The 46,281-nt window shown below is 44.1% G+C and carries 44 protein-coding genes; 13 read left to right on the top strand and 31 right to left on the bottom strand.

Annotated elements, in window-relative coordinates; translation table 11 throughout:
• Positions 1–275: 275 nt before the first annotated feature.
• Positions 276–1,151 (bottom strand): nucleotidyltransferase-like protein, encoded by an 876-nt coding sequence (locus tag J7E32_RS20495; RefSeq protein ID WP_214911238.1) that lies wholly within the window; start codon positions 1,149–1,151, stop codon positions 276–278.
• A gap of 158 nt (positions 1,152–1,309) precedes the next feature.
• Between J7E32_RS20495 and J7E32_RS20490 the strand changes: the two genes are divergently transcribed.
• A complete protein-coding gene (locus J7E32_RS20490) occupies positions 1,310–1,660 on the top strand; it encodes a YgzB family protein (protein ID WP_102261628.1) in 351 nt (116 codons plus the stop codon).
• 72 nt (positions 1,661–1,732) lie between these two features.
• On the opposite strand, the gene perR is transcribed toward J7E32_RS20490, so the two are convergent.
• The 9 genes from perR to J7E32_RS20445 form a co-directional block, all read right to left on the bottom strand.
• Entirely contained in the window at positions 1,733–2,176 is a 444-nt protein-coding gene (perR, locus tag J7E32_RS20485; protein ID WP_041967611.1) for a peroxide-responsive transcriptional repressor PerR, read from the bottom strand.
• Between the two features lie 121 nt (positions 2,177–2,297).
• Positions 2,298–2,849 carry a cob(I)yrinic acid a,c-diamide adenosyltransferase gene (locus J7E32_RS20480; protein ID WP_214911236.1) on the bottom strand — a complete coding sequence of 184 codons (552 nt, stop codon included), beginning with the start codon at positions 2,847–2,849 and terminating at the stop codon, positions 2,298–2,300.
• Between the two features lie 3 nt (positions 2,850–2,852).
• Entirely contained in the window at positions 2,853–3,797 is a 945-nt protein-coding gene (locus J7E32_RS20475; protein ID WP_214911234.1) for a D-2-hydroxyacid dehydrogenase, read from the bottom strand.
• A 210-nt stretch (positions 3,798–4,007) separates the two neighbouring features.
• Positions 4,008–4,874 carry a TetR/AcrR family transcriptional regulator gene (locus J7E32_RS20470; RefSeq protein WP_214911232.1) on the bottom strand — a complete coding sequence of 289 codons (867 nt, stop codon included), beginning with the start codon at positions 4,872–4,874 and terminating at the stop codon, positions 4,008–4,010.
• Positions 4,875–5,001: 127 nt separating this feature from the next.
• Positions 5,002–5,469: a thioredoxin-dependent thiol peroxidase gene (gene bcp, locus J7E32_RS20465; protein ID WP_214911230.1), complete on the bottom strand. Its 468-nt coding sequence runs from the start codon at positions 5,467–5,469 to the stop codon at positions 5,002–5,004.
• A 78-nt stretch (positions 5,470–5,547) separates the two neighbouring features.
• Entirely contained in the window at positions 5,548–5,955 is a 408-nt protein-coding gene (locus J7E32_RS20460; RefSeq protein WP_214911244.1) for a potassium channel family protein, read from the bottom strand.
• A gap of 596 nt (positions 5,956–6,551) precedes the next feature.
• Entirely contained in the window at positions 6,552–7,337 is a 786-nt protein-coding gene (locus J7E32_RS20455) for an ABC transporter permease (protein WP_214911228.1), read from the bottom strand.
• Positions 7,338–7,340: 3 nt separating this feature from the next.
• On the bottom strand, positions 7,341–8,132 hold the full coding sequence (locus J7E32_RS20450; protein WP_214911226.1) for an ABC transporter permease: 792 nt from the start codon (positions 8,130–8,132) through the stop codon (positions 7,341–7,343).
• Positions 8,125–9,138 carry an ABC transporter ATP-binding protein gene (locus J7E32_RS20445; protein ID WP_214911224.1) on the bottom strand — a complete coding sequence of 338 codons (1,014 nt, stop codon included), beginning with the start codon at positions 9,136–9,138 and terminating at the stop codon, positions 8,125–8,127. Before J7E32_RS20445 ends, J7E32_RS20450 begins: the two co-directional genes overlap by 8 nt.
• 338 nt (positions 9,139–9,476) lie before the next feature.
• On the opposite strand from J7E32_RS20445, the gene J7E32_RS20440 reads away from it, so the two are divergent.
• The 3 genes from J7E32_RS20440 (at position 9,477) to J7E32_RS20430 (ending at position 17,450) form a co-directional block, all read left to right on the top strand.
• Positions 9,477–10,772 (top strand): glutamate-1-semialdehyde 2,1-aminomutase, encoded by a 1,296-nt coding sequence (locus tag J7E32_RS20440; RefSeq protein WP_214911222.1) that lies wholly within the window; start codon positions 9,477–9,479, stop codon positions 10,770–10,772.
• Between the two features lie 341 nt (positions 10,773–11,113).
• Positions 11,114–15,583, top strand: coding sequence for a glutamate synthase-related protein (locus J7E32_RS20435; RefSeq protein ID WP_214911220.1), 4,470 nt, complete (start codon positions 11,114–11,116; stop codon positions 15,581–15,583).
• Between the two features lie 784 nt (positions 15,584–16,367).
• On the top strand, positions 16,368–17,450 hold the full coding sequence (locus tag J7E32_RS20430) for an FUSC family protein (protein WP_214911218.1): 1,083 nt from the start codon (positions 16,368–16,370) through the stop codon (positions 17,448–17,450).
• Positions 17,451–17,494: 44 nt separating this feature from the next.
• Here J7E32_RS20430 and J7E32_RS20425 read toward each other — a convergent pair whose 3' ends face one another.
• The 6 genes from J7E32_RS20425 to J7E32_RS20400 form a co-directional block, all read right to left on the bottom strand.
• Positions 17,495–18,391, bottom strand: coding sequence for an ABC transporter permease (locus tag J7E32_RS20425; protein ID WP_214911216.1), 897 nt, complete (start codon positions 18,389–18,391; stop codon positions 17,495–17,497).
• 17 nt (positions 18,392–18,408) lie between these two features.
• Positions 18,409–19,413, bottom strand: coding sequence for an ABC transporter permease (locus J7E32_RS20420; protein ID WP_214911215.1), 1,005 nt, complete (start codon positions 19,411–19,413; stop codon positions 18,409–18,411).
• Between the two features lie 134 nt (positions 19,414–19,547).
• A complete protein-coding gene (locus J7E32_RS20415) occupies positions 19,548–21,149 on the bottom strand; it encodes an ABC transporter substrate-binding protein (protein WP_214911213.1) in 1,602 nt (533 codons plus the stop codon).
• Positions 21,150–21,261: 112 nt separating this feature from the next.
• Positions 21,262–22,227 carry an ABC transporter ATP-binding protein gene (locus J7E32_RS20410; RefSeq protein WP_214911211.1) on the bottom strand — a complete coding sequence of 322 codons (966 nt, stop codon included), beginning with the start codon at positions 22,225–22,227 and terminating at the stop codon, positions 21,262–21,264.
• Entirely contained in the window at positions 22,202–23,215 is a 1,014-nt protein-coding gene (locus J7E32_RS20405; RefSeq protein WP_214911209.1) for an ABC transporter ATP-binding protein, read from the bottom strand. Before J7E32_RS20405 ends, J7E32_RS20410 begins: the two co-directional genes overlap by 26 nt.
• Positions 23,216–23,538: 323 nt before the next feature.
• Entirely contained in the window at positions 23,539–25,287 is a 1,749-nt protein-coding gene (locus tag J7E32_RS20400; protein ID WP_214911206.1) for an ABC transporter ATP-binding protein, read from the bottom strand.
• A gap of 96 nt (positions 25,288–25,383) precedes the next feature.
• Between J7E32_RS20400 and J7E32_RS20395 the strand changes: the two genes are divergently transcribed.
• Complete coding sequence (locus J7E32_RS20395; RefSeq protein ID WP_214911205.1) at positions 25,384–25,599, top strand: hypothetical protein; 216 nt, start codon at positions 25,384–25,386, stop codon at positions 25,597–25,599.
• Between the two features lie 76 nt (positions 25,600–25,675).
• Here the strand turns inward: J7E32_RS20395 and ntdP are convergent, their stop codons facing one another.
• The 4 genes from ntdP to fabL all read right to left on the bottom strand — a co-directional run bounded on the left by ntdP (position 25,676) and on the right by fabL (position 27,936).
• Positions 25,676–26,206: a nucleoside tri-diphosphate phosphatase gene (gene ntdP / locus J7E32_RS20390; RefSeq protein ID WP_041967592.1), complete on the bottom strand. Its 531-nt coding sequence runs from the start codon at positions 26,204–26,206 to the stop codon at positions 25,676–25,678.
• Positions 26,207–26,443: 237 nt separating this feature from the next.
• Entirely contained in the window at positions 26,444–26,698 is a 255-nt protein-coding gene (locus J7E32_RS20385; RefSeq protein ID WP_041967591.1) for a YgaB family protein, read from the bottom strand.
• A gap of 205 nt (positions 26,699–26,903) precedes the next feature.
• Positions 26,904–27,098 carry a gamma-type small acid-soluble spore protein gene (locus J7E32_RS20380; protein WP_214911203.1) on the bottom strand — a complete coding sequence of 65 codons (195 nt, stop codon included), beginning with the start codon at positions 27,096–27,098 and terminating at the stop codon, positions 26,904–26,906.
• Positions 27,099–27,186: 88 nt separating this feature from the next.
• Positions 27,187–27,936, bottom strand: coding sequence for an enoyl-[acyl-carrier-protein] reductase FabL (gene fabL, locus J7E32_RS20375; RefSeq protein ID WP_214911201.1), 750 nt, complete (start codon positions 27,934–27,936; stop codon positions 27,187–27,189).
• Positions 27,937–28,258: 322 nt separating this feature from the next.
• Between fabL and J7E32_RS20370 the strand changes: the two genes are divergently transcribed.
• Positions 28,259–28,483 (top strand): hypothetical protein, encoded by a 225-nt coding sequence (locus J7E32_RS20370; RefSeq protein ID WP_214911199.1) that lies wholly within the window; start codon positions 28,259–28,261, stop codon positions 28,481–28,483.
• 24 nt (positions 28,484–28,507) lie between these two features.
• Here J7E32_RS20370 and mutY read toward each other — a convergent pair whose 3' ends face one another.
• Positions 28,508–29,581 (bottom strand): A/G-specific adenine glycosylase, encoded by a 1,074-nt coding sequence (mutY, locus tag J7E32_RS20365; protein WP_214911242.1) that lies wholly within the window; start codon positions 29,579–29,581, stop codon positions 28,508–28,510.
• An 81-nt stretch (positions 29,582–29,662) separates the two neighbouring features.
• Positions 29,663–29,959, bottom strand: coding sequence for a hypothetical protein (locus tag J7E32_RS20360; protein WP_214911197.1), 297 nt, complete (start codon positions 29,957–29,959; stop codon positions 29,663–29,665).
• A 147-nt stretch (positions 29,960–30,106) separates the two neighbouring features.
• Here J7E32_RS20360 and J7E32_RS20355 point away from each other — a divergent pair, with 147 nt between their 5' ends.
• Positions 30,107–31,093 (top strand): metal-dependent hydrolase, encoded by a 987-nt coding sequence (locus J7E32_RS20355; protein WP_214911195.1) that lies wholly within the window; start codon positions 30,107–30,109, stop codon positions 31,091–31,093.
• A 230-nt stretch (positions 31,094–31,323) separates the two neighbouring features.
• Here the strand turns inward: J7E32_RS20355 and J7E32_RS20350 are convergent, their stop codons facing one another.
• A complete protein-coding gene (locus tag J7E32_RS20350; protein ID WP_214911193.1) occupies positions 31,324–31,578 on the bottom strand; it encodes a YfhJ family protein in 255 nt (84 codons plus the stop codon).
• A 117-nt stretch (positions 31,579–31,695) separates the two neighbouring features.
• Between J7E32_RS20350 and J7E32_RS20345 the strand changes: the two genes are divergently transcribed.
• Complete coding sequence (locus tag J7E32_RS20345) at positions 31,696–31,878, top strand: small, acid-soluble spore protein K (protein WP_023625563.1); 183 nt, start codon at positions 31,696–31,698, stop codon at positions 31,876–31,878.
• Positions 31,879–31,920: 42 nt separating this feature from the next.
• On the opposite strand, the gene J7E32_RS20340 is transcribed toward J7E32_RS20345, so the two are convergent.
• Positions 31,921–32,256 (bottom strand): YfhH family protein, encoded by a 336-nt coding sequence (locus J7E32_RS20340; protein WP_214911191.1) that lies wholly within the window; start codon positions 32,254–32,256, stop codon positions 31,921–31,923.
• Positions 32,257–32,392: 136 nt separating this feature from the next.
• On the opposite strand from J7E32_RS20340, the gene J7E32_RS20335 reads away from it, so the two are divergent.
• A complete protein-coding gene (locus J7E32_RS20335) occupies positions 32,393–33,070 on the top strand; it encodes an SDR family NAD(P)-dependent oxidoreductase (protein WP_214911189.1) in 678 nt (225 codons plus the stop codon).
• A 17-nt stretch (positions 33,071–33,087) separates the two neighbouring features.
• Here J7E32_RS20335 and recX read toward each other — a convergent pair whose 3' ends face one another.
• A complete protein-coding gene (gene recX / locus J7E32_RS20330) occupies positions 33,088–33,900 on the bottom strand; it encodes a recombination regulator RecX (RefSeq protein ID WP_214911187.1) in 813 nt (270 codons plus the stop codon).
• A 101-nt stretch (positions 33,901–34,001) separates the two neighbouring features.
• On the opposite strand from recX, the gene J7E32_RS20325 reads away from it, so the two are divergent.
• From J7E32_RS20325 to J7E32_RS20310, 4 genes are all read left to right on the top strand, one after another.
• Positions 34,002–34,901 (top strand): TIGR01777 family oxidoreductase, encoded by a 900-nt coding sequence (locus tag J7E32_RS20325; protein ID WP_214911185.1) that lies wholly within the window; start codon positions 34,002–34,004, stop codon positions 34,899–34,901.
• A 67-nt stretch (positions 34,902–34,968) separates the two neighbouring features.
• Positions 34,969–35,088: a YfhE family protein gene (locus J7E32_RS20320; protein ID WP_214911183.1), complete on the top strand. Its 120-nt coding sequence runs from the start codon at positions 34,969–34,971 to the stop codon at positions 35,086–35,088.
• Positions 35,089–35,176: 88 nt separating this feature from the next.
• On the top strand, positions 35,177–35,362 hold the full coding sequence (locus tag J7E32_RS20315; protein ID WP_041967972.1) for a YfhD family protein: 186 nt from the start codon (positions 35,177–35,179) through the stop codon (positions 35,360–35,362).
• A 495-nt stretch (positions 35,363–35,857) separates the two neighbouring features.
• Positions 35,858–36,109 (top strand): alpha/beta-type small acid-soluble spore protein, encoded by a 252-nt coding sequence (locus J7E32_RS20310; protein ID WP_214911181.1) that lies wholly within the window; start codon positions 35,858–35,860, stop codon positions 36,107–36,109.
• A 344-nt stretch (positions 36,110–36,453) separates the two neighbouring features.
• Here J7E32_RS20310 and J7E32_RS20305 read toward each other — a convergent pair whose 3' ends face one another.
• The 6 genes from J7E32_RS20305 to J7E32_RS20280 all read right to left on the bottom strand — a co-directional run bounded on the left by J7E32_RS20305 (position 36,454) and on the right by J7E32_RS20280 (position 46,045).
• Entirely contained in the window at positions 36,454–37,749 is a 1,296-nt protein-coding gene (locus tag J7E32_RS20305; protein ID WP_214911179.1) for an ATP-binding protein, read from the bottom strand.
• A 243-nt stretch (positions 37,750–37,992) separates the two neighbouring features.
• Positions 37,993–39,786 (bottom strand): ABC transporter ATP-binding protein, encoded by a 1,794-nt coding sequence (locus J7E32_RS20300; RefSeq protein ID WP_353654083.1) that lies wholly within the window; start codon positions 39,784–39,786, stop codon positions 37,993–37,995.
• Complete coding sequence (locus J7E32_RS20295; protein ID WP_214911177.1) at positions 39,780–41,504, bottom strand: ABC transporter ATP-binding protein; 1,725 nt, start codon at positions 41,502–41,504, stop codon at positions 39,780–39,782. Before J7E32_RS20295 ends, J7E32_RS20300 begins: the two co-directional genes overlap by 7 nt.
• Positions 41,505–41,704: 200 nt before the next feature.
• Entirely contained in the window at positions 41,705–43,324 is a 1,620-nt protein-coding gene (locus tag J7E32_RS20290) for a long-chain fatty acid--CoA ligase (RefSeq protein WP_214911175.1), read from the bottom strand.
• A gap of 48 nt (positions 43,325–43,372) precedes the next feature.
• A complete protein-coding gene (locus J7E32_RS20285; RefSeq protein ID WP_214911173.1) occupies positions 43,373–44,455 on the bottom strand; it encodes a CaiB/BaiF CoA transferase family protein in 1,083 nt (360 codons plus the stop codon).
• Between the two features lie 18 nt (positions 44,456–44,473).
• Complete coding sequence (locus J7E32_RS20280; RefSeq protein WP_214911170.1) at positions 44,474–46,045, bottom strand: fatty acid--CoA ligase; 1,572 nt, start codon at positions 46,043–46,045, stop codon at positions 44,474–44,476.
• Positions 46,046–46,281: the final 236 nt, after the last annotated feature.

Genomic DNA, 46,281 nt, shown 5'->3' with positions numbered 1-46,281 from the left:
TTCTATAATAGAAGCCATGATAAATTTATTGCTTGTTGACGCTTGTTTGTTTAGTTTTCAAAGAGCAAGTTAGTTAGCGCGTCGCCCAGAAGCGACTTTACTAATATAACATCCCGTGTTTTTTCTGTCAACAACTTTTTTCAAAAAATGTTATCGACCGAAAAGCACTTTTAAGTTTTCAACCGTCTGCCGCGAAAATGTTTTTGCTGTGTTCCGCAGCGACGGTTATTAATATACCAAGTAAATTTTAAATGGTCAATAGCTTTTTTGTTTTTTTAGGATAATTTTTCAGCAGATTGATAATATCTGTGGAAAATACCCTGTCCTTTTGTTTCAACATTTACTACATCAAGGATTTTCTTTTCTATCAAATATTCCACAAGAATACCGAGATCTACTGAGTAAGGAGCCAATTCAGGATGTGTCATCAATTCATTGAATGACCAGAATTCTTTACTCTCCATCACCTCTAGCAAATGCTGGCTGCCAACCCTCGTCCTTTTATGGATCAAGAATTCACTGGCGAGGAATAATAACTCCAACCGCTTTTCAATCGACTCTTCACTGCAAATCAATTCTTCATATAACTTATATATTTCCGGTTCAATCTGTTTGACTTGATGCCACACTGTAACCTCTGGATGAAAACCATTTTCGATTACCGCTAACCTTGCCAGGTGATGAAGCGAATGTACAACGTGATTATAGGCATCCAAATAATTAAAGCTGTCAAAGAGAACTTTTCCATCAGAATACCTTCTGATCAATTTGGCAAACTCGATCCCCATTTTGATTTTCCGGCCAAAGAAAGGAAACTCCCTGAGTTCATGCTTCAGGTTGGCGATCCGTTCATTCCTGTCAAAAACAATCTTCCCATTGTACAGCCAATCAAATATTTTTTTGTTATTGCCTATTAACAGCCAATCATTGATTTGTTTTTCAGTCACGATATGCATCGCTGCTTTTTTATCTTCATAAGAATAATGTTTTACAAAGACTGGATCATTATTTTCTTTTACTATAATAAGCAGGATGACATCAAATGTATCAGTGGCAGCGATGGCTTTTTGCCTCTTCTCAACCACCACTACTCCTACTGTATTAGGATGGCTTGCGCGTTCTTGATAAATCGAACGAAGGATATCCTCCATAATAAACTCCTCCATTTGTTTGTTAGCATATATGTTCGACAATTATATAAAATCTCCTGCATTTCCTCTAGACATTTTTCGACATTAACTTAGACTTTTTTATGATTATCTTGCCGCAAATGGTATGATATAGTTAGATTTTAGGGAGGGAAATTCCAATGGCTAAGTATTCTAATAAAATTAATAAAATCCGCACCTTTGCGTTAAGCCTTATATTTATCGGCTTCATCGTAATGTACGCAGGTATTTTCTTTCGGAACTCCCCATTAGTCATGACAATTTTCATGATTTTGGGATTGCTTTTCATTATAGCAAGCACCGTTGTTTATTTTTGGATTGGAATGTTATCGACAAAAACAGTTCAGGTAGTCTGCCCTAATTGCGGCAAGCATACTAAAATGCTTGGCCGAGTGGATATTTGCATGTATTGCAATGAACCATTAACTCTTGACCCATCTCTTGAAGGCAAGGAGTTTGACGAACAATACAATCGTAAACAACAAAAATAGAACTCGGCTGCAGCCGAGTTCTATTTTAATTTCAAAAAAAGAAACTGATAGCTATTGCCATCAGCAGTTAGATTAATGAACTTCCTTCGCAGAGCAATCCGGACAGGTGCCGTAAATCTCCATCCTGTGGTTACCGACCTTAAAACCCGTTACATGGGAAGCCAAGTGTTCTACTTCGTCTAGGCCTGGGTAATGGAAATCAACGATCTTCCCGCATTTGTCACAAATAACGTGATAATGATGGGAAGTCACAAAGTCAAAACGGCTTGATGCATCTCCATATGTCAATTCCTTTACCAATCCAACTTCACGGAATACTCTCAAATTATTATAAACTGTCGCGACGCTCATATTAGGGAATTTCCCTTCAAGCGCTTTATATATTTCATCAGCTGTTGGGTGCGACATTGAGTTTATTAAAAATTCGAGTATCGCATGACGTTGCGGAGTAATACGGACTCCTGTATCCTTCAAGGTATCCAGGGCTTCTTTTAACTGACTCTGTACCACCGCCATGCACCTCACTTTACTTAAAATTATCATTCTTATTTTATAATATTTATAAATAGTGTACTAATTTCATTCCACTTTTGTCAATATTGCCACATCACAAACATTTACAATTACAGTATTCATATTAATTTTGATGCAAGGTCTGTTCCTTTGATCCCATATGCATGTTCACATATCTCGCTGCGACAAACAGGAAATCGGAGAGTCGATTCAAATAGGAAAGGACAAGCGGATTAACTTCTTCTCCCAGTTCAACAGCCAGACGTTCTGCACGTCTTGCAACAGTCCTTGCTACATGAAGCGCTGCGCCTGCCTGATGACCTCCAGGGAGAATAAAGTTGGTCAATTGCGGAAGTGCTGCATCCCAGGCATCAATCTTGTCCTCTAGTTCTTCGATGTCTTTTTCCTGGAGAGTCCACTTCACATTTTTCCCAGATGGTGTAGCAAGTTCTGCACCGACATGGAACAATGCCGTCTGGATTTTATGGAACATTCCCTGCATTTCTTCTTTGCCGCTGAAATACTCTCCGTTCAAATAGCTTAAAGCAAGCCCAATCATTGAATTCGTTTCATCACATGTACCGTAGGCTTCTACACGTATATCATTCTTGGCCACCCTTGTTCCATAAATAAGCGAAGTTGTTCCTTTATCACCTGTCTTTGTGTAAATCTTCATCTCCTAGTACCCCCTGTCCATGTCTATTACATTTAGATAATCCGAACCTTTTTTAATATATGTATGCAGATTATGTTTAAAAATTTCAAAAGATCTTGGCAGATAGTTCTTCGTAAGGCTTGAAATATGGGGCGTTACTGTTACATTCTCCATCATCCAGAATGGGTGGTTTTCTTTAAGTGGTTCCTCGTAAAATACATCCAAATAAGCATGTGCTATCTTTTTTTCCTGAAGTGCTGCTATTAAAACCTCATCCTTAACTAAATCCCCACGTCCAATGTTAATAAAAACCGCAGTATCCTTCATTATTTCAAAATCGCTGCCATCGAGAAAATGTTTTGTTTCGCTCGTGCTTGGCATTACGGAGACAATGAAATCCGCTTCCGGCATGGCCTCTCGATAGTTGTCCATCGTATATATTTCGTCAGCCCATTCTGCTTCACGGCCACTTCGGTTCACACCAATTGTCTTCATATTGAAGGCTTTTGCCAGCCGCGCCACTTCTCCGCCAATTGCCCCTATACCTAGAATGAGCAATGTCTTGCCGTATAATTCTCCCATCGGCAATTTACGCTCCCATGACTCGTCTTGTTCATTAGTCCACAGGGATCTCATTTGTTTAACATGCTGGAGCATCATGCCAATTGTAAATTCAGCCATCGGAATTTTATGTATACCCCTGACATTGGTTACAAGAATCCCCCGCTTCTTGCAGGCCTCGAAAGGCATTCTGTCCAGTCCGGCAGACATGACCATGATCCATCTTAATTTATCAGCCTTGTAAATCAGTTCTTCAGTTAAATCCTCACCGTATGTAAGGAAAATCTCTGCATCCAAAAATAATTCTTCATTGATTCCTTTATGGAATTCAAAGCTGACTTGGGGAAATTCTTTCTTCACATCTTCCTGCAAAGCCTCTGCAGGCAGAATGGAGGAGTATATTTTCATTCAGACCAAACCTTTCGTTCTATTGTCATATTAATAATTGTATTAATTTTCACTTTATTAAACAACTTACAAGACTATAAATACATAAAAAAAGGCGGGCTGTTGTAGCCCGCTAAATCGTTTGAGGAGGTATGCCCTAATACAATGATATTCAGTTAAAGCTAAAATGAATGGACAGAAGCCTGTATTGATAAAAATAGGCGGCTTATTTTATTGTTTCAATCCATAGAAATCTGAAATGGCCTCTCGGTAGGTGTCCAGCGATTGTTCAATCTTGAAGTTTGATAGCATCCCCTGGATCACCGGAATCCGCGGCGATTCTCTTTCTACCTCACTTTCAAGCACCTCAAGCGAAACATTCAAGTCTTCGTTATTTTCAAGAGTGGAAATCGCCCGTTTCATTTTTTTCAGGATCGTTTTAATATCCTGCCCATCCGCAAGGAAGTACGCTTTTGTTTTACTAATAAGTTCTTTGACTTTTTCTTCGGAGGCTACAGGATTCTCTCCCTCCAGCCCGACCACTATTGAGTCGACTCTTCTCAGAATATATTCCACTAATTGCTCAATCTTGAAGCCATCCGGACTGAATAACAGCAGTTTCATATATGAGTTGAAAAATCCTTCAAGCATGAGAGCTAAGTCCCAAAGATGCGGTTCAGCTTTTTCTCCGTAAATCGCACGCAGACTGTTTTGATAATAAACTTGCGCTTCATAATACTTGCGGAGCATCAAGTCTTTTACCTCTTCATTCAAGGGAATTGCCTGCTCCCTTGATTGCATGATGATGAATTCCTTATGTTCAATCATCGTATTGAATAACGCTGTAAGCTGCAATGAAAACTTTTCTCTAGGAGACAGTTGTTCCTGTTCATACACTTCGAGCTTCTTTTCAATATAATCAAAGTAATATTCAAGGATTGCGATCAACAAAGCATCCTTGGATTTAAAGTATAAATAGAATGCTCCTTTGGAGATTCCGCTTTCTGAAACAATTTCCTGGATTGAGGTTGAAGCAAATCCTTTTGTCGCATAGAGCTTAATCGCTGCTTCAATAATTGCTTTTTCCTTTTCCTTCACCGTTAAGCCTCCCCAACTTTTAAAAATACGAATGACTGACTGGTCATAGTTTTATTATCGTACCCTATTATATCTTAAAACTATCCCCAATTCAGCAAAAAGACAGCCTAACCCGGCTGTCCTCACATTATAGACTTTCTTTTATATATTCGAGGGCCTCTTCAACATGACCTTTCACTTTTACTTTTCTCCATTCCTTAACTAGATTGCCATCCTTGTCAATGATGAAGGTTGAACGTTCAATTCCCATGTATTCCTTGCCAAAGTTCTTTTTTAGCTTCCAAACTTCGTAATCCTCGGCTGTTTTATGATCTTCATCAGCCAAAAGCAGGAATGGCAATCCGTGCTTTTCGATGAATTTTTCATGGCGATTGATCGGGTCCGGACTGACGCCAAGAACGACCGCATTCACTCCTTCGAAACTCTCGTGATGATCCCTGAAATCACACGCTTCCGTTGTGCATCCAGGAGTCATATCCTTCGGGTAAAAATAAAGCACTACATTCTTCCCTGCAAAATCAGAAAGTTTGACTGTTTCACCATTGCTGGCCGGCAGTTCAAATTCCGGAGCTTTTTCTCCAATTACTAATGCCATTATGTATCCCTCCAAAATCAGATCTATTTAGCTTTAGCCTATCTAATTTTGAACCGGAATACAAATCAAAGGAATGCGTTATGATCGTTTTTGGTCAAACATCGCCCTCGTTACAAAGGCAGCTGGAATCGTGTAGCCAATGAGCGCTTCCAAAACAGCGATCGCCCTTCCTATCCCGACCGGCGCAATATCGCCATACCCTACAGAAAAAAGCGTAATGGCGCTGAAGTACATGCTGGTGGACATCCTTTCATATGAAGATGTACTCGGACGCATGCTGATATCAGAAAGTACCCATATCCCTTTTAGATCCAGCAAATAATACAATAGTCCAAATGCCGCCATAACCGTAGCGTAAATCAGCGCAAGTGTGACGAAATTCTCGAACGATACCTGTTTCCCTTTTATCTTGTGAGGAATAAATAGTGTTCTCAGACTCAAAAATATCGCTAAAATGATTAAAATAACCGAAAAGTAAAATTGCATGCTCATGCCTCATTTCCTGCTTCTCTCCCTTCAACTATACGCTGGTGAAATCAGGAGTATGCAAGCAAGTCCATGTAGCGGAATAGGAGCTTTAAAGTTAATACCCCGCCCGAAGTCAACCTTACTTGTGACAGCTTTTCCTCTTTTAAGCCCAAACCTGGCTGAAGTTGACCTCTCTTTTGACAGCTTTTCTCCGTTTGGCATCAAACCTGTCTGAAGTTGAACGTTCTTTTGACAACTTTTCTCCGTTTGGCGTCAAACCTGTCTGAAGTTGAACGTTCTTTTGACAGCTTTTCTCCTTTTGGCAACAAACCTGTCTGAAGTTGAACCTTCTTTTGACAGATTTTCTCCGTTTGGCATTAAACTTGTCCGAAGTTCCCCCTACTTTTGACAGCTTTTCTCCGTGTGGCATCAAACCTGTCTGAAGTTACCCTTTCTTCTGACAGCTTTTCTCTGTTTGGCATCATACCTGTCTGAAGTTCCCCCTTCTTTTGACAGCTTTTCCTCTTCCAAGCCAAAACCTGTCTGAACCTGAAGCTTAACCTACATAGAAAGACCGCAGCACGTTTATGGCTGCGGTCTTTCTGAATATATATTCAATTCCCGGCTCCCCGGTATCTTTTCACGCCTTCATTCCAGATGAAAACAGACAGGCTGAAAAACACGAGCCCGATCACTGGTGTCAGAAACGAGTAACCGTACCACTCGTCGCGTCCCAGGAAATAAGCGGCCGGATAGACTCCGACAAAAGCGAATGGCAAGATCCAGGTCAAGACAAACCGGATTGCTTTGTTATAAATATCCACAGGATAACGTCCATAGTTGCCGATATTGTACATCATCGGCATGATCGACGTCCGGGCATCTGCCCAGAAGCTGATGCAGGCGATCATGACGAAAATGCCGGCATAAACAAGAACACCGCCGAGAACAAATAAAACAAACAAGAAAGGATCAGACCAGCTCACATCAAGGCCGAGGCGGCTTCCGGCATAAAACATGACGGCCAGCCCAGTCACGGCCCCAAACAATGATTCCAGCTCCATCCGCTCAAGGATAATCTGGAACAGGCTATGAATCGGTCTTGTCAGGATTCTATCCAGCTCCCCTTTTACAATATACCGCTCATTGAAATCCCAGATGTTGAAGAAAGACGAAAAGAGCGCATATGGCACAAGGAAAAATCCATAAATGAAGATGATTTCATCACGGCTCCAGCCGTTAAGGAATTCGGTATGGTCAAAGACTACCAGAATAAAAATCAGGTTGACGGCCTGAAACAATAAATCTGAAAAGATCTCAACAACCAAATCTGCCCGGTATTCGAGCCTTGTCTTCATATACTGGGCGACATATTGAAAAAACATACTGAAGTAAAACATTCGTCACCCTCCCTGTATAATCAACTGTTTTTTAGCAATGACCCAAAGAACCTGAATAGGGATCACTAATATCAACACCCACGCAGCCTGAAGCATAAGCCCTTCGACTGCCTCACTCCCAGTGAAGCCATTTGTAAAAATCATGCTTGGAATATAGCTGATCCCCTGGAACGGAAGAAATCCCATGACTTCCTGGGCCCAGCCAGGAAAGAAGCTGATCGGCAGCAGCAAGCCTGAAAACAGGTCAATCAGTACACGCTTGGCTCGGATCAGGCCTGTATTATTATATAGAAAGAAAGTGGTGATTCCTGTCAGCAGGTTCAATTGTGTGTTGATTAAAAAGCTCAGCACGATCGAAATCGCGAACAATCCCCATGTCATGGCATCTGCTGAAAACTCCATAGGGAATATCAAGGAAACAATGACCATACCTGGCGCCGAGAAGAAGAACAGCCTGAAAATCCCTTCACCCAGTCCCTGCATCGTTTTCATTCCGAGATAGTTATACGGCCTTATCAATTCAACAGCTACCTTGCCTTCCTTGATTTCCGTCGCCATCTCCCGGTCGATATTGTTAAAATAAAACGCCCTTGCCATCCAGGCAACCGCTACATAAGTCGTCATTTGGACAGCACTTAGGCCTTCGATTTCACTTTTCCCGCCGTAAATCGCATTCCAGAGAAAATAATAAGCCCCGATATTGATACTGTAGATCAAGATTCCTGTGTAGTAATTGGTCCTGTATGCCAGCATCATCAAAAATCGGATGCGGATCATTTCGATATATTTATCCATGCTGCGTCATACCTTTATCATAGATATTACGGATGATTTCTTCTGTGGATGGCTCGTTGATTTTCACGTCCCTGACCTTATAGGCAGCAACCGTCCGGGCAATCACCTGGGATACTGTTTCCTCATCATCCCCTGTTACAGCAGTAAAAATCTGTTTTCTTTCATCCAGCTCCCATTTAATATCAAGGTCACCAGTCAAAGCTTCAAGCCGATTGAGTTCAGCTTTTTCAAGAAATTCGAAGCTGATTTCCTTTCCTTCTCCCCATCTTTCCTTCAAGCTTTTCAGCGCGCCATCATAAATGATATTTCCTTCATCAAGCATAACGACCCGCTCGCATAACGCTTCGATATCAGTCAGGTCATGGGTCGTAAGCAGAATTGTCGTATTGTATTTTTCATTGATTTCCTTCAAAAACTCCCTGATTTTCAACTTGACTAGCACATCCAAGCCAATCGTCGGCTCATCAAGGAACAGCAGCGGCGGATTATGGATCAGCGCGGCGGCAAGTTCACAGCGCATCCTCTGTCCAAGGGAGAGCTTCCTTACCGGTTTATCAAGCAAAGGCTCAAGATCAAGTGTCTTGATGACATGATCCATATGCTCGTTATAATGGGCGTCCGAAACTTTATAGACCTTTTTCAATAGCCGGAAAGATTCCTGGACGGCGATGTCCCACCAGAGCTGGGAGCGCTGCCCGAATACGACGCCGATCGTCTGGACGAATCTTTCCCGTTCCTTATGGGGATTCATGCCATTGACGATGACACTTCCTGATGTTGGGGTCAGGATCCCGGTCAGCATCTTAATGGTCGTCGATTTCCCGGCTCCATTCTCTCCAATGTAACCGACCATCTCTCCCTGTTTGACAGTAAAATTGATATCGTTCACTGCAGGAACGATTTTATAATTGCGTGTAAAAAGATCACGAAAGGCTCCCGATAATCCGGAACGGCTTGAATAAGCCTTGAATTCCTTCCGCAGCCCGTTCACTTCAATGGCATTCATTTTGATTTCCTCCTTTGGTCACTCAAACAGTTTAGCCAATCCTTCTTGCAAAAACAATTGCTATGCCTCATTTCCCCTGTCTGTCAGATGGTAGTTTAACCCCCTAAAGGAGGAATATTAAGCCACCCGTCCCTCAGATATGAACAGGATGATGACCAGGAGCAACATCACTCCATGAATAAAATTCATAAATGCCTATTTCTTGCCGTCCAGGTTCGAAAAGTAGTTCACTGCTTTTGGGGCTTTTTTTCAATCAAAATGAACGAAAAGTGAAACAATCTGTAAAAAGCAGAAATAATGATAAAATAGAAAAGCAGTTACATATAGGAGGTTTTACGATGCAAAGAACGAATTCCGAGCGAATACATAGCGAAGCTCTTGAACATATCGTAGGCGGTGTCAATAGTCCATCCCGTTCGTACAAGGCGGTCGGCGGCGGAGCCCCTATCGTGATGGAGCGTGCCCATGGCGCATACTTCTGGGATGTGGACGGCAATCAGTATATCGATTATTTAGCAGCATACGGCCCGATCATTACTGGTCATGCTCACCCACATATAACAGAAGCAATCAAAAGGGCCGCTGAGACAGGAGTCCTTTACGGAACACCGACTCCACATGAAGTCAAATTCGCTAAAATGCTGAAGGAAGCAATGCCGGCACTTGATAAGGTGCGCTTGGTCAATTCCGGGACAGAGGCAGTGATGACGACGATTCGTGTGGCGCGTGCCTACACAGGGCGGGACAAAATCATCAAATTCGCAGGCTGTTATCATGGCCATTCCGATCTCGTGCTAGTTGCGGCTGGCTCTGGTCCATCTACTCTGGGAACTCCAGACTCAGCTGGCGTCCCAAAAAGCATTGCCCAGGAAGTCATCACGGTGCCATTCAATGATATTGAACCTTTCAAGGAAGCTCTTGAAAAATGGGGCGATCAGATTGCGGCTGTTTTAGTGGAGCCGATTGTCGGCAACTTCGGTATCGTTGAGCCTAAACCCGGTTTCATGGAAGAAGTGAAGGAGCTTACCCATCAGGCAGGATCGCTGCTTATTTTCGATGAGGTCATCACTGCTTTCCGATTTATGTATGGCGGAGCCCAGGACATGCTGGGTATTACTCCAGATTTGACGGCTATGGGTAAAATCATTGGCGGCGGCCTGCCGATCGGTGCTTACGGCGGACGAGCCGAAGTCATGGAAAAGGTTGCACCACTTGGGCCTGCTTATCAGGCCGGAACGATGGCCGGAAACCCGGCTTCCATTCTTTCAGGCATCGCTTGTCTCGAGGTGCTTAAACAGGATGGTGTCTACGATTATCTTGACCAGCTCGGCGCGATGCTCGAGGAAGGGATCACGTCTTCAGCAAGCAAGCATGGCATTCCTATCACGATTAATCGCCTGAAGGGTGCCCTGACCATCTATTTTACAACTGAAAGAATTGAGAATTATGAGCAGGCTGAGAACACGGATGGCGAAATGTTCGCGCGCTTCTTCAATCTGATGCTTGAGCAAGGAATCAACCTAGCACCTTCCAAATATGAAGCTTGGTTCGTGACCATCGCCCACTCTCAGGAGGATATCGAAGCAACCCTGCATGCAGTTGATCAGGCATTTTATTCAATGGCAAATGAATAAATATACAACTTTTTATACATAACAGGTACCAGCCAGGTGCCTGTTATTTTTATCACTCTAAATGAAACCGTTTACATTTCAAGGTGTATTTTATTTCTATCTTCACTTCTGTAATATTCCACCATCCAAATTAATGTATAATTAATTGATTTCTGAAAATTCTTATGATATGATTGCTATTAATATTTTAAAATCGCCATTCAAGTGGCCGCTTAAAATCCCTGCTTTAAAATCCCGTCTTAGAGTTACACCCTCATGTACCAAGCTATCAAACTACAGATTATAGATTATTTTTTCAGGAGGTGAAACGGCTTAAAAGAATCCTTTATAAGCCGATTTTTATGACAACACAATGGAACCCTTCCCAATTCAAAGACTTTTCAAGATTTGAGCACGATGCCTGCGGGATCGTTGCCAGCATTGAAAAGAAGAAAATCCCTACACGCGAGAATATTTTCCACTGCATCAACGGCCTGGTCACAATGAACCACCGCGCTGGTTTTATTAATGGCGAGGGTGACGGTGTTGGGGTGCACATCGACATTCCACGCGCTCTATGGAAGGAAAAGCTTTCCGTAGCGGGTGCAGAGGTCAATGCCGTTGATCAAGAGAACTTTGTGGTCGGACATGTTTTTATCACAAGGACCGAGCAGGCGAAAGCGATTCAGGATGAGCTTGAAGCAAAGCTTGCAGAACAGAATATGGAACTGATTTTTTCATCAACCGATGTCACTGACTCCGGAGCGCTCGGACCGATTGCGATTCAGGAGAATCCTGTATTCTGGCAGTTCGCATGCCTTGCAAACGAAGCAGGTCAGGATCTTTCCAGCAAATTGTTTGATATGATTGTAGATTTCGAGAAGAACGATCAGGTTCATGTCGCCTCCCTTAGCCAATACCATGCAGTTTATAAGGTAATGGGTGCAGGAGACATCCTTCCGAAATACTATCATGACCTGGCCAGCCCGCTTGTGGCATCGACAATGACACTTGGACACAACCGCTATTCAACTAATACTCTATCAAGCTTTTTCCGTGTCCAGCCGTTCAGCGTCCTAGGCCATAACGGTGAAATCAATACGATTGCAAGACTTCGCGATGAAGCCCGCATGGTCAATGTTCCGCTCGTAAAAGACGGCAGTGACTCACAGGATCTTAGCCGTACACTTGAAACCTTTATTTGTCGTGACGGATATTCATTGTTTGAGGCGATGGACATGATGTTCCCGCCGATCATCAATGAAATCAAAGCTTATCCAGAACATATGCAAGATTTATATACTTATATACGCGAAGCATGGGGCCATTTTGCCCAGGGACCTGCAGGCATCATTTCACGCTTTGGTGATGAAGCAGTATTTAGTGTAGATGCACTAGGCTTGCGCCCGCTATGGATGATAGAAACTGAGAGTTCATACCTGTTTTCATCAGAGCCGGGAATTATCCCTTCAACTGAGTACACAGGTGAGCCGAAACCTCTCGCACCCGGCGAAAAGGTTGGTCTGAAGTGGAATGGAGATACAATTGAAGTATTTGAAATGGCACAATTCCAGGGTGAAGTTTTCAAGCGTTTTTCAGAGCGCCTTGCCTTCCAGGAAGCCCGACATCGCCTAGCAGGACCTCAGCTTGCTAAGACGGTTACAATGACCTATCCGGAAAAAATCCATAACGGACAATATAAAGCATTTGGCTGGGAGCGTGACCACGTCCAGCTCGTCGAACAGATGGCTGAAAAAGGCGCGGAACCAATCCGCTCGCTTGGACACGACGCTCCCCTAGCCGCGATGAATCCAGAACGCAAGAATATCGCTGATTTTATAAAAGAAAGTGTTGCTGTCGTAACGAATCCCGCCATAGACCGCGATCGTGAAGCTGAACATTTCTCAACACGGACAGTACTCGGCAAGCGCCCTGCTCTTTTCGGCAAATCCGAGACAGGTAAAGTCGTAGAATTGATCACTCCTCTTCTTGTAGAGGGAAAAGCGGGCTACGAGGTTTCACAGGAAACTGGGCAGCCAAGCATGGACCAGGTTATCCAGTGCTACCAGGGTGATAAACTTGCAGCATACCTGGAAACTGTTTTCCACAATGATGAAACTGTCAAGGAAGCACTTGAAAGGCTTGCTGCTGAAGCAATTGCAGCTGTTAAGGACGGCAAAACATTGCTTGTTCTTGATGACGCAATGGCCCACCAGGAAAATGCACTTTGGCTCGACCCGCATCTTGTTGTTTCGGCGATCGACCAGGCCCTTGTAAAAGAAGGCTTGCGCCGTGACTGCTCTCTCTTGCTGCGTTCGGCATCATTAAGGTCGCTGCATGATATCATCGTCGCACTTGGACTTGGCGCAGATGCAGTCAGCCCTTACTATATGTTCATGACAGTGTTAGATGAGTCCGTCAAGCCGCTCGTTAATCTATACAGCGCGTTGACTAAAGGCCTTGAAAAAGTCATTTCTACTATTGGTATTCATGAATTGCGAGGATACGGACGTTTATTCTCAAGCATAGGCCTAAACGATGAAGTAGCAGATTATTTAGTGATCGTGAACTTCTTCGGTTCCAATGAACTTGCATACAATTTCGAAGCGATGAAAGAAGATGCACTTAAAAGAGCAGAAGATTTCCAGAATGAAAAAGAACGGATCGGCAAAACGTTCCACCTCTTCCCTCGTATCTGGAAGGCGATTGGCGAAGTTGCTTCTACTGGAGATTACAGCGTCTATCGCGAAAAAATTTCCGAACAGGAAGACAGCAACCCGACAACCATCCGTCATTTGACTGGATTGAAGAAGGCTGACTCCGGAGTTTCACCTGAGGAAGTTGAAATTGGTGTTGGCGACCACAGCCTGCCGTTCGTCATCGCATCGATGTCATTCGGTTCTCAAAATGAAATTGCTTTCCGTGCTTATGCTGAAGGTGCTGATCGCCTGAACATGGTCAGCATGAACGGTGAGGGCGGCGAAATCAAGGATATGCTTGGCAAGTACCCTCGTACACGCGGCCAGCAGGTTGCATCCGGACGTTTCGGAGTCAATGCGGAATTGCTGAACTCGTCCAACCTTCTGGAAATCAAAATTGGCCAGGGCGCGAAGCCTGGTGAAGGCGGACACCTTCCTGGATCAAAGGTTACCGCTAAAATCGCGGAAGCAAGGAATGCGACGATTGGATCGGATTTGATTTCACCATCAAACAACCATGATATCTATTCAATCGAGGACCTTGCGCAAATGATTCATGAGCTAAAAACAGCCAATGACCAGGCACGTGTTGCCGTTAAGGTCCCTGTTGTTCCGAATATCGGTACGATTGCTGTCGGTATAGCGAAAGCAGGCGCGGACATCATCACATTGAGCGGCTTCGACGGCGGTACTGGTGCTGCCCGTATCCATGCTCTTCAATATGTCGGCCTTCCAGCAGAAATCGGCATCAAAGCGGCACATAACGCCCTGCTTGAAGCAGGATTGCGCGACAATGTCGAGCTATGGGCCGACGGCGGCGTCAAGAGTGCTCAGGACGTCATTAAATACATGCTTCTAGGAGCGAATCGCGTCGGCTTCGGTACGCTGTCAATGCTTGCCATTGGCTGTACAACTTGCCGCGGCTGCCATCTTGACACTTGCCATGTCGGTATTGCGACACAAATCGATTCAGAAGCACAGGCAAAGGAACATGGACTGCGCCGATTCGTACCGCGCCAGTTCGATCTTGCCGTCCAGGGAATCATGAATCTGTTCACTGCTTTTGGCAACGAGCTTAAATCCCTCGCTGCATCTGCAGGCATCAAAAACCTGCAGGAAGCAGTCGGACGCTCAGATTTGCTGGAACAAATCAAAGGAAATGACTTGCTTGATTTAACATATTTACTGAAGCCGCTTGAGATTGGCCAAATCACGCATCAAAAAGAAGCCGCCGCTTCCCTTGCTTCTGCACAGCTTCAGGTTGCTGCAGGCGCTGAATATCTTGATGCTGTCGACGAGGAGCTTCATCAGTCACGTGAATTCCAGGCTGTTACTGCTGAGCAGCGTGTGCTTGCAAGCAGGGTTTCATGCCACAGGGTTCGCGGACGTCTGGATGGTTCCTACAGAAAGCTGCAGCCAGTCACGCTCCGTTACAAAGGCTCCATCCTCGGTAATGGACTTGGCGCTTACAACACGGACGGCATCAACATAGAAATTGATGGCGGCGGCCAGGACGGAGTCGGCAAGACTTCATTCGGCGGTGCAATTTTGATCGCAAAATCATCTGGCAAGGACGGCGGTTTCTACAACGGTTCTGTCGGTAAAGGATTTGGCTATGGTGCCCAGAAAGGCTTGCTCGTAGCACAGGGCAATGCAGATGCACGTGCTGGAATCCGTTTATCAGGCGCCGACATGATCATCGGCGGCCTTGTGAAGAAGCCAATTCCTGAAAAAGAATTCGGCAATATCGGAACAAACGCTAATATCAAAGGCTTCGCTTTTGAATACATGACCAACGGACGCGGGCTTGTCCTCGGCGATCCAGGACCTTGGATTTGCGCAGGCATGACAGGCGGTGTCGTTTACCTGAGACACCAGCCGGAGATGGGACTGACAAAAGAAGCCATCGCCCGCCGAGTCGCCAAAGGCGCCAAGGTTTCCATCGAAACGCTATCAGCAAAAGGCATCAACGATGTAAAAGAATTACTCGCCAACTACATCAAATTGGTTAAAAACAATGGCCAGGAAAGCGAAGCTGCTGACCTCGCCCTTCTACTGGAACATCCTGAAGATCACTTCATCCAAGTTGTTCCTGTTAAAGAGCAGGCAGACCCAGCAGTATCAACTGAATGATTTGAAGTTAGTGGCCCCGCTGAAACGGGGCCATTTAATTTTTCTTAGTAGGATTCTTAGTAAGGAGCCTCCAGTGAATCATTATTAGATTATCGTTCGATGCGCTCTGGAAAAAGTAATTCATGAAGATTTTATAAGCCTGAATTCCGGTCTGATCAAGAAAAAGGGCTCATAGACATAAGCCCGAATTGAGGTCTAATCGAGAAAAAGGGCTCATAGACAGGATTCTATAAGCCCGAATTGAGGTCTAATCATGAAAATGGGCTCATAGACAGATTCTATAAGCCCAAATTGAGGTCTAATCATAAAAAAGGGCTCATAGACAGGATTCTATAAGCCCGAATTGAGGTCTAATCATGAAAATGGGCTCATAGACAGATTCTACAAGCCCAAATTGAGGTCAAATCATAAAAAAGGGCTCATAGACAGATTCTATAAGCCCAAATTGAGGTTTGTTCATGAAAATGGGCTCATAGAAAGATTCTATAAGCCCAAATTGAAATCAAATCATGAAAATGGGCTCATAGACAGATTCTACAAGCTCGAATTGAATATATTCCTCCAGTTCAAGAATCCTTCAATAATTCCTGAATAAGTGGAATTCCATTCTAATAGACATGTAACCACTTACATTTAAAACAGGCTTGTTTTTCGTTAAATTGTCGCTTGAACTTATTGGATTTCCGTTGTATAGTACATAATTGTTTAGTTTTAAACAAAATGGTTTAAAGTATTAATTAATGAATGAGATTTTCTGTCTCTGAATGAAAGGAATTCACTTCCCATGAAACTTGGTGCCCGCATACTGAAAACGGGAATTGCCATTACACTTGCCTTATTTTTATCGCATATTTTTGATCTTCCATCTCCGGTATTTGCCGGGATTGCTGCGATTTTTGCCCTGCAGCCAACTGTATACCGCTCTTATCAATCAATTATTGAACATATCCAGGGCAATCTGATTGGAGCCGCGACCGCTGTTTTATTCGTTATGGCGTTCGGCAACAGCATTTTCATTATCGGACTTGCCGCAGTACTTGTTATTACTTTAAACCTTAAGCTGAAACTGGGAAACACAATATCACTTTCCCTTGTCACATTGATTGCGATCATGGAGACACCTGGTGATGATTTCATCCAGTTCGCGCTGATTCGTTTCTCGACAATCATGCTTGGGGTTGTATCGGCATTCATTGTGAACCTCGTGTTCCTGCCGCCAAAGTATGAAAATAAATTGTATTACAAGAGTTCTATTTTATCAGAGGAAATTACGAAGTGGATCAGGCTGAGCACACGTCACGCTTCCGAGCATCAGCTCCTGAAGGCAGATATCGAGAAACTGCGCGAGGCCATCATCAAGCTGGATCAGCTATATATGATGTATAAGGAAGAACGAGATTATTTTAAAAATAACACACTTGCAAAATCAAGGAAGCTTGTCATTTACAGGCAGATGATCAACACCGTAAAAAAATCACTTGAAACATTAAAAAGGCTTCACCGCTACGAAAATGAATTCAACCAGCTTCCAGTCGAATTCCAGGAAGTCATCCAGCACCAGCTGGATTGCCTGATCAACCATCATGAGCAGGTGATGCTTAAGTACGTAGGCAAAGTAAGGCCTGAAGCATCCTATATAGAGGGTGAGGTCTGCCTGAATAAGAAGCAGCTGTTTGAATTATTTTTAGCACAAAGAACTGAGCTGGCTCAAAGTAACAGCCAAATGCTCTATCATGTCATGCAGCTGGTTTCGATCATCATGGAATATGGCGAGCAGGTCGAGCACCTGGACACTCTCGTAACCAGCTTCCAGTCCTACCATAAAGATGATAGCAATGTAACGATTGAACAAAATACGGAAATTTAAAAGCAGCTGGGTTATCAGCTGCTTTTTTTCTTACCCATATCAAGTTAACTTTTCATTCTAGGATCCAATGCATCTCTGAGTCCGTCGCCCATGAGGTTGAATCCCAGTACGGTCAGCATTATTGCCAGACCAGGGAATATCATGGTCCATGGTGCCTGGATCATATAGTCTTTCGCGTCTGCGAGCATCTTTCCCCATTCAGGATTTGGCGCATCCGCACCTAGCCCAAGGAATCCTAGTGCAGCAGCTTCAATGATTGCCGTGGCAATCGCAAGCGTGCCCTGGACAATGATTGGCGCCATACTGTTCGGAAGGATGTGCTGGAACAAAATCCTTCTGTCCTTCATCCCGATCGCCTTGGCGGCCATAATATATTCCTCTTCTTTAACACTCAGTACCCTTGAACGGATCAGCCTTCCGAAATTCGGAATATTGATTATGGCAATGGCTATCAGCGCATTCCGAAGTGAAGGTCCAAGAACGGCTACAATCGCAATCGCCAATAAGATACTCGGGAATGCCAGCATAATATCAAATGCTCTTGAAATGATTGTGTCGACCCATCTGCCGTAGTATCCTGCAAGGATTCCCAGCAGACAGCCGACAACAATTGAACCCATTACCGCAAAGGTCCCTACCCATAAGGAAATCCTGGCACCATATATCACTCTGGATAAGATATCTCGTCCAAAATCATCTGTGCCAAGCCAGTGGTCAGCTGAAGGAGCCTGAAGACGAACCTCCATTTTCTGATCATTGATACCTTCTGGCGCAATCAATGGTGCGAAAATAGCCAGCAAGATAAAAAACAGGACGATAGCTGTTCCAACGAGAGCCAATTTATTTTTCTTAAAGCTATACCATGCTTCTGCCCAGGGAGACGCCACTTTTTCCTCTACCTGCACGGTTGGCGGCATTTGTTTTTGAGTTGATATCTCCATCTGTCTCTCCCCTTCCATCAACGGTATTTGATCCGAGGATCAATTGCTGCGTACAATAAGTCAACTACTAGATTGATAAGTACAAAGATCAAGGCAATAATCAGGATTCCGGATTGGATAACAGGATAATCACGATAATTGATCGCTTCGTAGATATATCGGCCAATTCCCGGCCAACTGAAAATTGTCTCAGTCAGGATCGCTCCGCCAAGCAGAAGTCCCGTCTGCAAGCCTATGATAGTCAATACAGGGATGATCGCATTTTTAAGGGAGTGTTTATAAACAACCCAGAACATGCTCAAACCCTTTGCCCTTGCAGTCCTGATAAAATCTGACCTCATCACCTCAAGCATCGTGGAACGAGTAATCCTCGCTATGATGGCCATCGGGATTGTCGCCAGCGCCATAGCTGGCAGCACTAAATGCTTCAAGACCTCGACAAACTGGTCAGTACGTCCCTGGATCAGGGTATCTATGATATAAAAGTTCGTGATTGCATCGACTGGATTCCGCACTTCCTCACGCCCGGAAGTCGGCAGGATATCCAGATTGATGGCAAACAGCCACTGTTCCATCAAACCGAGCCAGAAAATCGGCATCGATACACCGACAAGCGCCAGGACCATCGCGCCGTAATCAAACCATGAATTTTGGAACCATGCACTGACGATTCCGGCATTTACTCCTATGACAATTGCAATTAACATCGCAACAAAAGACAGTTCCATCGTTGCTGCAAGATATGGCCATATTTCACTGCTGATAGCTGACTTCGTTCTTAGAGATTCCCCTAGATCACCCGTCAGCAGCCCTCCAAGATATGTAAAATATTGTACATACCAAGGCTGGTCAAGTCCCAGTTCCCTTGTTAAATCTGCTATTGCTTCTTTAGTCGCCAGCTGCCCGAGAATGACTTGGGCGGGATCGCCAGGGATTGCTCTGATCATAAAAAATACAATAAGTGAAAGACCCAATAGTACAGGAATTAGTGAAAAAATCCTTCTGACAGAATAGGCAAACACCTTCCCACCTCTTTTCTTGATGTAAAGCGTAAGCGCCTTTTTCAGGCGCTGGAGCTAGACATTACTTATTATGAATAATTCCATTTGTTCAAAAGAAAAGGGAGAATGCATATGTTCTCCCTTTTCCTGATGCATTATTTTTTGAATTCAACAGTTGCCAGGATATCGGATCCAGTTGGATGTGCCTTGAAGCCAGTAACGTCTGCTCTTCCTGCAAGTGCAGGCTCAGAGTGGACAAGTGGAATCCAAGGAGCATCTTCCTTGATTAACAATTGAGCTTCTTTATACAATTTTTCACGTTCAGCCTGGTCATTTGTGGACTGAGCCTTAATGAATAGATCGTGCACTTCCTGGTTAGCGTAGCGTGCGTAGTTATTGCTGTCGATATTATCCTGGTCTAGTAGTACATACAGGAAGTTATCAGCGTCACCATTGTCGCCAGTCCAGCCTAGAAGGAATGTGTCTGCTTCACCAGTACGAGCTTTTTCAAGATAAGTTGCCCACTCGTAAGAAACAATCTTTGCTTTTACACCTACTTCAGCAAAGTCTTTCTGAAGAGCTTCAGCAACTTTCTTACCGTCTGGCATATAAGGTCTTGCAACTGGCATTGCCCATAGTTCCATTTCAAAACCATCTTCATATCCAGCTTCCTTAAGAAGTTCCTTTGCCTTCTCAGGGTCGTATTCATAAGCTTCCACATCATCGTTGTAGCCAGCTACCGATTTCGGCATTGGGTTTTTCGCAGGCTCAGCAGCACCAGCATAGAAAGCATCGATGAGCGCTTGCTTATTGACCGCGTGGTTCAATGCCTGGCGAACCTTTTTGTCTTTCATTGGCCCGCGCTCATTGTTCAACCCGAGGTATGCAACATTCAATGATGGACGATAGAATGTCTGAAGGTCAGCATTTTTTTCGATTGACTCAACATCACTGAAGTTCACTCCATCGATGATGTCTACTTCACCAGTGTTCAATGCATTCAAACGAGCTGAGTTTTCAGGAATGACACGGAAGATGACTTCATCAAGCTTAGGAAGCCCTTCTTCCCAGTAATCTTCATTTTTAACAAGAGTTACCCTGTCATTGCGCTTCCATTCTTTGAATTTGAATGGCCCAGTACCTACTGGATTTTCAATGAATTTATCGCCATACTTTTCAATCGCAGCAGGGCTTGCGATTCCAAATGGAGACATTGCAAGGTTTTTGTAGAATGGAGCTAGAATACGGTTCAATGTGAATTCTACTGTATGCTCATCTACTGCCTTAACTTCCTTGATTACATCGCCAAATTGTGAGTTATAGTAGTAGAATTGTTCCTTATTGCCGGCCATCCAGCGCTCGAAGTTGAAAACTACAGCTTCAGCATTGAAATCAGTGCCGTCATGGAATTTAACACCTTTACGAAGCTTTAAAGTGTGTTTCAGTCCATCAGGAGATTCTTCCCAGCTTTCTGCAAGACCTGGGTGGATCTCTGTATCCTGCTCACCGAACTCGATGAGAGTTTCATAGATGTTTTTTGTTACTTTGAAAGCTTCACCTTCTGTTGTCACAGCTGGATCGAGCGATGTTGAATCACCGCCGCGCCCAAATACAAGAGTTCCGCCAGACGATGAACCGCCGTCAGAACCAGACTCCCCGCCCGTTTTCTTGCCGCCGGATTCATTATTACAGCCGGCAAGCCCCAGGCTAAGGATAAGGATAAAAGCAAAAAACATTAATCCAAAACGCCTTTTCATATTCTTCCCCCTTGTTTTTTCGGACTGGTTTTATGTATCCAGTCCATAATATCTATCATCTATGCTGTTTATCCTGCACACATTCCTATCTGGAATATAATTCTGTTCCAGATTAATAAAGATGGCAGGCAGCAAAATGACCAGGCTCAATTTCTTTCAATACAGGTCTATCAGTCTTGCAGATTTCCATACATTCCTTGCATCTTGTATGGAATGCACATCCCTGCGGAGGATTCTCCGGGCTCGGGATATCCCCTGTCAGAAGTTCCTGATCCCTTTTTACATCAGGATCCGGAATCGGCACCGCTGAAAGCAAAGCCCTTGTATAAGGATGGAGCGGTTTCTCATACAGCTTATCGGCTTCGGTAATCTCTACGAGTCTTCCTAAATACATGACCCCAACCCTGTCACTGATATGCCTTACAACACCAAGGTCGTGGGCTATGAATATATAAGTCAACTGGAATTCCTTTTGCAGGTCCTCCAGAAGATTCAATACTTGTGATTGAATGGAAACATCAAGTGCAGATACAGGTTCATCCGCTATGATCAGCTTTGGCCTTGTCATTAACGCCCGGGCGATCCCTATCCGTTGGCGCTGTCCGCCGCTGAACTGATGTGGATACCTTTTGGCGTGGTAGCTGCTGAGGCCGACTACCTCAAGCATTTCCTTGACCATCTGCTTGCGTTCCTTCTTAGTCCCGATTCCATGTACAATCAGGGGTTCCTCTAAAATTTTCTCGACTGTATGCCGGGGATTCAGTGATGCAAACGGATCCTGGAAGACCATTTGCATATCCTTTCGTGCCTTGCGCATATCGTTGTCCGAGAGAGTAACAAGATCCCTTCCTTCAAAAACGACTTGCCCTTCTGTCGGATCGATCAGCCGCATCAGCATTCTTCCTGTAGTTGATTTGCCGCACCCTGACTCGCCAACAAGTCCAAGTGTTTCACCTTTGTTCACCCAAAAGCTGATATCATCAACCGCTTTGACACTTCCAGTCTGCTTGCCGAGTATTCCGCCGGTAATCGGAAAATATTTTTTTAATCCATCAACTTTTAACAGTACTTCTGTCATTGGCTGCTCCCTCCTTCTCATGCAGCAGGCAGCGTACGGTATGACCTGGCCTGCCAGTTTCATAGAGTTCAGGATCTTCGCTCAGGCATCTGTCCATGACAAATTCGCATCTAGCGGCGAACCTGCAGCCAACCTTAATGGAACCTGGCTTGGGGACGTTACCGGGGATAGAGTATAAGCGCTCCTGTTTATCTCTGATATCAGGAATTGATTTAAGTAATCCAAGAGTGTAAGGGTGCTTCGGATTCTTGAAGATATCCTCTACAAGCCCTTCCTCGACGATTTTCCCGGCATACATAACAACGACACGCTGGCAAACCTCTGCGACAACTCCAAGGTCATGGGTAATCATGATAATCGCCGTATCAAGCTTTACGTTCAGATCTTTCATCAACGCCAGAATTTGCGCCTGGATGGTCACATCAAGCGCCGTTGTCGGTTCATCAGCAATCAGCACCCGAGGGTGACAGCTCAAAGCCATCGCAATCATGACCCTCTGCCTCATTCCACCAGAAAGCTGATGAGGATATTCCTTGATGATTTGTTCTGCTCTTGGCAATCCGACAAGCTTCAGCATCTCCACGGCCTGCTGATAAGCAGCCTTCTTGCCCAGCTTCTTATGTATTTTCAAAGCTTCCACGAGCTGTTCACCAATTGTGAATAATGGGTTCAACGAAGTCATCGGTTCCTGGAAAATCATCGCGATATCATTTCCGCGGATCTCCCGCATTCTTCTTTCCGAAGCGTGTACCAAGTCTTCGCCATTAAGAAGAATCTCTCCACCGGCAATTTTTCCCGGAGGCTGGGGAATCAGCTTCATGATTGATAATGAAGTAACGCTTTTTCCGCTTCCCGATTCTCCTACGATCCCAAGGATTTCTCCTTTGCTAACTGAAAAGCTGACATCATCTACTGCAGGAACCTCACCATCTTTTGTGATAAATGATGTCTTTAAATTTTTCACATCCAAAACCGGAGCATGTACCACTTTTCTACTCCTTTCTATTACCGAAATATTATTGTTGAATAAAAATTACTTATGTCTGTGTAAAACATTTTATATTAAATGCACTGAGATAGTCCACTGATTTTTCTTAATTATTTAAATATAATAATAATTTAGAATAGTTTTGGGTATTTGGTACTATTTGTATGTCAAAAGCTGATAAATTATGACACTTTAGAAATATGAAGATTTTCTTGTTTTAAAGTTTTAAGAAAAAAAAATCCCAGGACATTTTCCGGGATTTTGTATGCAGTAATAGACAAAATAAAAACCGAAGCAGAATGCCTCGGTTTCTTGTGGATTATTTAATTTTCAAGCTGTTGGACCTGGAATAGTCTATGATAGCCGCCCTGCTTTGCCATCAATTCATCATGGCTGCCGTCTTCGACGATTTCGCCGTGCTCGATCAGGACAATCCTGTCGGCATGTGTAATCGTGGATAAACGGTGGGCTACAACGAATGTTGTCCTGTCTTTTGCCAGCTTTTCTATCGCTTCCTGAATAAGATGCTCGCTCTCAAGATCCAGCGCAGATGTTGCTTCGTCAAGAATTAGAATAGGGGGATTCTTCAGGAACACGCGCGCGATAGCAACACGCTGTTTTTGGCCCCCGGAAAGCTTGACTCCCCTTTCCCCGACTTTTGTATCATAGCCTTCTGGCAGATTCATAATAAAATCATGAGCATTTGCTGCTTTGGCCGCTTGGATGACTTCCTCATCACTGGCTCCCGGCCTGCCTAACAGGATATTCGATTTGACCGATTCACTGAACAAAATATTATCCTGCGCAACCATGCCGATTTTATCGCGCAGGGAACGGACCTTGAAAGAACGGATGTCCTTTCCGTCGAGGAGAATCTCACCCTCGGTAACATCGAAGAATCTTGGAATCAGGCTGACAAACGAGGATTTCCCGCCGCCGCTCATGCCGACCAGGGCAACTGTTTGTCCCTTCTGGACCTCTATATTCAATTTCTTGAGGACCATCTCTCCCTCTTCCTCATAAGAAAAGCTTACATTTCTAAAAGAGATATCCCCGTTCACTTTTTTCAGTTCAATGGCATCAGGAGAATCCTTGATATCGTATTTTTCATCCATGAACTCGAAAACGCGGTCCATTGATGCAATCGCCTGAGTCAATGTAGTAGATGAATTCACCAGTCTGCGCAGAGGGTTATAAAGCCGATCAATATATGCGATGAAAGCGGCCATTTCCCCGATGGTCAGACTGCCTTGAAGCACTTGATAACCGGAAAAGCCAATGACAAGCAGCGGTGCTATATCAGTAATCGTATTGACTACAGCAAATGCTTTTGCGTTCCATCTTGTGTGGTCAAGCGCTTTTGTTAAAAAGTTTTTATTCTGACGGTCAAACTGTGTCTGTTCATAATCCTCAATCGCAAAGCTTTTGATGACCGAGATACCAGCCACTCTTTCATGCAAATAGCTTTGGACGCCCGCAAGTGCCTGTGACCGTTCCCGCGTAAGCTTCCGGAGATTACCGAAAAAGAATTTTACCGAAAAAGCGTAAAAAGGGAACAGGATTAATGAAACAAATGTTAGCTGGACATCCATCGAGAACATGATAGCAGCCGCTATCATAATTGTAGCAACATCAAGCCAAAGATTCATCAGTCCAGTCACAACGAAGGTCTTCGTTTGCTCGACATCATTGATCATTCTTGAGATGACCTCTCCAGCTCTTGTATTAGAATAATATTTATAGCTGAGCCTCTGCATATGGGTAAACAGCCTGTCTCTTATGTCATAAAGAATCTTGCTCGCTGTCCACTGTGCAAAATATTGACGATAGTATTCGATTGGCGGCCTGAGCACGACAAAAACAACGATCATGATGCCCATTACCCAAAGCAATTTATCTATTTTTTCATCCTTGGTCAGTGTTTCACTGCCGATGACATCATCAAGGACAAATTTGATTAAAAGTGGAATCAACAGTGGAATCGCAAATTTAAGGATACCGATGATGATTGTTCCAATGATTTGCAGCCTGTATGGTTTAACAAATTTTAAATATCTGCGGATGCTGCCCAATTTATAGTTCCCCCTTATGGAGCCTTACCTTGATGTTGACATAACAAAAAGCGCAAGCGCCTTGGTCAGCCCCGAAAAGCGCTGGAGGGCCGCCCAATGAAGTCGCTCTTTGACTTCATTGGGCGGACCGAAATCGAAAAGTATAGCCGACTGTCCAGAAACGCAGAAACTGGAGACTCCGACAAAGAAGCGCTTTTTGCTTCTGCCGGCGGAGTTGAAGTTTCGGAGTTTCTAGGAGGCGACACTAGACAAGCGACTCGAGGGGCTAGGCGCTGGAGCTGGATTAAGAAATTTACATATGATTTTCCATAACGAATCATACTTCCTAGACACGAAACAAAAACCTGTTGAATCAATCAACAGGCTGAAGCTTGTCTACCCTGTATGGTTAACGACGGTATGTTAAATACCGTTCATAATAAATGTCGATGAAATCCGGCGCAAATGGACCCTTCCTCTGCCTGATCCAGCGTTTGAGCTTTTCAACATTATACTTCAAAATCTTATCGATCACATCAGGGTATTGCATTTCTTTTCGATGGCGTTCATATTCATCTTCATCGAGCAGATTAAACGTCATATCAGGAAACACTTTAATATCGAGATCATAGTCAATGTATTTCAGCGCTTCTCCATCAAAAATAAATGGAGAACTAATATTGCAGTAGTAATACACGCCATCTTCCCGAATCATGCCTATAACGTTGAACCATAGCTGCGAGTGGAAGTAACAGATTGCAGGCTCTCTCGTAATCCAAGTTCTGCCGTCTGACTCAGTCACGACTGTCCGATCATTCCCGCCAATCACAAGATTTTGCGTTCCTTTTAAGACGGTGGTTTCTTCCCAGACTCGATGGATGTGCCCATTATGCTTATAACTATGGATTTGGATCGGTTCACCTTCTGTGGGTACGCCCATGTTCTTCTCCCCTACTTTCCTTTCCCGGAAACTTTGCAACCTATTAATGTATATTTATCTAAATTCTTCAAAACGACAAAAGGCAACAAAGAACGATTCCTATTTTTTATTATTATAACGGTTAACGAGAGAATTTAAAACAAAAGAGCCACCGATTTCCTCGATCGCCCAATAAATTTGCCTAAATTTTTATAAAAGTCCACTTTTTTATATTTCATTCATTTACAAGAACCACTTTTATCGATAACTGACGGCAAGCTGTTGATACGTATGGATGACTTCCTCCGTCTGCTTTTCGAACATCTGGTGGATTTCCTTCAAATCCAGCTTTTTTCGGTCAATCTCCATACGCAGATCTTCCAATTCAGCACTTTGCTTAAGAGCATCCAGCTGCTTTTCAATCTCCTGGCATCTTTCCAATTCAGACTGCAGATATAGAAGCTTTTCCATCGTTTGCATTTGTGTTGAAACCAGTTCGTTAAATTTATCCATACTTTTCCACCGCCTGTAAAATTAATCTTTTAAATGTATTCTTGGGTGGGGGTGAAAATCCTTTGACTAGTTATGTAGAGGAATCGGAACCTTTGTCGAAAGGTGTTGTCGTTCCTTTTCGCGGCGCTTTCTTCTTCCCGGCATTCTCCCCGGTGCAACGGAAAAAGGCACTCTACGAATTAGAGTGCCTTTCATTAAGGTGATATTAGCGCTGTTGGCCAGAGTTTTGGCCTTTGCGAGCTTCAGCTTGCTGGTTTTGCTGACGTACTTCTTGAGCGTTTGTTTCGCTCGCGAATTCAGTGCCGTATTGGCCTTGTCCGCCTTTAGCTGATTGAGCGTTTTGTTGTCTCACCTGCTGAATGTTTGTTCCAGCTTGAGATTGGTTAGGTTGTTTTGCCATTGTTTATCACCTCCACGAATAATAGATTAACCATCCGCAGGAGGAGCTATCCGATTTTTTTATACCAAATTCATCCAATAAGTGAATTTTATACTAGCAACGAGATTCCGCCATCGATGATAATCGTCTGGCCGCGGATCATGCTGGATTCATCCTTCAGCAAGAACATGATGGCATTGATCATATCGTCGATTTCGACCATTCTTCCAGCAGGGGTTTTCTCTCTGGCTTCGGCAAGGAGTTCCTCTCTGTTTGGAAAGTGAGTAAGTGCTTCGGTATCGACTGCCCCGCCTGATACGGCGTTGACAACGATATTTTTACGCGCAAGCTCTACAGCCAGATAGCGTGTCAATGCTTCCAGGGCCGCCTTGGAAACCCCTACGGTTGTATAATTCTCCAAGTATCGAATGGAGCCTAGTGAACTGATGCTGACAATTTTACCGCCGCCATTCCTCTCCATCAGTTTCGCCGCTTCCTGGGCACAGAACAATAACGCTTTACTATTGATGTTCATCGTCCAATCCCAATGTGACTCCTCAAGTTCCATCGCCGGTCGCAGCACACCTGAAGCTGCGTTGTTAACGAAGATATCGAGCCTTCCGAATTCCGCGTCGATTTGTTCGAACATTGCTTTAATTTTGCTGACATCTCCGACATTGGCCTTGACGACAAGGACTTTCCTGCCAAGAGCTTCGATTTCCTCTGCTGTTTCATGGGCTGCCTTTTTGCTGCGGGCATAATTGACGACAATGTCATACCCTTCTTTTGCGAGCCTGATGGCTGCCGCTTTCCCGATCCCCCGGCTGCTGCCGGTAATAAGTGCAACTTTTTGTGTCATGTAAAAATCCCTTTCTATAAGTTCTTGCTTAGAAAAGCGCAAACGCCTTGGTCAGCCCCGACAAAGAAGCGCTTTTTGCTTCTGCCGGCGGAGTTGAAGTTTCGGAGTTTCTAGGAGGCGAAACTAGACAAGCGACTCGAGGGGCTAGGCGGTGGAGCTAGACAATAAGCCGAACCTTAATTTTGTTTCATTTTAGCCTGTTCAGGTATATATGACAATAAGGATATGCTACTTGTTCCTGTTTTTGGATTCTGTGATAAAAAACTCCCGTACGGAAAACACTATTCTTTAGATTGATACTCTTGCGAAAGGATGATTCCTGATGTATGTAGGCCGAGACATGACTGAATTATCGATGATGTCCAAAGCTGATTGGAAGGATAGCGAGCTCGCTTTTTTCCATCATTCTCTCCAGCAAATGGTCCCTTACCTGAATGCCGAAGGACAGACAATCCATAGGGAAATCGTTGAAGAAATCGAAAGCCGGGGCGGTTTGAACCGCGGTGAAGCTGATTACACTCATGGAACAAAGATCAGTTACGATTAAATAAGAAGGCTGCTAACCCAGTGGTTAGTCAGCCTTTTTATAGTCGAGATACTTCTTTAGCATTTTTTGGTATGGTACTGGAAAGGCAAACTCTGAAATTTCCTTTTCAGTAACCAATTTCAGCTGCGGCGTCTCGGGGATTTCTCCTGTAAATTGTCCGCTGAACACCTGTATGTTCCATACTAAATGCGAAAATACATGGTCAATTTTGCCTATGGAATCACCTATCTTTGGTGTTATGTCATAGTTCTCTTCAAAATGCTCAGCCAGCTGATCTCTTTGTCTCTGGAAATCAAGGCTCAGTTCAACAGTCGGGAACTCCCACAAGTTCGCAAGCAAGCCGGTTCCAGGTCTTTTCCGGATTAGGATTCTTCCACCCTCATCTTTAAAAATCCCGGCAGCAAGCTGTACATTTTTCTGCTTTTTCTTCTTGGTTTTTACCGGCAATTCATTTTGCACTCCTTGATGAAATGCCTCGCAGTGTTCCCTGACCGGGCAAAGCAGGCAGGAAGGAGAGGTCGGGGTGCAAATTAGGGCTCCAAGCTCCATTAATGCCTGATTGAAGTACGAAGGATTTTCGTGGGAGATCAACTCCCTGACCCCTGCTTCAAAGATTTTACGGGTTGCCGGCCTGGCAATATCCTCCCGAATCAACAATATACGCGATAATACCCTCATGACATTTCCATCTACTGCTGGCTCAGGTTTTCCATAGGCAATACTGAGGATTGCTCCGGCAGTGTACGGACCAACGCCTTTTAATGCAGAGATTTCTGCTGGTGAATCTGGAACTCTCCCACCATATCTTTCATTAACTTCTTTAACAGCGGATTGCAAATTACGAACTCGGGAATAATAACCGAGTCCTTCCCATGCTTTGAGGACTTTTTCTTCATCAGCGTCAGCTAGCGCTTCTATCGTTGGAAAATTTTCCAAAAATCGATTAAAATAAGGGATGACAGTATCTACTCTAGTTTGTTGGAGCATGATTTCTGAAACCCACACTTTGTAAGGATCCTGGTCCTTTCTCCATGGCAGTTCTCGCTGCTCACTTACAAACCATCCTATCAAGTCATCCTGAAAGGATTTTATATCCATTTTATCTATACATTTCTTGATGTCAGTTGCCACTTTCGTTCCTCCAGGTGTTAAACTTTCCGGAAATTTGGGAATATAATATTAACGCTTCTGCTTGATCGCCATGAAGCCCATCCGTTCCAATCCGCCCGGGACAAAGTCCTCGAGGATGCCGAACACCGAATGGTTCCGGGATAGCCGCATTTTTTTCAATGCATGGTAATGGGCTTCAGTCGGGACATAGAATGATTCAATAAATATATTCTGCTCATCCGACTGGCTGCACGAAAACATGTCAGCTTCAAAATCAGGGAGCATAGTTGAGATTTTATTGATTGTTTCACGGTATTGGCTGAGCAGATTTTGCTTTACTTCATACTGGACGATCATCTGAATCAATTTAGTCAGCTCCTTTATGTGTTTCGTAAAGGGACTGATTGATACAGCCCTTTAAAAGTAAACTATTATTTGTATTGTGACAAGGACTTTTACCTGCCAACCGTTGGTTATGAAAAACAGGAATCTTTTAAAAAGGAGGATGTTCCCATGGATACTGGAACCCATGTTGTGATGGGATTCGCTCTTGGCGGGTTAGCCACTCTTGATCCTGCTGTAAGCGGAAGCACCGCCACTGCATCAAGTGTTTTAATTGCTACACTTGTCGGCTCGCAAATCCCAGATATCGATACTGTTTTAAAGTTGAGGAATAATGCTGTCTATATACGGAACCACCGCGGCATTACCCATTCGATTCCAGCAGTCCTGCTGTGGCCGCTGCTTATTTCTGGGACAATCCACTTTTTCTACCCAGAAGCAAACTTGCTGCACTTATGGATTTGGACATTTATTGCCGTTTTCCTTCATGTTTTTGTCGACATTTTCAATGCCTATGGGACACAGGCATTGCGGCCTTTTTCGTCGAAATGGGTCGCCCTGGGGGTAATCAATACATTTGACCCGATTATTTTTGCGCTTCATGTCGTCGGTTTGTTCCTTTGGGCATTTGGATATCACCCTGGATATACTTTTATAACGATCTATGCAATCCTGGTGCTCTACTATATTTATCGCTTTGTCATGAAGCATCGTATCAAACGCGCAGTTGAAAATATTGTTCCGGATGCTACAGAAATCATCATCGCCCCAACAATGAAATTCAACCATTGGCGAGTGGCTGTGATGAATAAGCACCAGTTCTTTGTCGGACGCGGCCACAAGCATCATGTTAGGATACTCGATCAATTCAATCGTGTACCTGTCCCGGAAACTGCGGTCTTGGAAGCAGCAAAAAAAGACAAGAACTTGTCAGCGTTCCTGTCTTTCTCACCAGTCTACCGCTGGGAATGCGATGAATATGATGACTATTACGAAGTCCGGTTCATTGACCTGCGCTACCGCAGCAACGGTCATTATCCATTCGTTGCTGTCGTAAATCTCAGCAAGGAACTGGAAATCCTCAGCTCGTATACTGGATGGATTTACAGTGAAGAAAAACTGAGAAAGAAATTGGAGTTCCTTCCAGGAGAAGGATAATTGATCATCGGGTGATTTATCACCCGATTTTTTTTGTGTTTGATTACTACTTGGAAGAATCCGAATTTAGGGGTCTTTTTCGAGGAGAACGGGACCCTTATGATGGTGCACCGCCATACATAAGGGTATCTATCGAAGAGAACGGACCCTTATGTGAGTGCAAGGCCCTACATAAATGTAAAAGCTACTATATCCTCAAAAAAAATCCCCGTGAAAACGGGGATTCTCTTTTACTCAGCATTCAATAAATGCTTATACTTCGGATTCCTGGCAACAAATTCATGAAGCTGTCCGCCGTAATTTTCAATCCATTGGCGCACTACCTTTTCGGTCATTTCGCTGCCCATATATTCATGTCCGGCTTTTGCATAGGTTGACTCGAAGTCTCCCCATAAAAGCTCTACCCATGTCAATGCCTGTTCATAAGTGATGCCATTGTTCTTTTCCTGAAGCAGGTTTGCCAGCTTCTCATGAGTTTCTTGCAATCGTGATCACCCTTTGCCAATTTTTAATGTAGTTATGAATGATTGTATTTATCAAATACTATAAATGCGTGCAGCTTTTTTGGCATACACGTAATTTTACCCGTCACGGAGGGCACTATGCGAAATAAAGTAACCAACTTCCCAAACCAGAACAACAATAAGCTTGAGGGCGAACCCCGGGCAAAAGCAGAATATGCTTCAAGAAGAGCAGATGGTACCATCAATACCCATCCGCAGGAGCGGATGTACGCATCATCTCACCGTGAAGATGACACTTCAGCTGTCATAAAAGACCATTAAGAAGCTTTTACCTGAAAGAGTCCTTGGGGCAAAACCAGATATTTAAATCTGGTTTTGCTCCAATTTCAATAAAAGGGAAATTGGCAGAGCCTCTTCTCTTCCGTCACCATTTAGACGCGCGCCCCAGGCAAATACTCCATTCATATAATCAATTTTGAAATAGGTTCCTGGGTCCCCATCGATCCCATAAGTTTCACCCGGCTTGAAATCATCCGGGTTCAGCATGTATGATTTGGCCATGGCGATTTTTCGTTCATATACGGCAAGCTCACTGACCATCCCCATTTGTTCTGCTTTCCTAGCCTTGTCACGGAGACTGGCAATTTCCTGATTTAATTCATATTCAGATAACTCGCTGTATCTTTTTTCTCTGCCCATTTATATTCACTCCTGGATCATTTTGGTTTTAGTTTTTTTCCATTGCTTGTTTTAGCCATCTCGAAGCAAGCTACTATTATCACTCAAGCATTTAAGTTATAACTAAATTATAGCATGTTATTTTAAGGAGGCTATCATGAAAGCAATCATTGTGACTGGTGCCGGTACCGGCCTTGGGAAGGAGCTAGCGCTTCTTTTGGCCAAGCAAGGTTACCATTTGATCCTAACAGGAAGAACTGAAGATACGCTAAAAAAAATACAAAACCAGATTCAACAAACAGGTGGAAGTGCAACAGACCTTGTGCTTGACCTCCGAAATCTGGAGGATATCAAGGAAAAAGCTTTATTGATCAGCAAAAAATATGAGATTTACGGACTCGTCAACAATGCAGGTCTCGGTTATTTCGGTCCATTCTCAGAAATCTCTGATAAAGAAATTGAAGAGATGTTCCAGACTAACGTCTTCGGTACCATCCAGATGACGAAAGCCATCCTCCCTTACCTAGAGTTGAATAATGATGGTTTGGTCGTTAACATCGTTTCTACCGCCGGCCTGCGCGGGAAGAAGAATGAAGCGGTCTACTGCTCCAGCAAATTCGCAGTAAGAGGATTCACAGAAAGTTTGCAGAAAGAATATGAAGGATCAGGAATCCGCTTTGTTGCTGCTTATATGGGAGGAATGAATACTCCTTTCTGGGAAGAAAGCGATCATGTTGCTGACCCATCAAGACTTCGTTCTCCTGCTGAAGTGGCGAAAATCATCATCGAAAATCTTGATAAAGACGAAATTGTTATAGAATCCAAAAAATCATGACCATTGTCATGATTTTTTTATTCCTCATTTTCTTTTTCAGAAATGAATTCATCAATCATTTCCATTGGAAACCCTTTACGGTACAACGCCATTTTCAGCTTTTGCCTATATTCCCGTTCTGCCAGTTTATTGTATTTGTTGTGTAGCTTCTCCCCCTGGAGCCTTAATGCATCCATCTCATCGTCTTCTTCTTTCTCCACTTGTGTTTCATCCAGGGCAGCCCGGATGATCGCGAAGGAATACCCTTTGCGCTGAAGCATCTGCTCTATCTTCTGTTTAAGGATTCTTGAAGAATCCTTCTTATTCTTTTGTGCATATTTATCGCTAAGCTTAATCGCTTTTTCCAACTGTTCATCGAACGAAACCTCTTCTACTGCCTTAGAGACCAAATCGGGAGATATCCCTTTATTCTTTAATTCCATTTTAATAACCTCGGCTCCCTTGTCCGTCGTATTGAGCTGGGTTCGGACAAATGCATTGGCAAACTCCTCGTCATTCAGGAATTTGTATTCATATAATTTATGGATTGCTTCTTTTATGACTGGATCAGCGATTTCTTTTTTCACCAGATAGTCACGCACTTCGGCTTCAGACCTCATGCGGTGAGCTAAATAATTGATTGCCGTATTATAGGCTTTGCGGATGTCATCCTGGAAAAGCATCTCTGTTACGGAAAAGTCATCGAGCTCCATCCCTTTTTTCAAGTTGTGCTTAATCAACACATCTTCATCAACGCTGAAGGCATACTCTTCCCCTCTGCCGCTGTCGGTAAAAATGCTGTATCGTTCCTTATTATGTTTTTGTGCAGAAATCTTTGTAATCACTGGCATGTGATTTTCACCTCTAATGAAACTTTAACACATTCAAAGGAGGTTTATCATATTAAAAGAAGTACTATAGTAACAAGAGTATTTTTATGAGGAGGATCTTGATGAAAATTGCGATTACCGGAGGCACCGGACTTGTCGGTCAAGCGTTAAGCAGTCATTTGATACAGGCGGGTCACCAAGTGTATATATTAACTCGGAATTCAAGTGAATCACACAGCAGCAACCCAAAATATGTTCAATGGCTCAACCCTGGAGACAAGCCTGAAAAAGAGCTTGAGGGCATTGATGCTATCGTCAATCTTGCTGGCGCGACAATCAATAGCAAATGGACGGATGAGTATAAAAAGAAAATAATTGATAGCCGGCTACAGGCAACTGCTGAGGTAAAGAGGATAATTGAAGAACTGCACACAAAGCCTTCTGTTTTAGTCAATGCAAGTGCGGTTGGCTTTTATGGCACATCATTAAGCAAGGAGTTTACCGAACAATCAAATAAGGGGACTGACTTCCTTGCCGACACTGTACATCACTGGGAAGCCTCAGCCTCCGAGGTTCAAGACAAGGGAGTTCGACCTGTACTTTCTCGTTTTGGTGTCATCCTTGATAAAACTGCCGGTGCTTTGCCTCGAATGGTCCTCCCTTATAATTTTTTTGCTGGAGGAAAGATTGGCTCGGGCAAGCAATGGCTATCATGGATCCATATAGAGGATGTTGTACGCGGGATTATTTTCGTCATCGAGAATACTAATGTGAATGGTCCTGTTAATTTCACAGCTCCCTCCCCTGTTACGATGGAGCAGTTCGGAGAAACTTTATCAAAAGTTCTTAATCGCCCTCATTGGATGCCAGTGCCTTCATTTGCGCTAAAAATACTGCTGGGCGAAATGAGCATTCTTGTACTGGAAGGGCAGCGTGCAATGCCAGAAAAACTGATTCATGCAGGTTTTACATTTAAGTATCCTGAACTGGAAAATGCACTCAAAGAAATTTTCGGTAAGTAATGCTGTTAAATCCCTTTCAACAAGGAAATACTGGTAAAGTAAATCATTTTGAAAGGATGGATAACCAATGGATAAAAAGAAACGGGATAAGACCAAAAGCAATTTATCAAGCATGCAGGAAGTTACATACAGCCATGAATTCAAGAAGGCAGACAGAGCAGCAGGCTATACAAATGGAAAGAGATAATAAGCATTAAGCACCCCTTTATTGCGAAATATAAAAGTACGGAAATGCTTCTTATTCCGTACTTTTATCCTGAAAGGGGTTTTTTCGAATGGGTCGTTCTCATGGACATAAAACACGTGACCGAAATAAAGCTTCGCTTCCTCAGGTTCCTAAGAATATGAAGTCTGATGGAATCGACGTGGAATTCAACCGGGAGCTTGCTGATCAGGCTGATCTTGAAGCGCTTGCTCGATCAAGGGCTGCGGATGGACGTGCAAAAAAACACCGAAAATAACCATAATATAAGAGAAAGCAGAATCCATCCAGGATTCTGCTTTCTCTTTTAAGGGGAAGGGGAATAGGAATCAACAGTTAGCTTCGGGAATTATATTGTGAATTTTTTCACTAACTTTTGATATCTTTACTATACTCTCTCTATTCAAGTTAGACAATGACTTTCACCATTTGTTCAAAATAATTATTTCCACCAGTTATCAACATCCATGTGGATAGTGTGAACAACTCTGCAAATCACTTACTATTATTGGGTTTTTAATCACCCAATTTTTTTTAGTGTTTTCTGTGGATAATGTGTATAAGTCTGTGGAGTACTCGAAAAATAGTGTTTTTTCCTGTTGATAAGTATGGTGATAAATATTCGCTATTAATTTTACCCTCCATCTGCAGTCCGCAAACCATTATTCACTATGATACGTTTAAATAATTGCGATGAATAAAACAAATACTATTTCTAATTCGAAGAGATTTTCTATAAACGGAGGGATTCCTGATGACAAGAAGGAATAAAATACTTGTACCAGAAGCAAGGAAAGCACTGGACGATTTAAAAGCACAGGTCGCCGGTACGATAAAAGCAGAGGATGCAAAATTCGAAACAGCAAGAGAAGTTGGCGTTCCCCTAAACAAGGGCTATAATGGCAATCTCTCTACAAGGGAAGCAGGAAAAGTTGGAGGCAGACTCGGCGGAAATATGGTTCGCGAGCTCGTTAAAATGGCTCAGGAAAATCTGCGTAAACAGTAAGGATTTCAACTTTTTGTAAAAACGATTGACAGCTGCTGGAAAATATCATATAATGATAAAGCTTCGCCAAAAAGAAGTAACTTGAATCACAACTATAATTATGTAAACAATTAATGGCGTTCTGCTTTTTATTTTTAGGTATCAACTTATTCACACTGGATCGGCTTCGGAGCCGTAAGGATACAAGAGAGGTAGGGCTTGTGTCGTTTAGGTTTAAAAATGGTCAAGTGGAAATTGTACCGCGGCAAAGTTTATAATGGATGATTTTTTATACATCTTGTGGAGTAGCAAGTTACTTAAAAGCGAACCGGATTCCGGTTCGCTTTTTCTAATGCGCTAACATTTTAGATTGCATTATTCATTTGAGTTTGTTCAGTATAATCAGATGGCTCCTGCTTGTATGCCGGCAGGATTAGAGTCACTTCTGTCCCAACTTCTATTTCGCTCTTGTACGAAATCGAACCGCCCATAGCCTCAATGATTTTGATTGAAACCGATGTTCCAAGTCCCGTACCTTTATTTTTGGTTGTGTAAAATAATGTACCAATTCTGGAGATTTGCGCACTATCCATTCCCTTTCCCGTATCTGAAATCACAATATATGATTCATTCCCGGCCGAGACCTGACTGATGTTGACTTCCCCGCCCTCATCCGTAGCCTCGACCCCGTTCTTTATAATATTCACAAGAGCTTGTTTCAGCTGGTTCCTGTCTGTTTTTACATAGATTCCCCACTCCAACTGGACATTCACCTGGACGCCTTCTTTTGCAGCAAACGCCTCTAAAAGCAATGTGACTTCAGTAATGATTTCTGCCAGCTCGGCATCTTCCAATTTTTCAAATTGAGGCTTGGCAAAATTCAGATAATCATTAATGATGGATTCTGCCCTGCCGAGTTCAGTCAGGACGAGACTCAAATAGTAATAATTATCCCCTTTTTCTTGCTTATGCATCATCTGCAAGAATCCTTTTACCACTGTTAAAGGGTTCCGGATTTCGTGAGCAATGGATGCAGCTAGTTCACCCAGTGTATTCAGTTTTTCAGCGCGCAGGATCTCTTTTCTCATTAAATCCTTCTCGATCAAGGACTCATTCAGAATCGCTGCGACCCATACGGCAAAAACCTGGATTGCCCCAAAAATCGCTACATTCATCATAATTTGATTTGTGTCTTCAGCTGTTGCGTCATTAATGAAAATATTTGCCACGAGAATCAGCAGCATTGAAAGTGAAGGCCATAACCCTACAAGGACTGCTGTCCTAATTCTCTTTTTTGCATCGAAGGTCCAAAATTTCTTGATAAACAAGAATGGAATTAGCGCTGCCAGAAAACCACTCGCATATCCGAGCAAAAGATCCCCGCCCATAAATGTCCTTGTTGCCAGGTAGGAGACCAGGACCATAACACCCGCTATCGGGCCTCCATATAAAAAGGCAAGCACCATTGGTACGTAGCGAAGATCCCAGTACAAACCGCCTTCCTCAAATGAAAACATGAGAGACAGAAACACAGCAATGCTTTGGAGCCCCCCGCATAAGTAAGGAGATTTCCCGATGCTTTTATTATCAAAAAGAACACTGTGTATAAAGATTGGCAGCAAGATAATAAGGACGTTTAAAAGAAGTTTCTCGGCAAGCATTTCAATTTCTCCATTCGAAGAGGGTTTGGATAAAGCCGGATTGATACTGTCACACCAGATAGCTTTATCGTATTAGGAATACGACAAACTTTTCCTGAATCCTCTATTGCCCGGGAAATTTGTCGTATTTTATAAGAATAGCGCAAGCGCCTTGGTCAGCCCTAACAAATGTTGGCCACCTAAGAAGCCACAATGTGTCCAACGAAGGGCTAAAGCAAATAAAAAAGGAAACCCGGAGGCTCCCTAATAATTCATTAACATCTTTTTTTCCAGCTGGCTCGTGTAAAGACTATGATAAAACCCTTTTTGCTCCAGCAATTCATCATGGCTGCCCTTTTCAATGATCTGACCATCTTCAATGACGATAATCTGGTCTGCGCTTTTAATCGTATTCAACCGGTGGGCGATGATGAAGCTTGTTCTTCCCTTCAGCAGGTGCTGCAGGGCTTCCTGTATTTTAAGCTCTGTTATCGTATCAATACTGCTTGTTGCTTCATCAAGAATTAAGATTGACGGATCAGCGAGGATTGCCCTTGCGATGGACAAGAGCTGCTTTTGTCCCTGGCTGATGCCGGCATCATCCTGGCTCAACACGGTATCATATCCTTCCGGCAAGCGTTGGATAAAGGAATGGGCATTCGCTGCCTTTGCAGCATGCTCTACTTCCTCGTCAGTTGCGTTCAGTCTGCCGTAACGGATGTTTTCTCTTATGCTGCCCTGGAAAAGGAATGAATCCTGAAGGACAAATCCCATTTGTGTCCGCAAGCTTTCACGGGTGATTTTTTTGCTGTCATATCCATCGATTAAAATCTTACCTTTATCCGGTTCATAAAAGCGCGAAATTAAGTTGATGATCGTGGACTTGCCGGCTCCTGTCGGTCCAACCAAAGCAACACTCTGGCCTGGTTCAGCAATGAAATTCAATTCAGATACGGTATCTCCGCCTTTTTCATATGAAAAAGATACATCCTTGAACTCAACCTTTCCATTGATATTCTGAAGGGAGCCAGCTTCTTTCTCATCGACCGCCTCTTCTTCTGTATCGATGATATCAAAAACCCTGTCAGCTCCTGCAACTGCAGAAAGTAATGTATTAAACTGGTTCGACAGGTCGTTCAGAGGTCTCGTGAATTGCCTGGAGTACTCAGTAAAAATGACGATTGTCCCAATCGATACATACCCTTTAATAGCAAAGTAACCGCCAACTGCCGCCACAATGGTGAAGCTCAGGTTATTGAGCATATTCATCAATTTTGGAATAAATCCAGTAAAGGTCTGTGCCCAATAACCGGACTCTTTCAACTTCTTATTTTTAATGCGGAATTCTTCAATAACTTTCGATTCCTGCGAGAAGGATTTAATGATCTTCTGGCCAGAAATCGTTTCTTCAATATACCCATTCATTTCGCCAAGCCGGCGCTGCTGTTCTTTGTACAGCCTCCCTGTCCGGCTCGTAATCCACTTCATCCCCATGAACATCAGCGGCACAATGATCATCGTGACAAGCGTGAGCAGCGGGCTCAGCCAGATCATGACAGCAAGGGTTCCCACCAGTGTAAGCACGCTTGAAAAAATCTGAATGACCGAAGAATTCAGCGTTGCACTGACATTCTCAATATCATTGGTTACCCTGCTCATTAATTCGCCATGCTGCCGTTTGTTGAAGAAATCAATCGAAAGCTTATGGAAGTGTGAGAAAAGCTGTTTCCTCATTGTATATACAGTTTTCTGAGCAATTCCGATCATCCAGTAGCTCTGGAACCATAATGTTAAAGAGTGCAGCCCATATACAACGCCAAGACCGACTAACAGCCAGATGAATCCATCAGTGGACTCTGTCGCAAAATACTCATCAATTCCCCAGCCAATCAGGAATGGACCCAAAAGGCCCAGAGCGGAACTAGCCACAACCATTAATAGTACAAGGATCAGCAGGCTCCGCTGGTCTGCTAGGTATGACCAGATTCTTTTAACCGTGGGCACAATTCCCCGTGGGGAATTACTCTTTTGCTCAGCCTTGCTCTGCTTTTTTAACACCCTGCCTTCACCTCCCCGAATTGTGACTCGTAAATAGCCTGATAAAGGGGAGAATGCTTCAGCAGATACTCATGGTCTCCAGATCCAATTAAGCATCCATCCTCAAGCAGCAGGATTTTATCGGCTTCCTTAGCTGTGCTGATCTTTTGGGTGATGATGACTGTTGTACATTTGTATTGGCTGATCGAATCAAGCAGCCTTGCTTCTGTTTTCAAATCAAGCGCACTTGTACTGTCATCGAGCAACAGGATTCGCGGATTTTTGATTAAAGCCCGGGCAATGGATAGTCGCTGTTTCTGTCCGCCCGACAGATTGACGCCTTTTTGCCCCAGGAGTGTATTATATCGTTCAGGAAGTTTTTCAATCGTTTCATGAATCTGGGCATCAGATGCAGCCTTAACCATTTCCTCATCGGTGGCATTCTCTTTGCCCCATGCAAGATTTTCCTTGATGGAACCAGTGAACAGCATAGCCTCCTGGGGAACGTAGCCAATCCCCTCTCTAAGGCTTTTAAGTTTAAAGTCTTTGATTCTCCGGCCGTCGATCCGGATTTCCCCACTTGTTACATCATATAACCGGGGGATAAGCTGGAACATTGATGTCTTTCCGGCACCAGTAGCCCCCAATACAGCCACTGTTTCGCCGGCGGCAATGGAGAACGATAGATTCTGAAGTATTGGGATATTGGTATTCGGAAACTGGAAGGAAACTTTGTCAAATTCAATTTCCCCTTGGGAGATCCCATACTTTTTGCTGCTATCTATTGTATCTTCCAGATCGATTTCCTCATTCAGTACATCTGTCACACGTTCAGCAGATGCTCTGGCACGGGAAAAGACCATGATAATCCATGAAAACATCGAAAAAGCAGTGGTGATTCTGGCTGCATAATTGACAATCGCAACCACTTCACCGACCGAAACACTTCCAAGCTCGACTTCGATTTTTCCAAACCAAAGGACAGCAATTACACTCAGGTTCATGAATAGCAGCAGGACAGGTATTGTTACTTCGGTAACCCTTAAAGCGAACACCGTTTTATCCTTAAGGTTATTGTTCGCACTTTCAAATCTTGTTCCTTCATAGCCACCTCTGGCAAAAGCTTTGATCAGCCTCATGCCGACAAGATTTTCCCTCATGACACCGTTCACTTTGTCGAGGCGTTTTTGTACACTTTTAAATAAGCCTGCCGCCTTGGTCATGATCCATATCAGGAAAATCAAAAGTGGCGGAATAATGATGACAAATGCAAGCGACAATTTCACATTGACGAGCATGGCCATAATGATTCCCCCGATGACCAGCAGCGGAGCGCGCAAAGCAATTCTCAGGCTCATAAAGAATGTATTTTGCAGCTGTGTCACATCATTGGTGATCCTTGTAATCAAAGAAGATGACGGAAAGCTGCTGAAGTTCGTGAATGAAAATGCCTGGACCTTGGCGAACAGCTTCTCGCGCAAATCATAGCCAAAGCTTTGGCCGGCATGGGCAGCGATAAATGAATTCGTGATTCCAGATGCAAATGCAAGGAATGAAATCCCGAGCATGATTCCGCCTAATTTGATGACAGTATCCAGATCCTTGGCGACAATTCCTTCATCAATGATCTTAGCCATCAGCAGCGGCTGCACCAGTTCAACCGCCAGTTCTACGAGCATCAAGCTCAGTGCAGCCGCAATCGGGATGCGATATGGTTTTACAAATGAAAATATACTCATGAAGATGAGACCCCCGTTGAAACAATCTTGATTATTTCGGCTTACGAATTTTATATCTACTATCATACCTCTTTTGGTGAATTTTTTGAATTGAAAGAGAATAATTTATTTTGCCCATCAAGTTTTATTTTTGACGTCATTCTTTATTTTACAACGAAAAAAGCAGCATCGCATATAACGGCGATGCTGCTTTACATTCTTTAAGAGTTTTGAACCAGATGATCCTTCAACTGATCTCTAAGTGCGCGTTTCAGGAATTTACCGACCGATGTCTTCGGGATTTCCTCCATGAATACAACATCATCCGGAAGCCACCACTTGGCGAACTGCGGGGCGATAAATTCTAGTATTTCCTGCTTATCTACCTTGCCTCTATATTGTTCCTTCAGAACGACACAAGCAATCGGACGTTCCTGCCATTGCTGGTGCGGAACGGCAACGACACTCGCCTCGAAAACAGCCTCGTGAGCCATAAGGGCATTCTCGAGATCGACCGATGAAATCCATTCGCCGCCGCTCTTGATTAAATCTTTCGTACGGTCGACTAGCTTGATGACTCCTTCTTCATCAATCGTGGCTACATCGCCTGTGTAAAGCCAGCCATCACGGAATGCATCTGCCGAACGCTCATCCTTGTAATATTCGTCGGCAATCCAGGGTCCTCGCAGCAATAATTCTCCCATTTCCTCGCCATCCCACTTCACTTCTCCGTTCCCGCCGATGACCTTCATTTCCAGGCCTGGTACGAGGAGTCCTTGCTTGGATCGGATGTCTAAAATTTCATCTTCGTCCAATCCGACCTGGTAGCTTTTCAGACGTGAGACCGTTGCCAGCGGAGTGGTCTCTGTCATGCCGTATGCATGCAGGAATGGAATTTTGTATTTTGTTTCGAATGCTTTAATCATGCCGCGCGGCGCAGCAGAACCACCACAGACAATTGATCTCAATGAAGATGTATCATAACTGCCATTTTCAAGTTCATTCAGCAAGCCAAGCCAAATTGTCGGCACTCCTGCAGTGAAGGTGACTTTTTCCTGCTCAATAAAATCCGCAAGCAGCTTTGGAGTGAACAGCGGTCCAGGCAGTACCTGGGTCGAGCCAAACCATGTCGCAGCGAATGGCAGACCCCAGGCATTGGCATGGAACATCGGGACCACAGGCAATACGACATCGGTTTCTGACAACGCAGCAGTGTCGGCCAATCCAAACGCGAAACTGTGGAGGACGATGCCTCTGTGTGAATAAACAACGCCCTTAGGATTGCCAGTAGTTGCAGAAGTGTAGCACATCCCCGCTGGATCATTTTCATCGATATCTTTCACGAATTCAAATTCCGGACTAGCCTCGCGAAGAAGTTCCTCATAAGAATAGACTGGCTCCAATGTTGTTTCCGGCAGTTCGTCTTTGTCGGTCATGATGATGTATGCCTCTACCGTTTTAAATTGATCCTTGCTGCGCTCAATCAGCGGCACCAAGTCTTCATCGACAAGCAACACCTTATCTTCTGCATGATTGATAATGTAAGAGACATGTTCAGGTGACAGGCGGATGTTGATTGTATGGAGAACTGCCCCCATGCCTGGAGCGGCGAAATAGACTTCAAGATGACGATGGTGATTCCAGGCAAATGTACCAACCCGGTCTCCCTTTTCCACACCAAGCTTTTCAAGTGCGCTGGCAAGCCTGCGGGTCCGTTCGCCAATCTCCTTGTAAGTGAATCGGTGAATACCTGAAAGTGTCCGAGACACCACCTGCTTTTTCGGGAAAAACTTTTCTGCTCTCTCCAATAGCGATCCAACTGTCAATGGAACATTCATCATACCGACATTTCCCCTTCCACTCTTTAAAATATAAATACTGTGAACCTACTAATTACTGCTTTTTAAACTAAGCCACTCTTGCAAAACCTCTTCTGTTTGTCCCCCTTTTTTTGGAGGAGTTGCTTGGTGCTGTGACGGCAAATCTGCATGCATTTTAATTTGACCTTCTGGCATGACAAATTTCTTTTCACTCCAATATGGATATTGAGCAAGCTCTCCCGCTTCAAGTACTGGTGTAAGGCAGCAGTCTACGGTCCTGCCAAACTCCGCCCAGTCTGAGAGCGACTTGCTTTTAAACAAATCAACAAGCTCAAGATAAACAGGATTGGTGTTTTCAGGTCTGGAATAATGTGCGGACAGCCACTCCTCCCGGCCGACAGCCTGACAAAAATTGTTCCAGAACTTCGGTTCCAGCGCCCCGAGGCTGACATAGCGGGCATCCTTTGTTGCATACAGCCCATACCCGATGACGGTACCGTTCAGTACAGAGACACCATTAGGATAGCCTGTTTCTTTTTCAATCAGAACATGGTTTGCCATCAATGATGCCATACTGTCAGCAAGGGAAATGCAGTGATAGCTGCCTTCACCTGTTTTCCCCCGGGCTACAAGTGCGGCCAGGATTCGCTCACTAGCCGCCATGCCCCCGATATAGTCTGAAAACGTATGGGTTGGATGAACCGGTTTCCCTGAGCTGTCCTTCATCTGAGCCAAAGCGCCACTCAAGCTCATATAATTCAGGTCATGGCTTCCCAGATTGCTCATCTCACCATTCATGCCGTATCCCGTCACCGAGCAATAAACGATTCCAGGATTGACCTTTTTTACCGCCTCATAACTCAGACCGAGTTTTTCCATGACTCCTGGCCTGAAACTCTCAACAACCACATCTGCCCTGGCCAGCAAGTCAAGTGCCAGCATCTTTCCTTCTGTCTGCTTCAGATTAATCACAATACTCTTCTTGCCTCGGTTATGGGCGTTGAATACATAACCTTCGCCTGTGTTCCTTGCCGGATCTCCCTCGGGCGCTTCGACTTTGACAACCTCGGCCCCGAGTTCAGCCAGCCTCAGCGTCGCAAAAGGACCCGGGATATAATTTGTGAAGTCTGCTACTTTAATGCCGTCTAACATGATAAAAAACCCTTTCCATTACGTCGGCTGCCCATTTGAAAACAATTCTTCCATTTGCTTACGCAGCATAAATTTTTGGATCTTGCCACTCGCATTCCTAGGGAGTGCCTCCACAAAGAGGTATTTACGCGGACGTTTGTAATTTGCCAGGCTGTCGCTGTTTTTGCACCATTCATCCAATTCCTCTTCTGTTACCTGCGGATCTTTTTTCACGACAAAAGCCGTTACACTTTCGCCCCAGCGATCATCAGGCTGACCGACAATCGCGACATCAAGGACCCCTTCATGGGCATGGAGAACATCTTCAACCTCACGAGGATAGATGTTTTCACCGCCGCTGATGATCATGTCATCCACCCTGTCTTTCACCCATAGATAACCCTCTTCATCCAGATAGCCAATATCGCCTGAATGGTACCAGCCTTTATACATCGCTTTTTCAGAAGCCTCTTCACGGTTGAAGTAGCCAGTCATCATGCATGGGCCCTGGACGATGATTTCTCCGCTTTCGCCTGGTGGCAAGATATCGTCGGGATCGGATGGGCCATCCTCGTTGGGACGGACAATCCTGATTTCATGGTTAAGACATGCCTGGCCTGCAGCTCCAGCTTTTGTCAGCTGGTCATCCTCAGACAGGAAGGTGATAGCAGGGCCCATTTCCGTCATTCCATACGCCTGGACGAGCTTGATTCCCAGCTTGTCATGGCAGGCGCGGACAAGTGAAGGCGCCATTGGGGCAGCTCCGTACAGACCCAGCTTCAGGCTTTCGATATTATAGTCTGATAGATTTTCCTGCAAAAGCATATTCCACATCGTTGGCGCTGCAAAGAACTTCGTGATTTTTTCCGAATCAATCAGCTCAAGTACCTTCTTTGGCGCGAATTGATGGAGGATGACATTGCTGCCGCCCACATGGATTCTAGGCAGGAACGCACAATGGAGCTCGGCACAGTGGAACATTGGCGCAGTCACGAGGCCAACATCATTCGCACCCAGTTTGGTTGAACCGACAACGATCAGGCTTTGCTCGACCATATTGCGGTGCTTATGCATAACACCTTTTGGCCTGCCGGTTGTCCCGCTTGTATACATAATCGCGTAAAGGTCGTTTTCGTCTACCTCGATTTCAACAGGCCGGATTTCTGCTGCTTCCACTTTTTCATGGTAGCTCTGGGCATATTCCGGTGTATCAGCATCGATGTACCAGAAAGCGATATGCGGGAATCGCTTTTCAATGCCAGCAATGACAGACTCCACCGCCTTTTCAAAAAGAACGACCTTCGGCGCGGCATCGCTCAGGATAAAAGCAACCTCCTCGCCCATCAGCCGGAAATTGATTGGATTGAAAACCGCTCCGATTTTCGCACAGGCGAAAAACGCAGTACCCAACTCCTCAGTATTGAAAGTGAACGTAGAAACTCTGTCTCCCTTCTTCACTCCTTCAGCAAGGAGCGCGTTGGCAAGCCTGTTCACTTCATCATTCCATTCACTATAAGTAAAGCGGACATTTTTGCGCACATCATAGAGGGCTTCCTTGTTCGGGAATTTCATTACCGTCAGGTCAAAAATCTTGCCGATCGTCGTGCTCATTTGCATTCCTCCTATTAAATGTCGAGTTTATGCTTTACTGAGGTGTTGTGTATAGCAGACATACTTGTTTCTTCCGCTTGTGAATCTGCGGGTCCCAAGGGTGCTTATTGGTGACCTGTTTTTCTCTTTTCTGCTGTTTTTGGGCACCAATAGACCTTATTGGTGGCCTGTTTTTCTTTTTTCTGCTGTTTTTGGACACCAATAGCTCTTATTGGTGGATGTAGACTAGAAAGCGG

It is taken from the genome of Bacillus sp. ISL-55, assembly GCF_018613155.1.
Classification (GTDB): domain Bacteria; phylum Bacillota; class Bacilli; order Bacillales; family Cytobacillaceae; genus Mesobacillus.
Note: the sequence above shows the minus strand (reverse complement) of the source record. Positions and strands in the feature narration are given on the sequence as shown.

Bases quoted from the DNA above. Each gene is read 5' to 3' on its own strand.
- J7E32_RS20495 (WP_214911238.1), bottom strand. From the start codon at position 1,151: ATGGAGGATATCCTTCGTTCGATTTATCAAGAACGCGCAAGCCATCCT.
- J7E32_RS20490 (WP_102261628.1), top strand. From the start codon at position 1,310: ATGGCTAAGTATTCTAATAAAATTAATAAAATCCGCACCTTTGCGTTA.
- perR (WP_041967611.1), bottom strand. From the start codon at position 2,176: ATGGCGGTGGTACAGAGTCAGTTAAAAGAAGCCCTGGATACCTTGAAG.
- J7E32_RS20480 (WP_214911236.1), bottom strand. From the start codon at position 2,849: ATGAAGATTTACACAAAGACAGGTGATAAAGGAACAACTTCGCTTATT.
- J7E32_RS20475 (WP_214911234.1), bottom strand. From the start codon at position 3,797: ATGAAAATATACTCCTCCATTCTGCCTGCAGAGGCTTTGCAGGAAGAT.
- bcp (WP_214911230.1), bottom strand. From the start codon at position 5,469: ATGGCATTAGTAATTGGAGAAAAAGCTCCGGAATTTGAACTGCCGGCC.
- J7E32_RS20460 (WP_214911244.1), bottom strand. From the start codon at position 5,955: ATGCAATTTTACTTTTCGGTTATTTTAATCATTTTAGCGATATTTTTG.
- J7E32_RS20455 (WP_214911228.1), bottom strand. From the start codon at position 7,337: ATGTTTTACTTCAGTATGTTTTTTCAATATGTCGCCCAGTATATGAAG.
- J7E32_RS20450 (WP_214911226.1), bottom strand. From the start codon at position 8,132: ATGGATAAATATATCGAAATGATCCGCATCCGATTTTTGATGATGCTG.
- J7E32_RS20445 (WP_214911224.1), bottom strand. From the start codon at position 9,138: ATGAATGCCATTGAAGTGAACGGGCTGCGGAAGGAATTCAAGGCTTAT.
- J7E32_RS20440 (WP_214911222.1), top strand. From the start codon at position 9,477: ATGCAAAGAACGAATTCCGAGCGAATACATAGCGAAGCTCTTGAACAT.
- J7E32_RS20435 (WP_214911220.1), top strand. From the start codon at position 11,114: ATGACAACACAATGGAACCCTTCCCAATTCAAAGACTTTTCAAGATTT.
- J7E32_RS20430 (WP_214911218.1), top strand. From the start codon at position 16,368: ATGAAACTTGGTGCCCGCATACTGAAAACGGGAATTGCCATTACACTT.
- J7E32_RS20425 (WP_214911216.1), bottom strand. From the start codon at position 18,391: ATGGAGATATCAACTCAAAAACAAATGCCGCCAACCGTGCAGGTAGAG.
- J7E32_RS20415 (WP_214911213.1), bottom strand. From the start codon at position 21,149: ATGAAAAGGCGTTTTGGATTAATGTTTTTTGCTTTTATCCTTATCCTT.
- J7E32_RS20410 (WP_214911211.1), bottom strand. From the start codon at position 22,227: ATGACAGAAGTACTGTTAAAAGTTGATGGATTAAAAAAATATTTTCCG.
- J7E32_RS20395 (WP_214911205.1), top strand. From the start codon at position 25,384: ATGAAGTCGCTCTTTGACTTCATTGGGCGGACCGAAATCGAAAAGTAT.
- ntdP (WP_041967592.1), bottom strand. From the start codon at position 26,206: ATGGGCGTACCCACAGAAGGTGAACCGATCCAAATCCATAGTTATAAG.
- J7E32_RS20385 (WP_041967591.1), bottom strand. From the start codon at position 26,698: ATGGATAAATTTAACGAACTGGTTTCAACACAAATGCAAACGATGGAA.
- J7E32_RS20380 (WP_214911203.1), bottom strand. From the start codon at position 27,098: ATGGCAAAACAACCTAACCAATCTCAAGCTGGAACAAACATTCAGCAG.
- fabL (WP_214911201.1), bottom strand. From the start codon at position 27,936: ATGACACAAAAAGTTGCACTTATTACCGGCAGCAGCCGGGGGATCGGG.
- J7E32_RS20370 (WP_214911199.1), top strand. From the start codon at position 28,259: ATGTATGTAGGCCGAGACATGACTGAATTATCGATGATGTCCAAAGCT.
- mutY (WP_214911242.1), bottom strand. From the start codon at position 29,581: ATGGATATAAAATCCTTTCAGGATGACTTGATAGGATGGTTTGTAAGT.
- J7E32_RS20355 (WP_214911195.1), top strand. From the start codon at position 30,107: ATGGATACTGGAACCCATGTTGTGATGGGATTCGCTCTTGGCGGGTTA.
- J7E32_RS20345 (WP_023625563.1), top strand. From the start codon at position 31,696: ATGCGAAATAAAGTAACCAACTTCCCAAACCAGAACAACAATAAGCTT.
- J7E32_RS20340 (WP_214911191.1), bottom strand. From the start codon at position 32,256: ATGGGCAGAGAAAAAAGATACAGCGAGTTATCTGAATATGAATTAAAT.
- J7E32_RS20335 (WP_214911189.1), top strand. From the start codon at position 32,393: ATGAAAGCAATCATTGTGACTGGTGCCGGTACCGGCCTTGGGAAGGAG.
- recX (WP_214911187.1), bottom strand. From the start codon at position 33,900: ATGCCAGTGATTACAAAGATTTCTGCACAAAAACATAATAAGGAACGA.
- J7E32_RS20325 (WP_214911185.1), top strand. From the start codon at position 34,002: ATGAAAATTGCGATTACCGGAGGCACCGGACTTGTCGGTCAAGCGTTA.
- J7E32_RS20320 (WP_214911183.1), top strand. From the start codon at position 34,969: ATGGATAAAAAGAAACGGGATAAGACCAAAAGCAATTTATCAAGCATG.
- J7E32_RS20315 (WP_041967972.1), top strand. From the start codon at position 35,177: ATGGGTCGTTCTCATGGACATAAAACACGTGACCGAAATAAAGCTTCG.
- J7E32_RS20310 (WP_214911181.1), top strand. From the start codon at position 35,858: ATGACAAGAAGGAATAAAATACTTGTACCAGAAGCAAGGAAAGCACTG.
- J7E32_RS20305 (WP_214911179.1), bottom strand. From the start codon at position 37,749: ATGCTTGCCGAGAAACTTCTTTTAAACGTCCTTATTATCTTGCTGCCA.
- J7E32_RS20295 (WP_214911177.1), bottom strand. From the start codon at position 41,504: ATGAGTATATTTTCATTTGTAAAACCATATCGCATCCCGATTGCGGCT.
- J7E32_RS20290 (WP_214911175.1), bottom strand. From the start codon at position 43,324: ATGATGAATGTTCCATTGACAGTTGGATCGCTATTGGAGAGAGCAGAA.
- J7E32_RS20285 (WP_214911173.1), bottom strand. From the start codon at position 44,455: ATGTTAGACGGCATTAAAGTAGCAGACTTCACAAATTATATCCCGGGT.
- J7E32_RS20280 (WP_214911170.1), bottom strand. From the start codon at position 46,045: ATGAGCACGACGATCGGCAAGATTTTTGACCTGACGGTAATGAAATTC.